A 57671-nucleotide genomic window follows, 5' to 3' on the forward strand; every position below is an offset into this window, starting at 1 on the left:
GTAGATAAATTTGTCTTAATATCTACGGATAAAGCTGTAAACCCAACAAATGTAATGGGTGCTACAAAACGTATAGCTGAGCTTTATGTTACTTGTTTAAAGGGTAAAGGCCATACCAAATTTATTACGACTAGGTTTGGTAATGTATTAGGTTCTAATGGTTCTGTTATTCCTTTGTTTAAGAGGCAAATCGAAAAAGGTGGTCCATTAACGGTAACCCACAAAGAGATAACACGCTACTTTATGACCATTCCTGAGGCCTGTCAGCTCGTATTAGAAGCAGCAGCTATGGGTAATGGTGGCGAAATATTTGTCTTTGATATGGGCGAACCTATAAAGATATTTAACTTAGCCAAGAATATGATTATCCTTTCAGGATTGCGTTATCCAGAGGATATTGACATTAAGATTACTGGCCTAAGACCAGGCGAAAAAATATATGAAGAGCTTCTGGCAGATGGCGAAAACACCAAAAAAACGTATCATGAAAAAATAATGATTGCAAAATCTAGATTTGTTGATATTGAGAAAGCTGAAAAAGGAATTAATAAGTTAACTTCGATAAATTCCTTAACACAACCATTAGAAATTGTGTCTTCGATAAAGTCCTTAATTCCTGAATATATTTCCAATAATTCAACATACGAAGTACTAGATACAAAAAACAATCCTAAACTATAAACTAAATCTATTAGCATCCTATGAAAACCCGTAACTTTTTAATTTCACTTTTAGTAGTTGTTATGTTGACCTCTTGCGGATCGAGAAAGAATATTGTTTATTTTCAAGACGAACCGATAAGTGATATTATAACCTCAGAACCTAAGCAGCTTATTTATAAACCAGACGATATTTTAACCATCAATGTTTCGGCTTTAGACCCAGAAACTGTGATGCCATTTAATTTAACGCTTGTTGCCGGTGGAGCTCCAAATAATAATCCATTAAATGCACAAGGTGGACTACAACAGCAAACTTATCTTGTTGATTATGACGGGAACATAGAGTTTCCTGTTTTGGGAACACTAAAGGTTGAAGGTTTAACAAGAACTGAGCTTACAGATATGCTTACCCAAAAGATTTCAGAATATGCCAAAGATCCTATAGTTAATGTAAGGTTGGCCAATTTTACAGTGACCATATTGGGCGAGGTAAGAAATCCTGGGACATTTACCATACAAGACGAACGAATTACAGTCTTAGAGGCCTTAGGCCTTGCCGATGATTTAACCATCTTTGGAAAACGAAAAAATGTGCTTTTGATTAGAGAAGTCGAAGGGAAGAAAAAGTTCGCCAAGATCGATTTAACATCCATAAACAGTGTGAATTCACCCGTGTATTATTTACAACAAAACGATGTGATTTATGTTGAACCAAATACTGCTAAAATAAGGGCTTCGACATATAATCAGAATAATGCCATTTTAATATCGGCCATCGGAACCTTAACAACTATCTTAACGGTCTTTTTGGTTAACAATAATTAAAATAGTTTTTATTATTTTCACTTTATGGAATCTAAACCTGTTTCTACCACAAATGAAATAAGACAGAGTGTAGAATTGTTTCTTACTCAGTGGAAGCTATTATTGTTTTGTTTAATTGTTGCTATAGCACTTGGTTTCACATACCTTAGGTATGCCACCAATGAATATAATGCCTCAGCAACAATAAAAATTAGAGACGAAAAGCAATCCCAGAAACTACCTAGTATAGATGAGATTGCAAATGAAGGTTTATTTTCTGATGGTACCAATAAAATTAAAGATGAAATTGAAACCATAAAATCAAGGACTTTAATAAGAAATGTTGTTAAAAATTTAGGACTCAACATAAGTGTTTTTGCAGAAGGAAATATTAAGGAAAGGGAGATTTATAAAAATCCACCTGTAAGTATCAATTTCTTTGAAAATGATTCCATTATAGATCGTGTTAGTGCTGCAATTCACATCAAAGTGATATCAGAAACTGAGTTTCTGCTTTTTGAAGAAAAGGTTAAATCCCTAATAGACGATGGTGACGAAACAGGTACACCATACGCTTTTGGTGACAAAATTAAAATGGGATTTGGCGATGTGGTTATAACACCAAACATAGGTAAACACGCCCCAACAATTGGGAGTAATCTAAAAATTGCTATTGTCCCAGTTGATAGAATTGTAAATGCATATAAAGGCGCTATAAATATAGCCACGGATATTGGTTCTAGTGTTATTAAGCTAGAGCTTAATGATACCAATTCTTACAAGGCCGTTGATATATTGAATCAAATTATTGCCGAATATAACAACGATGTACTTGTGGATAAAGAAGAAGTCGTAAAGATTACATCAGATTTCATTAACAATCGATTGGAAGAAGTTGCTACTGAGCTTGGCGAAGTTGAATCGAGTGCAGAATTATTGGCCCAACGTAATAATCTTACTGCTTTAGGTGCCCAATCAGACCTGAATCTTCAAAGCAAAAAACAGCTGCAACAGCAAATCTCAAATACTGCCACCAACATCCAAATGATTTCTTATTTGCAAGAAGAAATTGCAGATGAAAATAAAATTAGTGATATGCTTCCTGCCAATATTGGCATTGGCGATGGTAATACGGCGCAGATTATAAAAAGCCATAATGAGTTGGTTGCACAACGCGATAGGATTTTAAAGAACTCTACGGAGAAAAACCCGGTTGTTATTCAATTAAACAACCAAATTGATGCCTTAAAAGTCAACCTTCAAAGCTCTCTAAGTACCATTAAAAGAACATCCGAGCTTACGCTCGATAATTTGAATGCCGAAAGTAATAGAATAAGTGGACAGCTGTACACTGCTCCTACAAGAGCAAGACAGCTGAGAGGTATTAAAAGACAACAAGACATTAAAGAATCGCTATTTTTATACCTACTACAAAAACGTGAAGAATCTGCTATTAGATTAGGTATGTATACACCTAGTGCCAAAATTATCGATAAGGCCTACTCTTCTCATCGACCTGTTGCGCCAAATACGATGATCACTTACTTAGCGTCCATTATTTTTGGGTTGGGTGTACCCATTGGACTCATTTATATTGCAGATCTTATAGACACAAAGATTTACACTAAGGAAGATTTAGCCAAATTATTGAATGTGCCTTACTTAGGAGATATCCCAAAAACCTCAAAAAAGCAAAAACTGGTTAAAAAGGTCGACTACTCACCTAAAGCTGAAGCTTTTAGAATTGTAAGGTCTAATATTGATTTTGTTCTAAAGGATGTCACAGGTAGGGCGAAAAGACTATTTATTACATCAACCAAAGCCCAAGAAGGAAAATCACATACCAGTACTAATTTAGCAACATCGATATCATACTCCGACAAGTCCGTTTTATTGATTGAAATGGATATTAGGGTGCCAAAAATTTTAAACTATCTTAATCTAAAAGAAAAACCAGAAAAAGGATTGTCGGATTACATTGCGGACAAATCCATAAAGCCTCAAGACGTTGTTGTAAAGCATCCTGATAATAGCTTTTTAGATATTATTCCATCTGGTACAATTCCGCCAAACCCATCAGAATTGTTAATGAGCGACAGAGTCACTCAATTATTCAAATATTTTGAAAACAAATACGATTATATTATTGCCGATACTTCTGCTGTAGGTTTGGTAAGTGATACCTTGTTGATTTCTAACCACGCTGATATATTTATCTATGTCGTAAGTGCAGATGGTGTAGACAGCAGACGATTAGTAAGTGTTATACAGCCACTTTACGACAAAAACAGACTTCCAAACATAACTATGCTCTTAAATGGTGTAAAACCAGGTAAAAAAGGCTATGGATATGGTTATGGTTATGGTAACAATCCTACTAAGAAAAAGAAATGGTATAAATTCGGCAAATAGAATATAAACTGCTGTTGCTCTTTATAATCTACGTCTTTTCTTTTCCGCTCTCAGCAACTCTAGTTCCCTATTGGTTTGTCCAGCTACTGAAGTATTTTCTTCTGCCCTTCTAATTAAATATGGCATAACATCCTTAACAGGACCAAAAGGAATGTATTTAGCGACATTATAACCTTTTGAGGCAAGATTATAGCTAATATGATCACTCATACCATATAATTGCCCAAACCACACGTTATTATCGTTCTTATTGATTCCATATTTTTCCATAAGTTCCATGGCCAAATAACTGCTTTCCTCATTGTGCGTCCCAATAAACAAGGAAATTTCATCTATGTGTTTGAGTATATAGGTAAGTGCGTTATTAAAATTATCATCCGTAGCATCTTTATTTTTACAAATTGGAGAAGGATACCCCTTTTCTTCAGCCCTATGACGCTCCTTTTCCATGTAGGCACCACGAACAATTTTCATACCTACTTTAAATCCTGAAGCCTTAGCACGAGAATGAAGCCCTTTTAGATAATCTAATCGATCCCAACGATAACACTGAAGCGTATTATAGACTATAGTTTTATCTTTATTGTAAATACGCATCATTTGCTCCACCAAATCATCTGCAGCATCTTGCATCCAACTTTCCTCACCATCTATTAAAACTTCAACATCCTTTTCTTTTGCCAATCTACAAACTGCATTATATCGCGCCACTACCCTGTTCCATTCTTCTTGCTCTTCTTTAGTAAAATCAAGATCTTCGCTCTTTTTTTGATAAAGTGCAAATCGCCCAAAGCCAGTAGGCTTGAACACAACTATTGGCATGGCATCCTTTTCATCACAGAAATGAATAATCTTTAATGTTTTTTCTAGTGCATAATCAAACTGCTCTTCGGTTTCCTTTCCCTCAACCGAATAATCCAAAACAGAGCTTACACCTTTTAAGTGCAACTTATCGATTACTGGCAGACAGTCTTCTTCATTAACTCCACCACAAAAATGATCAAAAACCGTTGAGCGAATTAAGCCCTCAACGGGTAAATTAGCCTTTAGTGCAAAATTAGTAGCCGCAGTGCCTATACGTACTAATGGTTGAGAAGAAATCATTTTGAACAAAAAATAAGCACGTTCCAATTCAGAATCGGATTTTAATGCAAAAGCGATATCAGTGTTTTCAAAGAGTGTACGATTTATCATAGATTAGAGAATAGTTAATACAAATATATTTAATCCATAGTTTACTTTTTTCTAAAAAAAGGGAGTATTTTCACAGCATTAATTTAGGAATTTTTTAAATGAAATCCATAAAGACCAAAAATGCCGTAATTTACTTTAACGAAGAGGTATATTCAGAATTAAATGCATATGTAAAAACGTCTAACCCCTCAAAAATATTTGTGCTGGTAGACACCAATACCCATGAATATTGCCTTCCTAAGTTTTTATCTCTGTTAGAATCCGATGATATTGTTGTAGAAGTTATGGAAATGCCTGAAGGTGAAGACCATAAAACTATAGATATTTGTACTGGTGTCTGGGAAGCGCTATCCGAATACCATGCCGACCGCAAAAGTTTACTAATCAATCTTGGAGGTGGTGTTGTTACTGATCTTGGTGGCTTTGTGGCCAGTACTTACATGCGTGGTATTGATTATATAAATGTACCTACATCTTTATTGGCTATGGTGGATGCCTCTGTAGGTGGAAAAACAGGTGTAGATTTAGGCCCTTTAAAAAATCAAATCGGTATTATTAGTGAAGGTAGTATGGTTTTAGTAGATACATCTTATATACAAACATTACCTCAAAACCATATGATTTCGGGTTATGCAGAAATGTTAAAGCATGGTTTAATATATGATAAAGCCTATTGGGAAAAATTAGTTAATCTCGAAAACTTAGATATTTCCGATTTAGATGGTTTAATCTACCACTCTATAGTTATTAAGAACGAAGTAGTCTCTGAGGATCCTACCGAACAAGGATTACGGAAAATCCTGAATTTTGGGCATACACTTGGCCATGCCATAGAAAGCTATTTTTTAGGCAATGCAGATAAAACGCCTTTATTACATGGAGAGGCCATCGCTATAGGTATGCTACTTGAGGCTTACCTTTCCATGAAGGCCACAGGTTTGTCTAAAAAGGAGTTTGAGGATATAGAAAAAGGTATCTTAAAAACATTTTCTAAAGTTGAAATCTCTACAGGTGATCAAAAAATTATAATGGACTTACTCATGCACGACAAAAAGAATAGTCATGGGAAAGTAAAATTTGTACTCTTGGAAGCTATCGGTCATCCAAAAATCAACTGCGAAGTAAGCAATTCACTTGTTCTGGAAGCCTTTGAAAACTATAATTCCTAAAGGTATATCGCTTTAATGACACTCATATGATGATTTTCGTGACCAGTGATGATATATCCTAAGGCTCTCACTGAAATCGAAGCTCCACTCGCTTCACCTATGCGTAGTAGCATATCATCATCAAAACTCCTAAAGAGAGTGATTGTACTATGTTTAACAGCTTTGTATTCCTCAACAAGACTTTTAAAAGATCTGTTTAAGGCATCACCCTTAGCCACATAATCATCCTGCTCAAAACCTACCAATGGCGTTTTGTCCCCTCTTGCAATTCGTAATGCCCTGTAAGAAAAAATACGTTCAGCATCAATAACATGAAGTAATCGATGTAGGATTTGTAATAAGGATGGTACTCCTCTTTATTTAGATGATTTGATATCATATGATTTAGAATAAAAAAGCCCCTAGTATAGCAACTAAGGGCCGAAACTTGTGTGGTATCAACTATAATTCATTAAATATAGTATGCATTAATCGCTTTTTATCGTTGATGCTTTCCTCTAATGAAATCATTGTTTCCGTTCTATAAACACCATCGATGTCGTCTAACATAAATATAATTTCTTTGGCGTGCATCGTATCCCTTGCGCGTATCTTACAAAAGATATTGAACTTACCTGTTGTTATATGGGCGACTGTAACATAAGGTATACTTTCAATACGTTCTAAAACAAATTTTGTTTGTGATGTGTTTTGCAGAAAGACACCTACATAAGCAATAAATGAATATCCTAATTTTTTATAATCCAAAGTTAGAGAAGAGCCTTTAATGATTCCTGCTTCTTCCATTTTCTTTACACGTACATGAACCGTACCAGCAGATATCAATAATTTTTTGGCAATATCAGTAAAAGGAATACGTGTATTGTCAATAAGCATGTCAAGGATTTGGTGGTCAACTTCATCTAATTTAAACTTTGCCATAATTGTATAATCTTTAAACTTTATGCAAAAATAAAGTATTTTTATTATCAATTACGCATTAAAAAAGAGTTTTATAAAGGTTTTAGTACGATTTTTTCATTATTTATCAATACGAAATCGTTTTCGTTAATAACTTTTATTTCCGAATTATCTCCATTTTTTACTTTTTGTCCTTTAGCATCTATTTCCCTGTGCCCAAAAAAATCACTTAATTTTGAAATGGTTTCTATAGTTGGTATAAAATCAATTTTGTCACCATTTAATCTTTCCACATATAGAATACCTATGTCAACTAAATCAGAAGCGCTATCCGAAATTAGGGCATTTCTTATAATGATGTCATAAAACTGTTTTCCATTCTCTGGTATTTGAAAATAGCTTTTATAATTAATATGGTCTATTCCACCAGAAATAACATCCAGGCCTCTAAGAATTGCTATAAACACTAAACGCCTCACCGCTTCCCTATTGTAATCGTTAGGTAAATGACCCGCTTCGTATAAAAGTGTTGGCACACCAAAACTTTGAAACATATCGCCCACACAATTTAGATTAAAACCATCATCGTATCGTGCTACACCGTTGGGTATTTCTTCTTGCAATATGTCGTTAACCTTAGAAATGATATGCATAGCCATCTCTCTGTTGGGTGTTATGGTACGATCAGGGTCTTGGGATGGAGACAAAAACGACAAAGTCGAAGACACATTTGTAGTTCCTACGCTATAAATGGTACGCTGACCATGTAGGTTAAAGCAATAATGGGGTTTAAAATCATCGAAAATGGCTCTCAGCACTTTGCTTTCGGGCTGAGAAAGCATTTGAGCGTCTCTATTTAGATCAAATGTATTAGCATTTAAGCGCGCATAACGTTCTGCGCCGTCGGGATTTAGGATGGGAATTGCCACTATGGTACAAGAGCTCAATATGTTATTAGAAACCTTATTATTGGTCAAAAACAGATTAAAACAATCAAACAAGGCTTTTGTAGTTGTTGATTCATTGCCGTGCATTTGAGACCATAACAAAACTTTTTGTGGTCCGCTACCAAACCGCAAGCCATAAATAGGTCTTCTTTCCACTGAATATCCTTCGACTGTGTATATTTCACTTGGAAACTTTTTCAGGCATTTTTCAATATCAGAATTGGTGATATAACGTCCGAACAATTCGGGCATTTTGATTAATGAATACAAACTATTGAAATGTTCAACTTTCATATAAAAAGCTTAGGTGTTACAAATGTAACTATTTGATTATTTACAATTGTAAACATTTAATTTTTGAGTAAATGTTACAAAAGTATACACTTGAGTCTTAAAGTTAACATCACAAAAGAAAGCTTATGAAGTTTAATTTTATAAATATTTATATTAATTAATAATTTATTGTTTATCAGTATTTTATATGTAATTATATAACTTATACTTTAATATAAGTTTGTGTGTAAAAGTCACATTCTTGCCTTTTAAAACACTAATGTTTACATTTGTACCGTTATAAAGTGACAACATCTGTTTACAATGATAAACTCAGCGGAATTTACAGCTAGACTTAAAAAAATCATCGATTTTTATGATGAAACTGCTTCTAGTTTTGCAGAAAAAGTAGGTGTTCAGCGCTCTAGCATTTCACATATCCTGTCGGGAAGAAACAAACCGAGTTTAGACTTTGTTATGAAGATTCTTCACGCCTATCCCGATGTGGAATTGTATTGGTTATTGAATGGAAAAGGGAGTTTTCCAAAATCGAACAACTTACCTAACCCAATGCCTCCAAAATTAGAATTTCCAAAAGAGGTGTCTAATGAGCCTGTTCAAACAGATTCTGAAATTGAAAAAATTGTTATCTTCTATAAAGATGGAACTTTTAAAAGTTACAATCCTTAAATTTTCGATCTACTAAACTATCTTTGCACAAAGCACAAGAATGAAGAATTTTATTTTGCTCTGTATTTTGGTAGTCTTTACAAGTTGCTACCAAGTTGAGCGTAACTGTAGCGACTTTAAAACTGGTGAGTTTAAATTTGATTATATGATAGATGGGGTGAAAAAGACTGGACGATTTGTAAGAACCGAAACTTTAAATATTGATTTCTATGAAGGTAAAGTTGATACCTCTTCTGTGCGCTGGATCAATGACTGTGAATTTATACTTAAAAAGCTTAACCCAAAAACGAATTCGGAAAAGGACGCCATTCATATGAAAATCTTGTCAACTGAAGGAACATCATCATATACTTTTGAATATAAACTTGCCGCAAAAAAACCTAATAGACCTTTACGGGTAGAAAAAGGTATTGCATACAGAATTAACTAGACATTATGTTAGATTTTTTATTATCATCAGATGCCATACTAGCACTGCTCACACTGACTTTCTTGGAAATAATATTAGGTATTGACAATATTGTTTTTATATCTATTGCTGCTAACAAACTACCTGAACACCAAAGAAATAAAGCCACTAATGTAGGATTGGTTTTGGCAATGGTACAGCGTGTGGTATTGTTATTTTTTGTATCGTTTCTTATAGGCTTAAGCGAACCGTTTTATACTCATGAGTCTAACTGGTTGTCGGTAGCGCTAAGTTGGCAAGCCATAATCCTTTTTGCTGGTGGTTTATTCCTTATCTATAAAAGTACTTCAGAAATTAGGGAAAAAGTAGAATTCCCGAGTCATGGTGAAGACAGTCTAAAGTCTAAAGCGTTTAAATCACTATCCCATGCTATCACACAAATTTTAATCATCGATTTTATTTTCTCAGTAGATTCCATTTTGACTGCTGTTGGGATGACCAACGGTTTACACCCAAATACTGACTACACATTGGTTTTAATGATTATTGCCGTAGTTATATCAATTATAGTTATGATAGCTTTTGCGAACCCAATCCGAAAGTTCATAGACCGAAATCCGAGTATGCAAATATTGGGCTTAGCATTCTTAATCCTAATTGGATTTATGCTTATTACTGAAGCAGCTCACCTATCGCACACAGAATTTTTTGGAAAGTCTGTTGGAGCCATACCTAAAGGCTACCTCTACTTTGCTATTGCATTTTCGTTGTTTGTAGAATTTTTGAATTTTAAGATTAAAAAAAAGAAAGTAAAAGCCTAAACTCATTTTATTTTCTTCTTGGTTCAGGAATAGGAATATATGTGTCATCATTTGGCACTTTAGGAAATGCCTTATTTTGCCACCGTACTTTAGCTTCTTGAAGTTTTTCCTTGCTACTAGACACAAAGTTCCAAAGCAAATAATGCTCATCCTCTAATGGCAAGCCTCCAAACAATAGGAGTCGTGTTCCACTATCTAAGCAAATGCTACATTGTTCATCCGTTTTGCTAATTAACATTTGTCCTGCTTCAACTTTATGATCTTTTTCCGTGATTTCGCCTTCTACAATCACAAAGGCGACCTCTCCCTTGAGCTGGTTGGCTAGATCGAGAGTCGTTTCTTTTTCGGCATAGATATCAACCATGAAGAGCTGGGAGTAACCTTGCAATGGAGAGGATTTGCCAAAGGCATTACCAGCAACCAATTTTATAGTTAAATCGCCATCTTTCCATTCGGGTAGTTGTGTTTTGTCAAAAAACTGAAAATTAGGATCTATAGCTTCCCTATCTTTTGGCAATGCCACCCAAATTTGATAACCATGCATTTCAAATGTATCGGAAGTTCTTCGGAATTGAGGTGTACGCTCAGTGTGTGTAACGCCGTGGCCTGCTGTCATAAAACCTACATCACCAGGCGTGATTAATTTAACGCTGCCAATACTATCGCGATGCTCTATTTCGCCTTTAAACAAATAAGTTAAAGTACTCAACCCAATATGTGGGTGTTGATCAACGTCCATATACTTCCCATCACCTAAAACTGCTGGCCCCATATGGTCTATAAATGTAAAAGGACCTACTTGACGCTTTTTGCGGAAAGGTAACAGGCGACCAACCATAAATTGCCCCAAGTCCGCCTGACGCTCATTAACAAGAAGTTTATTATTTGCCATAGTAATTAGAAAAGTGTGACTTGTCCTATATCATCAATATCTAGATCTTCATCTTCATTGTCTCTTTTAATCGCATTATCTGTTGATACTTCTGATTTATTTGCAATGTTATCAACTTCTAAATTGACAGAAATCGTCTCTTCATCAACAACTTCCAATTCATCTGCATGGACTTCCTCGGGCGCTTCAAATGGTAACGGATCCAATCGGTTAATTTGATTTATTTTTTCTCTAGTAAGTTGATTTCCAAGTGCATTAATCCCTTTTATTGAAATAAACTCTTCAAGATTAATTTCCATATTAGGTTTCCGATCTTTTCCTCTAATTTTTGTGAATTCTACTTCCACCATGGGTCGCCAATCAGTAGATACAATTTCTAATTGTGAATCTGGATGACTCGAAATAAAGGATTCTTCTTTACCTTCATTTTCTATTAAAAAACGTTTGACGTAATAGCGCTCTTTTTCGCCATCATAATAGATTGCGGAAATTGGCTTTTTAGGTATCCATTTTTCGAGCACTATCATATTACTCTCAAAGTGGGTTGTTAATTCCGGAATGATAGTTTTTGCTATTCCAGATTGCGTAATTACCAATAAACGGTCTTCACCTCTAAATTCCCCTATAAGTTCACCTCGTTCGTCAACATTGAGACGTTGTACGGTATCATCAAACCAAATTTTGCGTGGCTTAAGTGTAGATACGCCTTTTTCCTTAAGTTCGATTCGTTTAATTGAGTACTTGGTTACTAAATTACCTTTAGAGGTTCTTCCTTTAATAAGAATATCTGCAAAATTAAGATCCCATTTCAGTTTTTTAATACTGCCTACTTGTCGTAATAAGACTGTTACTACCTCTGCCTCACCATTTGGATTTGCTGAGAAGTACCAAACTACCGAACCTTTATTGCCATTAGCGAGATCATACTCTCGATCCCTTGTTATACTAGTCACTGCAAAACGTTTTACATAAGAAGGGCCGCCTCTACCATCACGATAAATCATATTATAAATCGTGCGTTTATCTTTTTTCTTAAATACTGCTACATGAATGATGTTCTTTCCAACAAACGTCTTGGAATCAACTTTAGTGACCATCATCTTTCCTTCCTTGGTAAATACAATAATATCATCGATATCACTGCAGTCGCAGACATATTCGTCTCGTCTCAATGATGTACCAACAAAGCCTTCTTCCCTATTAACATAGAGCTTAGTATTTCTTATAACTACTTTGGTTGCATCTACATCATCAAAGACACGCAATTCGGTTTTACGTTCTTTACCTTCTCCATAATCCTTTTTAAGTCTTTCAAAATAGGATATGGTATATTCGATAAGATTAGCTAAATGGTGCTTTACTTCTGCAATTTGATCTTCTAAGGCATCGATTTTCTGTTGTGCCTTATCAATATCGAATTTAGAAATACGTTTAATTCTGATTTCTGTTAAGCGTACAATATCGTCTTCTGTCACCTCACGCTTCAAATGTTTTATATGTGGCTGAAGCCCTATATCTATTGCATTAATGACACCTTCCCATGTTTCTTCTTCTTCTATATCGCGATAGATTCTGTTCTCAATAAAAATTCGCTCTAGAGACGCAAAATGCCATTGTTCTTCATATTCGCCTAATTTAATTTCCAGTTCTTGTTTTAAAAGCTGAACGGTATTGTCAGTTGAGCGACGAAGCATTTCCGAAACACCCACAAAAAATGGCTTATTATCTTCTATGACACATCCTAGAGGCGATATTGAAGTTTCGCAACTGGTAAAGGCATATAGTGCATCAATCGTTTTATCTGGCGATAATCCTGATGGTAAATGAATCAAGATTTCAACTTCAGCAGCGGTGTTATCCTCTATGCGTTTGATTTTTATTTTGCCTTTATCATTTGCTTTTAAGATAGAATCTATGAGCGACGATGTTGTTGTTCCAAATGGAATTTCGGTAATCGCTAAGGTATTTTTATCGCGTTGCGAAATCTTGGCTCTAACTCTAACCTTTCCACCTCTCATCCCATCATTGTAATTGGATATATCAGCTATACCAGCGGTTGGAAAATCTGGCAATAACGTAAACCGTTTGCCTTTTAAATGTTTTATGGAGGCATCAATGAGCTCTATAAAATTATGTGGCAATATTTTGGTTGATAATCCGACCGCAATTCCTTCGCCTCCCTGAGCTAAAAGCAAAGGAAACATTACCGGTAAGTTTACTGGTTCTTTACGTCTACCATCATAAGAGGCTTGCCATTCCGTAATTTTTGGGTTATAAACGACATCTAAGGCAAACTTAGACAAACGCGCTTCGATATAACGTGAAGCTGCTGCTCTATCTCCTGTTAGTATGTTTCCCCAGTTTCCTTGGGTATCAATTAATAAGTCTTTCTGCCCTATTTGTACCATCGCATCAGCTATGCTGGCATCACCATGTGGGTGGTACTGCATGGTATGACCCACAATATTGGCAACTTTGTTGTAACGGCCATCATCTAGGTCTTTCATTGAATGCATAATACGACGCTGTACAGGTTTAAAGCCGTCCTCAATAGCAGGTACAGCACGTTCTAGGATTACGTAAGAGGCGTAATCTAAAAACCAGTCTTTATACATTCCAGTAACTTTGGTAATCGTTTCTTGGTTACCATTATCTTCATTTAGCAATTCGTCATATTCTTCTGCCATCTATCCTTATTTAAGCTTTCTGTTTGCTTTTACATTTTTACTTAATGATTGCTTTACGTATTTCAGTTTTTTCGGTTTAAGAAGTGTTACGTTAAAGCGTGCTTTTACTTTACTTCCATCATAAGTCTTGTATAGAATTACTAAAGACTTGTAAAGGAGGTAATTATTTATCTTAAATCCGAGAAGTTCGTGTCTTGCAATCTCAATCTTTTTCTCTCTATAATTAATATATTCTGTAAGAATCAGACCTTTGTTTAGGATGATGATTTTGGCACCATCACTATCGTATTCAAAATAACCTGCAACAGAATGAAATAACACCAATACTATAAAAAGCCCTAGAATTATAAAGAATGTACTATCGACAAAAAAATCCAAAGACTTAAATACAGTGATCATCAGTATCCCAAAGACTATCAATATAAAATAGATGGAAACAACCGTATTTTTCACTTTTCGATTGTCAGTTCTCATGAATCTTCCTCAACGATATCAAGTTCAACTTTTAGATTTTCTATGATAAATTCTTGTCTCGAGGGTGTATTTTTTCCCATATAGAAGGATAACAGCTCTTCAATTGGCATATCCTTATCCAACATTACAGGGTCTAATCGTATATCATCACCTATAAAATGTTTGAATTCATCTGGAGAAATCTCACCTAAACCTTTAAATCGGGTAATTTCAGGTTTTGGCTTCAATTTCTCAATAGCATTTTTGCGTTCTTCTTCCGAATAGCAATAAATCGTTTCTTTTTTATTTCTGACCCTGAACAACGGCGTCTGTAAAATATACAAATGTCCTTCTTTGATGACTTCTGGGAAAAACTGTAAGAAAAACGTAATAAGTAATAAGCGAATGTGCATACCATCGACATCAGCATCGGTAGCAATGACAATATTATTATATCTTAAGTCTTCAATAGATTCTTCAATATTCAATGCAGCTTGCAATAGGTTGAATTCCTCATTTTCATAGACAATTTTTTTGCTTAATCCATATGAGTTCAAAGGTTTACCCTTAAGACTAAATACAGCTTGGGTATTAACATCACGAGACTTTGTTATACTACCTGAAGCCGAATCACCCTCGGTAATAAATAATGTTGTTTCTAAACTACGTTCGCTTTTTGCATCACCAAAGTGAATACGGCAATCCCTCAGTTTCTTATTGTGCAAACTCGCTTTCTTTGCACGTTCTTTAGCCAATTTTCTTATACCAGATAATTCTTTGCGCTCACGTTCGGCCTGAAGGATCTTACGCTGAATTTTCTCTGCGGTATCAGGGTTTTTATGTAGATAGTTATCTAGATACCGTTTTACAAAATCATTGATATAGGTTCTTACAGTTGGTAAATCACCTCCCATATCTGTGGACCCTAATTTGGTTTTGGTCTGACTCTCAAAAACAGGTTCCATAACCTTTATAGCTATGGCAGATACTACTGATTTTCTAATATCTGAAGCATCATAGGTCTTACCATAAAACTCTCTGATAGTTTTAACCAGTGCTTCTCTAAAAGCTGCTAAATGCGTTCCGCCTTGAGTGGTATTCTGTCCATTGACAAAAGAATGGTATTCTTCACTATACTGGGTTTTGCTGTGTGTAATGGCGACTTCTATATCATCACCTCTTAAATGGATGATTGGATATAATAAATCACTTTCATTGATATTTTCGGATAAAAGATCTTTTAATCCATTTTCACTGAAGTATTTTTCACCATTAAAAACTATGGTCAATCCAGGATTGAGATATACGTAGTTCTTAAGCATTTTCACAACATATTCGTTGCGATACTTATAATTTTTAAAAATGCTATGATCTGGAACGAAAGTAACCTTAGTACCTTTTCTGCGCGAGGTGTCGTCTAAAAATTCCTGATCCTTGAGTTCTCCTAATTCAAACTCCGCAGAAGCAGATTTACCATCTCGTGTGGATTCTACCCTAAAATATGTAGACAATGCATTTACGGCTTTAGTACCAACACCGTTAAGACCTACTGATTTCTTGAAAGCTTTGGTATCGTATTTTCCACCCGTATTCATTTTGGAGACGACATCCACAACTTTTCCCAGTGGAATACCACGACCATAATCGCGTACAATAACGCGTTCGCCTTGGATTGAGATTTCTATGGTCTTACCAGCACCCATAACGAACTCATCGATAGAGTTATCGAGGACTTCCTTTAGAAGAATATAGATGCCATCATCTGGAGAAGAGCCATCGCCCAACTTACCGATGTACATACCTGGCCGCATTCGGATGTGTTCTTTCCAATCGAGTGAGCGTATGTTCTCTTCAGTATAGTTAGACTGTTGTGCCATAAAAAATTAAGAAAAGTTAGATGAAAGGCTAATATAATATTATACGTTAAAAAATGAAATACGGTTTTAGTAAAGTAATTAACAATAAAAACCGAATATTGTTGAGAACATTGGCTTCAAGCGTTTTACAGACTTGATAGTTCTTCGGCTTTTTTCCGAAGTAAAGAATTTCTAGGAATCATTCGCCTTTGGATTCTCCCCAAATCGATTAGTCCCTTTTTCACTATCGAAAAAAAGAAATATGATACCACCCAAAATGATGAGTCCCCAAATAAATAAAACAATATATGATATTACCGTGGTTAAATCGTCCAATATACTCGACTTAAATGGACGGCTTTCATTGTCGAATAAAAGCTTAATCAAACCATAAATAAATAGAACTACAATTCCAATACTACCGACAACTATGTTCGATATGAAAGAAATTCCCGCAGGATGCCACCAACCACTTTTCCCTGCATCATGCAATCTTCTCACATGGACCGTAATGGTAGGAACAGCTGTTAAAGCTGCATATACATAAGCCAATACATAAAAGATCAATGCGGCGAAAAATTCGGCTTCAAAACGAAAATAGAGAAAGTGCAACGTCGCAAAGACAGTACATGCGATAGCTTGAAGTAAAATGACGCTCCAAAATTCTCTTCTTCGGGCTCTGCCATAGAAATTCCAATAGTCAACAGACAATGCCTTATGTAACCAATAAATTATAGTATGGTCTTCTCTTTGCATAGTTGACACTCCTCACTTGAAAAGAAACTGCTATACGTTAAACAAAAAATGCATCACATCGCCGTCCTTAACGATGTAATTCTTGCCCTCTACTCGCATTTTGCCTGCTTCCTTTACTTTAGTTTCACTGCCAAATGACACGTAATCATCATAAGCTATGACTTCAGCCCTAATAAAACCTTTTTCAAAATCGGTATGAATTACGCCGGCAGCTTGTGGCGCTGTGGCACCAATAGTAACCGTCCAAGCACGAACCTCCTTTGGTCCTGCCGTGAAATAGGTTTGTTGCTTCAATAATTTATAGGCCGCTCTAATTAGCTTTGCCGAGCCTGGCTCGTCGAGTCCGATGTCTTCCAAAAACATTTGGCGTTCTTCGTAATCTTCTAGCTCATTAATATCGGCTTCTGTACCGACGGCCAAAACCAAAACTTCCGCATTTTCGTCTTTCACCGCTTCCCTTACTTGCTCCACATAGGCATTACCCGAAGTTGCCGAACCCTCATCCACATTACAAACATACATTACGGATTTATCGGTGATGAATTGCAAAGGCTTTACATATTCTGCATAATCCTCCTCTGAAAACTCCAAGGCTCTAACTGAAACACCAAATTCTAATCCCTCTTTAATTTTTAGCAATACCGCTTCTTCGGCTTGGGCTTCTTTATTTCCGGTTTTAGCAGCACGCTTAACTTTATCTAACTTCTTCTCGGCCGTTTCTAAGTCCTTAAGCTGCAATTCCATATCTATGGTTTCCTTATCTCGTATTGGATCTACTGAACCATCCACGTGGACCACATTATCGTTATCAAAACAACGCAATACATGCAAAATCGCATCGGTTTCCCTAATATTGGCCAAGAACTGATTCCCTAAACCTTCACCTTTACTAGCGCCTTTTACCAAGCCTGCAATATCCACAATTTCTACCGTTGCAGGAACAACTTTTTCAGGACTCACTAACTCCTCTAATTTGGCTAATCTTGGGTCTGGCACATTTACTACACCAATATTGGGTTCTATGGTACAAAACGGAAAGTTAGCACTCTGCGCTTTAGCGTTTGATAAACAATTGAACAAGGTCGATTTTCCTACGTTTGGTAATCCTACAATTCCTGCTTTCATTCAAATTTTATTTGCCATTCCTACTGTCGCAGGAATCTCATTTTTTAAACGGTGCAAATGTAGTTAATTACTGGAATAGTTTTAATCAAATATGATTTGAAATATTGGAAAGAATTTATTGCTGTACTAGCAGTTAGATAACTACAATAAGGAATTTAAGCCGCTTCTTTTGGTTTGCAAATTACGCTTTACAAGTATAAAACACCTTAAATCCCTTATTATCCTTAAAAAAGTTAGATACCTGTAATACTAGAATAGACTTTTATATGTTATTGACGTTGGTTTAGAGTTATAATAGGCCTTGGCTATCTCTTTCATAATTTCTAATCTATATTTTTCCGTATTCTGTTTATCTTTATACCTCATTAGCATTAAATCCCAATCCCTTTTTTCTTCTTGGTCTACTTTTCCTGAAACTTTATTGATAAGTGACTCAGCCTCTTTTAAACAAGGTGAACTTACATCCACATAACTTAAAAACCTTAATGCGCTTGAATAATTATTATTAGAGATTTCTGTTTTTGCCCTTAATAAATTTGTCTCACAAGTTTGCTTTTGGTACGCAGTAAATGCTTCAATGGATTTATCTTGTATGGAAGCGTAACAGCTCTTGGCTTCTCTAGGAACAGATGATAAAAGTGCGATAGCTTCTTCAAATTTTTGAGTCTTGATTAAAAAATTTGAATCATTAACAATTTGATCGCAATTGTTATTATAATAGGATAAGATTTTTTCTTTGCCCTCAAGAATAAACGCACTAATTTCTTTATTGTTTGTAGGTATTTTTGAGATGGCATCTACAACTGCCTTCTCCTTGCTAAAGCCATTTCCCTGAATAGATTTAGAGTATGATGAAAATATCCTTTTTGTGCTATACTGTTGAATAAACAAACTAAATTCAACCTCAACGACAACAACATTACGCATCCCTTCTATTACAGATTCATCAAAGATTTCTAATTTTGGATAAATTAAAAATTCATTCGTATAGCCTCTGCCAGAAATTCCATTTTTAGTAGTAATATGCTGAATTTTTGATTCTATCTTTGAGATAGATTTTCGAGATAAATGCTCCGAGTTATCAGGCAAAATTACTGACAGTGATAGACTGTTAGCTTCAACATTATCACTTTGTGCAGTTATAATAGTTAAGTTTATAACAAAAATTATTGCGAATAGTTTTTTCATAGCTTATTGAATTATTACGTTTATTTTACCAGACCCTTCCATATCTGTTTTTACTTCTAGCCCTATAGATTTAATATATTTTCTCAAAGCTCTAGCTACTTTTGATGCTCTATAATTTCGTCCGTTTGAATCTTTTAATGGAATTCTGTAATCATCTATTATCATTTCACTTTCGCTTATCCCCTGAATATGGTAATAATTCTTAAACGAATTTTCGTCTAACCAATCTTCCATTATGTCTGAAAACAAATCACCGTCATTGCTTATTTCAGAATCCATATTATACTCCGAATCTGCACTAAAACCAATATTTATTCTAACAGAACGACCATTCTCAACGATATCGCCAAACTTGGCATTTAGGGTATTTAAGAATTCTTCGGCACAACTCTCAACCGCCTTTTGCGATAATTTTGCAATATCATCGGTATAAAACTTTCCAGACTCTCCTACTTCATTGGAAAGAGATTGACCTGTAAAAGAATCGTAGCCTTGTAAAATTAATTTTACCGAGTTACCGCTGCTAGATTCTTGAACATAGACTTCAACCTCAACATAGAAATCAGCGCCAGACAGTCTTATAACATTTGCTTTTAAATCTGTCTTATTACCACTATTAAGGGTAGTTTCTTTTAAGGCAATCTTTAAAGAACCAACGAAATCCTTAGTTGTAAATCCTCTGCTATCAAAAGCTTTCTTAACCTCTGCTATGGCAATTCTTTTGTTAAAATCCTCCTCTAAAATTGTTCTAATATCTTGGCCTTCTTTAGTAAAAGGCAATACCATTATTGTAGGCTGTACAGTATTTACTATTTTTTCTTGTCCAACACCTGCATAAAATGCAAAAAAGCATATTGCTATTATTATATAATGTTTCATAAGCTTAAGTTAAAAACCGAATTTTCTTATAATATTATTAGTTTCCAAATCCCTTTTTAATGCCATTGTGTTTATCTTAATGTCATTTACAACAGATGTAACTCCATTGTTTTTTTGAGTTGGTGATGATTGGTAAATGCTCATTATGAATGATTTATACCTGCTCTCGAAAAAACTTTTGAAATATGAAGGATGTTTTGATAAAATCTCATTTTCATTTGCACCGATCAACGGATTTTCTATGTGAGTATTGGGGATACCTCTAAAAAACAAAATTTCAAATGCTTTTTTCTCAGAATCATAAGTGGCTTCATCAATATTGTTGCCAAATCCGACACTTCTTAATTCAATGGTTTTATGCGCATCTTCATTAACAACGTTTACTTCTGCTGTTAGCGGAACAGTTATTTTTTTTGCACACGATATTGAGAGACTAGTAATTACAATTACTGCTAAAAATTTTTTTATCATAGTATTAATGTTTTAAATGACACTCTATTTTTGCTCCAGAATTAAACTTGGTCAATATGGCTTCACCACCTTTGAGCACTTTTGCTTCTGAAATTTCATCGCCTTCTACTTTGGTAATTTTTATTTCGCCCAACTCCTTTTTCCTTACTAATTTTTTACCATTGACTTCTTTATTAATTAACTCTATTATTGAAAATTTTTGATTCTTTTTTGTGCCATTCAACTTTCCTGTATTGACCAAAATTAGCTTTGCCTTATTAGACGATATTTCTGTTATTTCTATAATCAATGTTGTGACTGGGAAATGCTTATTAACAAATTTATCAATAGCTTTCTGTGTACCTTTCAAGGAATTAAAAAATGCTTTATCTGGTGTATTATTGTCACCAATTAAACTACTGCCAAAACTCTCTACAAACCCTTGTTTTGGTCTTATTAATTTACTTGCTAAAACTTGACCTGTAACTATATCGATAACCTGAAGAGAAAACGAGATCTTACATTCGTAGTTTACCGATGATTCGGATACTCTTTTTACGATATCGACTTGACTTATGCTCCCAGTTACAATTTGTTCAGCACCTTCCAAACTAGATTGCTGTACAGTTTTACCATCAATAAAATCTTCGGTTTTTTGTAACTCTTTTTCAGCTTTTAGTTTATCCAAGTTTGTTCTGTCAACAATATCAAACCTATTTGTGGCATAGAAGGCTTCTTTTACTTTGTCTTCTATAGCTTTAACATATTTTATTGAAATGTTAGATGAAGTAGTTTCAAAAGAAGTTATTGCAACACTCTTTTTTTGTGAAAATCCTAAAGTGCAAAAAGCAAGAACGCTTAATAAAAATAGTTTTAGTTTCATAATGGTTTAAAAAAATTGTACCTACTTCAAAATTCAGTTGGTTTTTCGGCTTATTCCCAACATTAATCTGAACAAAAACGGTGTTTTAATTCTACAGTGAATAGTATTCATAAGTCAATGAGTTCAACTACTGTCTTAATTTATGATACTAGTGCAGGCGAAGTTAGATTTAAAATAAAGTAAAGTCAATCCGTATAACTACGTAATTTTTCAGGTTTTTAAGTGCAGATTCAGCTATTGATCGTCAAATCATGCTAAAACTTTTTGATTTAATCTTTTAGAATAGGTTACGGGTATCGTGGATTTAATGCCAAGTGGCATCCTTGCTTTTGATGATGAGTTGCTTCAAAATCTGCAAATCGATATCTGCTAATTTATTGATGTACAAACAGCCCTTTCCCCATTTACATTTACCTAGTTTAGAGGTCAGTACTTGCTCTTTGTTAATATCAAAGGTTAAATAAATGGTCATCTTGGATTTTCGTGGTACAAAGCCTACATTAAACCATTCAAATTCTTCGTTTCCGCTTTTACGCCTGTATTTGTATTTACCAAAACCTATAATGAAGTAATCGCCCCAAATTTTGGGTTCATAACCTGTAATCTCAGACATCATTTTGACTAAGGTCTTGCTATCATTACGCTTAGTCTCGTTCTCGATACTTTCAATATAATCGGTAACACTTTTATCGGTTTCTTGTGTTGCTAAGCCTGCCATGGTGCTAGGTTTTATAATTCTTTTAAATATAAAACTTTTATGTCAGTTCGAGTGATTCAGGCATTTATGACTGAATTGTATCGAGAACTTGTTTTAATTACAGGAGCTTTGACTTTAGCCTATCTTGCGCGTAGTTGAAATGCTCAGTCTAACAATTTCAATATTTTTGCATTCAAAATTCATCAAAAATTGAAACTCGAAACCACAGAACTCAAAACCTTTCTAGACGAAAAGGTCAGCCTTTATAATCATCCCAAATTTATTGAAAGCGACCCAATACAGGTGCTCCATCAGTTTTCTAAAAAGGAGGATATTGAAATCGCTGGTTTTCTTACTGCGACTATTGCTTGGGGAAATCGTAAAAGTATCATCAATAATGCTAAGAGAATGATGGAATTTTTAGATCATTCGCCTTATGAGTTTGTGATGCAACATCAAGAATCAGATTTAGAGGCATTAAAAGGATTTGTGCATCGTACGTTTAATGGTGAAGATTTTATTCAATTTATTAAAAGTTTACAGCATATTTATAAGACTCATGGTGGATTGGAAGCCATCTTTACTAAACAAGCTAAGAAAACTTCTTTACAAAAAAGTATACATGAGTTTAAGAACGCCTTTTTTGAAATTCCACATTTAGAACGTACCAAAAAACATGTAAGCGATCCTTTAAAAAACTCTGCAGCTAAGCGTATCAACATGTACCTGCGCTGGATGGTCCGCCAAGATAATATTGGTGTGGACTTTGGTATTTGGAAAACCCTGTCTCCTTCCCAATTGAGTTGCCCTTTGGATGTACATTCTGGTAATGTGGCTAGAAAACTTGGTTTGTTGAAACGAAAACAAAATGATGGTAAAGCTTTGGTAGAATTAGATAACAACTTACGTCTACTTGATTCTAATGATCCTGTAAAGTATGATTTTGCCTTATTTGGCTTGGGTGTTTTTGAGGGGTTTTAAATTCGGGTTAACAGATTTTGCCATTCTAAACTTGTTTCAGCATGTGCTTAATGAAATGCCGAACTAAATTCGGCATGACAATTGTATATAAAGAAAGGCTTCCATTTGGAAGCCTCGAATTCATAAAGAGATTCCTGCTTTGGGCCTTTGCCGAAGTTCGGTGAACGCTGACGCAGGAATGACAACATTAGCCTTTTAGCCAAGCTTCTCTAATTGCTTTTTGCGCATCGGTAGCATTAGCATCTTCCACTAAAGTCTCGCTCTTAGCAGTTGCCTTTTCTAAAGTACCACTTAAAGTCATAGTCTCGCCATTGCGTTCTATTTCCAAACTATACTCTTGTCCTGGCTGCCATCCAAACATTCCTCCTATTATTTGTTCTGCATTCTGCAAGGATAATTCAGCGCCATTCACTTTTTTAATCACATCACCAACCTGTACGCCTTGAGATGCCCAAAACGAATTTTTTAATGCAGTAGGTGAAAAGAAAATAGTGCCTTTCGTAGGATCGGCATCAAAAATGATATTCTGTCCACCCGCAAAAATATAATTCGTTTGCACTTCGGACTCTCCCATGGTCAATCCTACTATTTCAAAAAATTCGTTGTAATTAATTGGTACATCACCTTCGACATGGGTCTTCAAAAATTCTCCAACACTTGGGTAGGTCATTGCAGTAATTTCATCAATAAGATTATCATCTACAAAAGGTTTCTCCCTACCATATTTGGCCGACAGCTCTTTCATTAAAGACAACATGCTTCTATTTCCTCCACTTTCCTTACGCAATAATATATCGATACACATATTAATTAATGCACCTTTCATATACACATTATAATAATTAGATGCATAAGGTTCTTTCAAGACATTTTCACTCATAATGGTAAAACTCATAGCATCATCAAGGTTTTTAGACGTAGACATCTTAGACATCATTGTATTGTAAAAATCCGCAGGTTCTACCAACCCTTCGTACACTTGAAAATGTTGGGCAAAATATTCAGTCGTGCCTTCGTACATCCATAAATGTTTTGAGAAGGATGGTTGATTATAGTCAAAGTAATGTACATCTTCAGAGTGTACCGATAATGGTGTTACTATATGAAAAAACTCATGGGCAACAACGTCAATAATAGAGGATGCCAAGCCTTCCTTACTTGACGATTCTGGCAACACAACTACGGTAGATGTATGATGCTCTAAAGCACCCATCCCCTTTGGTGCAGTCTCAGATCCGTCCGACAAGTACAAATAAATATCATAGCGTGGCGTACTATTAATATCACCTAAATACGCTTTTTGAGCCTGCATCATCCTATAAACGGTCTCTTTTTGACTTGCAGCCGTGTGAACGTTGTTAGGTGAATAAACACTTAAAACGATTTTGATATCACCTACCATAAATTCTTCTACATCCAGTTCGCCATACATCATTGGATTGTCCGTAATGTCAAAATAACGTTGTCCAAAATATCGAGTTTTTACAGATTTACCATCTTCACTAGCTGTGGTGCCCCTATCTGGCAAGGCCGAAGTTCTAACAAATTTAGCGGGAGATATAACATCTAGCTCATATTGATTACTCTTTAAAGAATCAAAATATCCAATAAAACCATGTAGGTTTAGTACATAATTATCTTCTTCAATATTCGTGCCTGCTGGAGAAAATGGGTTTTCACCACCAATACCACCACTCGACTCTATATCAAAAGTGTCGTTGACATAATACGTTAGCTTATCGAGCTTAGTCGCATCAGTAATGCTCCATGTGTTTGCATCTACTTTTGTAACTTCCAACTGATTACCATCATAGTCTAAAGCCTTTAAATCTTCGACATATTTTCCAAAATCACTCACTGCATAAGTTCCTTGAACAACTCTAGGCAATCTGTAAGTCACCGTCTCCGAAGTAATACGACCAGGATCAATAGTCACTGGTACCTTATCATCAACAACTGCCGTTAAATCTAAAGCCGTTTGTATAGGATTGTTTATGGCTAAATCATCTACTTTAGGCTTTGCTGAACCACAGCCTACTAAAATTATGCTTAATCCCACAATGGCTAAATAATTCTTCATCTCTACAATTTTATTTTTTGAACTTGACGCACAAAACTACGATCTGTTACCACTTTAACTCTAAAGGTTTTGTTAAATTCGCACCATGTCGCAGTCGTTGGTAAGTATATTAATTCCTTTTAAGAACACCGAGTCATTTATTGCTAAATGTATGACCTCCATTTTAACTCAGACTTACTGCCAATGGGAAGCTATTTTTGTTGATGACCATTCTGACGATTTATCTTCGGCTATTGTTGAGGAATATACTAGAAATGATCCTAGAATAAAATGCTACAAAAATGAAGGAACAGGTATTATTGAAGCCTTAAGAACTGCTTTTAAGAATTGTACTGGAGAATACATTACCCGAATGGATAGCGATGACATTATGACGCCTAACCGACTAGACGTTATGGTAAATAGCCTTGTAAAATATGGCAAAGGTCATTTAGCCGTGGGCCAAGTAAACTATTTTAGAGCAGATGGTGTTAGCGATGGTTACGCGCGTTACGAACGTTGGATCAATCAATTAACGCAAACCGGAAGCAACTATTCCGAAATCTACAAAGAATGTGTAATACCTTCGCCTTGTTGGATGTTGTATCGTGATGATTTTATAGCTTGCGAGGGTTTTGAGCCCAATCGCTATCCTGAGGATTATGATCTTACCTTCAGGTTTTACAGAGCCGGCTATAAATGCATTCCTTGCAATGAGATTCTGCTCCACTGGCGTGATTATGATTCGCGTACTTCGAGAACTCACGAGCATTACGCTATAAATTATTTTCTGGACATTAAAGTATATTACTTTTTAGAGTTAGATTATGACAGCAACAGGCCATTGACCGTTTGGGGGGCAGGAAATAAGGGTAAAACTGTAGCTAAATTATTGATTAAAAACCAAATTCCATTTTATTGGATTTGTGATAACCAAAAGAAAATCGGCAAGGACATTTATGGCCAAAAACTCCTTAATTTTAATTATCTGCAACAACTCGACAGTCCTCAAAGCATAGTCACAGTGGCTAATGAGGATGAACAAAAAACCATTACTGAGTATTTTAAAATACATAAAATGTCTTCAATGAAAGATTACTTTTTTTTCTGTTAAAATTCTCAAAAGCGCAATACTGTTATCCTTTTTCATTTTCTATATTTGGCTAAATAATAATCCTAGACAACAGGAATGCAGTTTAAACATCCCGAATTACTTTACGCTTTATTTTTACTGATCATTCCTATTCTTATTCATTTATTTCAATTACGTCGTTTTCAGAAAGTACAGTTCACCAATGTTAAATTTTTAAAAGCCGTAAAATTACAAACGCGTAAAAGTTCCCAATTGAAAAAATGGTTGACCTTATTATCGCGTCTGTTGCTTTTGACCTGTGCCATAATAGCTTTTGCACAACCATTTATTCCAAATACTGAAGATTTTAATGAGTCTCAAGAAACCGTTATTTACTTAGACAACTCTTACAGTATGCAAGCAAAGGGTAGTAATGGAACTTTGCTAAACGAAGCTATCCAAGATATTATAAATACACTATCGGAAGACGAATCCATTAGTCTATTTACCAATAATCAGACCTTTAGAAATACCACTATAAAGGCCCTTAAAAATGATTTAATTCAATTAGAGCACTCGTCAACTCAACTCAATTATAACGCTCTATATTTAAAGGGAAAACAACTGTTTTCCAATGACCTTGATTCGAAAAAGAATTTGGTTTTAGTATCTGATTTTCAACAAAAAAATAGTCCGCTTTCTTTTGAGGTTGATAGTACTGTAAATTTAAAATTGGTGCAGCCCAAATCAACTATACGCACCAATGTGAGTATCGATAGTATTTATGTCTCTGATGCTTCGGCAGAAGCATTAGACCTAAACGTGAAGCTTTCTAACCAAGGAGAGTCCCTAGAAAATGTCACCATCTCATTGTTTAACGACAATGAATTATTAGCAAAAAGTGCGGTAGATATTGATGGTGAAGCCGAAACGCGCTTTACAATTTCTAATGATATTATCATTAATGGTAAATTGGTTATTGAAGATGCAGGATTACAATATGATAATACCTTCTATTTTAATATTAACTCTAAACCAAAAATTAAGGTTTTAGCTATCAATGAATTGGCTGAGGATAATTTCTTAAAACGTATCTACACGGATGACGAATTTGGTTACCAGAGTTATACGATTAATGCACTTAATTTTAATTTAATTCCAGATCAAAATTTAATCATCCTAAACGAGCTTGAGACCATTTCAGAAGCTTTGAGAATCGCATTATGGGATTTTAGTCAAGATGGTGGAAATATTTTGATTATTCCTTCAGAAAATAGCAAATTAATATCTTATAATCAGCTATTTAAGAATATAAATTTATCTACATTAGGATATGCTAACCCTAATGAAAAACGCATAACAACTATCAATTACGATCATCCTTTATTACAAAATGCCTTCTATTCTAAAGTTACAAATTTTCAATATCCCAAAGTCGGTACAACGTTCAAATTTTCTTATAATGGCGATGCCATTTTATCCTTTGAGGATGGTACGGCTTTCTTAAAAGGAAACGATAAATCTTATATATTTTCAGCAGCCTTAAACGATGATAATTCAAATTTCAAAAATTCTCCTCTAATTGTGCCTGTACTTTATAATATTGGAAAGCAAAGTTTAGAATTACCACAACTCTATTATTCCATTGGGCAACCAAATTCCATAGCTATTAGTGCGATTTTAGGACAAGATGATATATTAACATTAAGCTCTGGTAAGACTTCTGTTATTCCACTTCAAAAAACGTATAGTAAATCTGTAGTTTTGGAAACGGAAGATTATCCAAATGCGGCAGGTATTCTTAATGTAAAAAACAAAACGGAAATCTTGCAAAATTTAAGCTTTAATTATAATAGACGAGAAAGCAATCTCATTTATCATGATTTGAGGACCATGAGTAATACAACTTTTGATCATAGCCTTGCATCAACCATCGATGACATAAAAAGTAGCACAACTATTAATGCACTATGGAAATGGTTTGTTATTTTTGCCCTAGTATTTTTAATCATAGAAATACTTCTACTAAAATATCTTAAATGAACGTACTTATAAAATCTGCCACTATCGTTGATTCTAAGAGTGATTTTCACAACGAAACGGTTGATATTTTAATTGAAAAAGGTCGTATCTCTAAGATTTCCAAACGCATTTCAAATCCTAATGATTATAGAGAAGTAAAACTTGATAACCTTCATGTATCACAAGGTTGGTTTGATAGTAGTGTATCTTTTGGAGAGCCTGGTTATGAAGAACGTGAAACTATTGACAATGGATTAGAAACAGCTTCGCAATCCGGATTTACTGCTGTTGCCTTAAATCCAAATACAAACCCAGCTGTAGACAGTTTTGCTGATATTACGTTTGTAAAGTCCAAAGCACTTAACAAAGCAACTAGTCTCTATCCAATTGGTGCTTTAACAAAATCTAGTCATGGTGAAGATCTAGCCGAGCTTTTTGATATGAAAAATGCCGGAGCCGTTGCGTTTTACGACTATCAAAAACCTATTTCTAATCCCAACCTAATGAAAATTGCTTTACAATACGCAAGCAATTTTGAAGGTTTAGTGTGCTCATTTCCACAAGAATCAAAGATTTCTGGTTTAGGTGTGGCTAACGAACATATAAACAGTACCAAATTAGGACTAAAAGGTAATCCTGCCCTAGCGGAAGAGCTTCAAGTTTCGAGAGATTTGTTTTTGCTAGAATACACTCAGGGAAAACTACACATACCAACCATATCCACAGCAAAATCAGTAGCTTTGATTAAAGCGGCAAAAGCCAAAAAATTAGATGTTACTTGCAGTGTAGCCATACATAATTTGGCACTTACAGATGATAGCTTAAACGGTTTTGACACCAGATATAAGGTTTTACCACCCTTACGTACACAAAACGATTGCGACGCCCTTGTAGAAGGTTTGAAAGATGGCACCATAGATATGGTGACTACCGATCACAATCCAATAGATATTGAAGATAAAAAAGTAGAATTTGATTATGCCAAATACGGTACCATAGGTTTAGAATCAGCATTTGGTGTATTACAAACCATATTCACAACAAAAAAAGCTATTCAACTTTTGAAGCAAGGAAAATCAAGATTCGGTGTTGCAGAATCATCTATAAATATTGGAGAAATTGCCGATTTAAGCTTGTTTAATCCTGATACAAAATATCAGTTTAGTAAATCTAACATTACTTCGAGATCCAAAAATTCTGCATTCTTGGGTATGGAATTAAAAGGTAAGGCTTACGGAGTAATTGCCAATAACAAAATTGTTTTAAAATAATGGATCAAAATACTATTGAAGAAGGCAAAACTTTAGGCATAGTAACATACTTAACCTTATTTGGAACTTTGATTGCTTTTTTTATGAACCAAGAAAGGAAAAATCCTTTTACATCTTTCCATGTAAGACAGTCACTTGGTTTAGGATTGCTTTACATAATGATTGCTTTTGTTGTCAGCAGTTTTAATAGTATGAATATTAGCATGGCTTTTTGGATATTTTTTTCGGTATTATACTTCTACGGGATTTTTGGAGCTATCACTGGAAAGATGAATAAAATTCCTTTGCTTGGTGAATTTTTTCAGAATTTATTTAAAAACATTGGGCAGTAAGAATGACTGACTTACACTATATTAAAAGGCCTTCTTCTCTAAAAGAAAATGCACCGTTACTTATTATGTGCCATGGTTATGGCAGTGACGAAAATGACTTGTTTTCATTTGCTTCAGAATTACCATCAGAATTATTCATTATTTCTCTGAGAGCGCCCCATACAATGTTCCCTTTTGGCAATGCTTGGTACGCCATAAATTTTGATGCCGAAAAAGGAAAGTGGAGTGATAATGACCAAGCCAGAACCTCAGTGGACTTAATTTCAGGATTTATAGATTATGCTTGCCATACATATCCCGTAAATGCTGATAATGTAACACTTTTAGGCTTTAGTCAAGGGACTATTCTAAGCATTGCAGTAGCGTTAAATTATCCTAAAAAAGTGAAAAATGTAGTAGCGTTAAGTGGCTACATTAATGAAGAAATCCTTCCAGATCGTATTGATGATGAAGATGTACTGCACTTAAATTTCTTCTGTTCCCATGGCACTGTAGACCAAGTAATTCCTGTGGATTGGGCCAAAAAAACACCAAGTTTTTTAGAGAATTTAAGTATAAACTATATCTATAAAGAATACCCTGTTGGGCATGGCGTTGCTCCACAGAACTTTTATGATTTTACCGCTTGGCTGAAACAATACGTCTAACCCAACTTAGGATACATAAAGTACTCTACCAACTTATACTTTAGATCGTTATTTTCATCAATTTCATAGGTTACAAAAATCTCACCCCAATGTTCACCATCCGTAAAATTGGCCAGTATCCACCTATGATTTACAATTCTAATTTTATTTATGAGAAGTTTAGAATCTGTCATAGATACAAAAGGAACAATAGGATGGTCTTCGCCTTCATAATCATTCATATTGTACAATCCTTCTGTTATAGCTTTTATCAATTCATCGGCATCATAACCTTGAACAATAAAATAATCTAGAGCATTGTCATTGCGGTCTATGTTAAAATAGTTAAGCTCAAAATTTTGATCCTCTAAATCAGTAATGGTTTTTTCTTGGGTCTCAATCTTAGTCTTAAATGCTCTAATATCCTTTTCATATTTGTCAATAATATTTTTAGAATTGACATATTGAAAAATAATCAGTAGGGTCGAAAAGATAAATAGGTACATAAAAACTCTGCTCTTCATATCTAAATCTTAAATAGTAATTTGTAAATTATCGTATGCCAGAAAAACGTTTTCCGGTAACTTTTGTTGCACATCATCATGAAATCCTAAATGGTGACTTATATGTGTTAAATAGGCTCGTTTAGGTTGCACTTCATTGATAAAATCCAGAGCTTCCTCAAGGTTAAAGTGTGATATATGTGGTTCTTCGCGTAAGGCATTCACAACTAATACCTCAAGATTTTGAAGCTTTTTTACTTCGGCAGAAGGAACTGTTTTCATGTCTGTTAGATAGGCAAAATCCTTAAATCGAAAACCAAATACCTGAAGTTTGTAATGTAAACCATCAATTGGAATAACATCGAGGTTTCCCAATGTAAATGGTTTATTTTCTATTTTATGTTTAGTTACACTCGGAACACCTGGATATTTGGCTTTTGTAGTAAAAATATAATCGAAACGCTTTTCCAATGCTTCAAATACACGCTGGTGTGCGTATAAATCTATATCACCCTGACGAAAGAAAAATGGTCTAATATCATCCAATCCCATAGTATGGTCCGCATGTTCATGGGTAAACACCACACCATCAATTTTTGTAACCTTAGCATTTAGCATTTGTTGCCTAAAATCTGGACCACAATCAACGACATAACAATAGTCATCCCATTCCACAAGAACTGAAACACGTAATCGCTTATCCTTTGGATTATCGCTAAGACAAACGGGATGCGTGCTACCTATAATTGGTATTCCTTGCGATGTTCCAGTCCCCAAAAACGTTATTTTCAAAGGTGTTAAGTTTGTAACAAAAATAAGCTTATTTTTTTGTTTGCTAAGCTAAATTAATACCTTTGTAACACTGATGAAATCCCAACAACCATGGAAGAAATAACGTATAAAGGGGACTCCGAATTTGAAAATATTCCTTCGCTAAAAGATAAGGCCCTACGTATTAACCTCAACAAAGACATCTACGGTACATTTGCAGAAATTGGTGCAGGACAAGAAACTGTGCGCCAGTTCTTTAGAGCTGGAGGAGCTTCTGGAACCATAGCAAAAACTATGTCTGCTTACGACAAAGACTTCAGTGATGCTATATATGGCATTGAAGATGATAGGCGTTATGTTACCGAAGCTAGATTGAGAAAAATGCTCAACCACGAGGTTGGTCTTATTGAAAAGCGTATTATAAGAGAGAATCATCCTAATAAACTTTTCTTCTCCTATGCCAATACTGTCGCTACCATAGATTTTGCAAAGAAATTTAAGGGTCATGGTTGGGTCGGTATAAAATATCAGGTGGCACCAGACCAAGACTACAACGACATTATTCTGCATATTCGTTTTAAGGAAAATGACGCCAGATTACAGCAAGAAACTTTAGGTAAATTAGGGACCAACTTAATTTATGGTGCTTTTTACAAATACAATCAACCTAGAAAATTATTACGTTACCTATACGATCATTTGGATAAAGATCAGATAGAAATCGATACTATTAACTTTTCTGGTCCTGTGTTTAAAGACATAGATAACCGTTTAATGAGTTTACAGTTGGTAAAAAACGGAATGACAGATGCCGTGATGTTTGCACCAGACGGCAACAACGTTTTACCAGCCCGAGTCCTTTACAAGAAGAATATTTTGGCTCTTAGAGGTAGCTTTAGACCTGTTACTAAAGTAAATATGGACATGTATGAGAAGTCTTATGAAATGTTCATTAAGGAGAATAAGGTAGACAAAGAAAAGACACAGGTAATTTTTGAAATTACGTTATCTAACCTTCGTGCCGAAGGAGAAATAGATGAGCAAGACTTTATGGACCGTGCAAAATTGCTTTGTTCTTTGGGGCAAACCGTCTTGATTTCTAATTTTCAGGAATATTATAAACTTGTTGAATATTTTTCTCAATACACCAGAAGCCGAATGGGACTTACCCTTGGTGTAAATAATTTGGTGGATATCTTTGATGAAAAATACTACCGCCATTTAAGTGGAGGTATTCTTGAAGCTTTTGGAAAACTCTTTTACAAAGATCTACGCGTTTATCTTTACCCGATGCAAAATGAGCATGGAGATATTACTAATAGTGAGAATCTAAAGGTGCATCCTCGTATGAAAGAGCTTTATAAATTTTTTAAATACAATGGTAAAGTCGTTGATATCACAGATTACGATTCCTCTAACCTATCTGTATTCTCGAGAACGGTCTTAAAAATGATTGCAAATGGAGAAGACGGATGGGAAGAAATGCTTCCAGAAGGTGTGGCCAAACTCATAAAGGAAAAGAGCCTGTTTGGTTGTGAGTCTGAAGAAGTAGTTCATAAATAACACTCAATGTAAAATACGCAGGTGTATTTAATTGTAATTATAGGGCATTTTAAATTCAAACGCAATCAATATTTTTCGAAGTCTTAATTACCAACAGGTAATTTTACTGAATCAGCTTGTTTTTTTGAATCTATGATTAATTTTTCTTGTTCGGATGGCTCTGACTTGTTTTCGGGTAAAGATTTTTGTTCAATTTCGGAATCCCCTTTAGTTGTTAAGCGTTCTATAAAATCATAAGCACTATAAACACCTCCAAAAATTGCCAAAACAAACAATATCCAAAATGTCTTATACCTATACTTAGAGAATAAATAATCGTAATATTCTTTTTTATCTGTCCTTAATTCCTTCTTTTGCTTCTCATCTATATAACTTGACCAATTTTTATATTTAGCTACTTTATAACCTTCTTTAGTTACCGTAAACTTGAACTTCCCTACATAAACTATTAAGTCATTTCTTTTTAATGCGGCAAGACTTTGTCTGTAATAATCGAAATCCTCTCTGATGTCAAAGTTCAAACCACTTTCTTCCGAAAATTCTTCTTCGTTTGACTCAATTAATTTCCTCAATAATTCAAAAGCCTTATTATCCATTTTTTAGTTCTATTTTAAAATTTGTCGGACTAAGATTCCAAATTATAGAAGTTATTTCAGATAACCAAGTAATATTTCAATGGTGTTTATTATTGATTACCAGCCCCTTTTACGTTTTTTGAGATAATGTTCCCTTAGACTGTCTTTATACTTTTTATAATTGTCATTCGCATCCCTAACTGAATTTTTTTGCAGATTTCTAATCTTTACATTTTGGAGACTGTCGAACTCTCTCTGTTTAGCTCTTGCAATGGAATCTTTTCGAATTATTTCCCTCCAACGTTTCATTCGCTCAGCTTCGGTCTTTTTGTTCTGGACGACAAGGCGCTTATAGGCATCGCTTTTCATTATCCGTCTAACGTAACTGGCCTTGTGATGGCCATTGGTCAATCGATACATTTTTTCTTCTGGTGTTTCGGGGATACTCACATAAATACTTTCAATGGTTATTATGGTAGTCTTGGCAGAATCCTGTTTTTGCGCGACGGTATCTTTTAGTATCGCCTTTCTTAGTTCGGAACCACCATCGTAGTTATCGGGCTTGGGTTTCTCTTGGGCAACAGTCATAAAGGGAATAAACAGAAAGGCCAGCAATAGGTTTTTCATTTTTAATTTTATTTACAGCCGTTGTGCTCCTCAACGACATTAATAAATAAAATAGCGTGGAACATTACCTACAGCCTCTATGGTACGACCAAGCACCAATGCACTAATAAGTAACACCCACGCCTTTCCTGGCATAGTTTACTTACTTGTTGTAGTGCATTATAAAATTTGGTCGTTTTTAGAGACTCTACAAGCAAACGCTATTATGTAATCAAATGAATATTAGGTCATTTATTTTGTCATTTTATAATACAAATATACGAAATAAAGGGTAATATTTTACCATATTAATTTGAAAATGTTATGAAAAATGAATACATTTGTGTTATTATATGCATAACATATTTGTTTTGTTAAAATTTAACACATGAAGAAAGTTAAAAAAGGTATTAGACTTGAAGAATATAGCAGACGAGAAATTCCATCAGAAGTCAGGGAACCTTTTTTGGCATTGTTAAAAAAATACAAGAGCATTGGTAAAGAGATAGATGATTTGGATTCTAAAAGGGATGAACTCTTGACGAATTTAAGAACTATTAAAAAATCCATGGACGTATTATATAAAAAAGAGTTCTACTTCGATGGAGACTTCTCATGGAAAGAGAAAATCGTGTGGGTACTTGAAAATGAGGATAGGTTATTGCCCGTTTCGGCAATAGTAAGTTTGATTAAAAAGATTGACAAAAACACTGGGGTTACTGTAACTCCAATAGTGAGGTTAACATTGGAGAGAATGATTCAAAAAAACGAAATCATTAAATATTCAAGTGAAAATTTAAGTAGCTTACATTATGGGCTGCCAGAATGGTTTATAAATGGAGAATTACTTGAAGCATATTATTTTTAAAAAACAAAGGACTGTACTCGTAATACAGTCCTTGTTTAAATGGGTGTGTGATATTTTGGTTATCAATGCGAGTTCCTATTTGCATTTTGGGGTTCGAATCCCCCACACTCCACTATATTTTAACTATTGTAAAGATACAAAAACTAAATTTCAAAACAAATGCTTTTAATAAGGATCTAAAATTAGCAAATCGAATACGAAAGTCAATCCTCTCGGTGGTATCAATTTCGTAATCAACGAGGTACGGAACAAGAGAATTGCAAATCTCATCAACAAGACACTGGGAAAAAGGGTTAAGCAGGCAAAGTATTCCTACAGCGACATCATGTTGTACTGGATCTATTCAAACCTATGCGGTGCGGAACGTTTGGAAGATACGGTTTTCCTAAAATCGCATTTAGACAGCATACCAGATTTGGCGAATCCCTCACCAGACAGAATTTCGGGCATTTTCCGCTCACTAGCATCACCGATAACCACCATAAGCACCAATACTGGTGCGGAGCATGAATTTAGCATACATAGACCATTAAATGGACTTATGATAGACGTTGCGAAGCGATTAAAGACCATAAACGGCAATGTTCTTGACTATGACAACGTAATCATAGAAAACGAAAAATTCGATTCCTGCTGGACTTACAAAAAGACCAAAGGTTATCAACCCGGAGTGGCATTTATCGGAAAGACCCCAGTGTATATCGAAGCGAGAAACGGAAACAGCCCAGCGGTATACAAAATGAAGGACACTTTAAAGAGATGCCTTCAACTATTGCAGGAAAAAGAAGTTCCGATAAAATACTTTCGTAGCGATTCCGCCGCATATCAACATGACGTTATAAGGTTGGTGGAAAAGCACAAAATCCAATTTTTCATCAGAGCGAACAGTTCTACTAGATTGAGAGAATGTGTAGAAAGAATCAAAAAATGGGAGCATGTAAACCACAAGGGGTTTGAATTTGATTTGGGGGAGACTAACTACATCCCATTTACCGTTCACTCGTACAGCCCGAAAATTTACAGAGCCGTAGTAAAGCGTGTACTCGTAGACGGTAAATATCATTACTACTCAATACTTACCAATAACAAAACGATGTCCACAATGGAAGTACTTCAATTCTACAACCAACGTGGTGCAATAGAGCGCAATTTTGACGACCTGAAAAACAATTTCAACTGGAAGCGCATACCGTTTTCATTCCTGAACGAGAACCTTGTGTTTTTAATAGTGAGCGCAATAGCGAGCATCCTATACGATTATATCATCAAGAAATTCAGCAAGAAAGTCGACTTTGTAAAAAGAACGTTTAGACTTAAGAACTTCATATTCCATTTCATAACCATAAGTTCCCTGTGGAAAAATGGAAAACTCAAACTGTTCACCGACAAAAACTACGAGAAAATTTTTGAATAAAACGTCCTCCATGGGAGAGGTACGCTTTGTCGCCAAATAACCGCCTATTTTTTAACCGTTTAGGGTCAGATTTCATCAAAAATTAACCTTATGGTAATGGAAATCCGTTGAATTACTTTTAAATTTAGGTTCAGTTATTGAGACCTGCGTATTTTACACTCAAACATAAAAACTAAAAAAAGCGACTACGAAGTCGCTTTTTTATTGTGCTCATATTATTCCGCTAAGATTTGCGCTGTGTGATCCTTAGTTTTTACTTTGGTAATGACATCCTCTAGAGTTCCATTTTCATCAATCACGAAAGTCGTTCTATGGATGCCATCATATTCCTTACCCATAAACTTCTTTGGTCCCCAAACACCAAAGGCTTCGATAACGGATTTATCTTCATCAGCCAATAAAGGATATTGGAATCCATATTTGTTCTTAAAATTCGATTGACGTTTTGCACTATCGGCACTAACCCCTAGAATTTCATATCCCTGAGCCTGAAAACGCTCATAATTATCATTTAAATTACAAGCCTCAGCAGTACATCCTGGTGTACTGGCCTTAGGATAAAAGAAAACCACTAATTTTTTTCCTTTATAATCTGATAATGAAATTGTATTTCCCTGCTCATCTTTTGCTGAAAAATCTGGTGCTTTATCACCTACTTTTAAATGCGTCATATTGCTTAAATTTGTTTTTGTAAAAATACGATGAATGACAAAACAAGAAAAGGTACACTTTGTTATAAATACGTTAAATGAGCTGTACCCAGAGATTCCAATTCCGTTAGATCATAAAGACCCGTACACCTTATTAATTGCTGTATTAATGTCTGCCCAAAGTACAGATGTTAGAGTCAATCAAATTACCCCATTATTATTTGAACGAGCCAATAACCCTTACGACATGGTGAAATTAAGTATTGAGGAAATTAGAGAGATCATCAAACCTGTTGGTTTGTCTCCGATGAAAAGCAAAGGTATTTATGGCTTATCCCATATTTTAATCGATAAGCATAATGGTCAAGTTCCTAAAACCTATGAAGAATTGGAAGCATTACCTGCGGTAGGGCATAAAACCGCGGCAGTTGTTTTATCGCAAGCATTTGGTATTCCGGCATTTCCCGTAGATACGCATATCCATCGCTTAATGTACCGATGGAACTTAAGCAATGGTAAAAATGTAGTACAGACTGAAAAAGACGCTAAACGATTATTCCCTGAAGAACTCTGGAATGACTTACATCTTCAAATTATTTGGTATGGCAGAGAATATTCACCTGCACGAGGTTGGGATTTAGACAAAGATATTATTACAAAAACTATTGGTAGAAAATCTGTTTTGGACGACTATTACAAAAAGAAAAAGAAATAGTATTGGTATAATTATTGATGGTTATGTTGAAACTATCAATCAATGAAAAAAGTACTAATATTAGTTTTAGCATTGTCAATAACTTCTTGTATTCCTTATAAAATTGCTCCTAAATTTAAAAAAGAGGACTATAAGGTGATGAAGGCAAAAAAGTTTCAACGCAAATTACCAAATGAAACGTCATTTATTTTCAAGGACCCTAAAGACGCCTACGAGTTTTACAATTACCTTAATAAGAAATACAATTTAGAAAATAAGTATGTTGGGGTTAACACCCCTTTTCAAATTAACAATGAAACTTATTATTTATCGTATAGCGAAGTAGAACGTACAGATGAAACACTAAATCTTCCATTAATAGTTATCGATGCCAAGCGGGAACAAAATGGGAATTCTGCCCTTTTTGTGGACGGTTATACAAGTCGCAAAGGACATTGGTACCTTGTCATTACGGTCTATGATGAAGAGTTAAATAATTGCCTGTTAGATAAGCATCCTATAAAGCCTCTAGTGCTTAAATACTTGATAGATTTAAAGCATGAATATTTAACAACACATAATTATGAAGAGTTACTTTTTGTTGAGAAATCTTAATAGCCAACCAATTATTAGACATTGGGTAATTACAGCAATAGTCATATCTTTTACCTCATGTATTCCCCTGAGTTTGGCTCCAGATTTTCAAAAAGAGGGCTATAAGCTAAAAGAGGCCAAAAGATTTAAGCGTGAACTCCCTAAGCAACATGCCTTCATTTTTGTAGACCCAAAAGAAGCAGATGTATTTTACAACTTTATAAATACAAAGTTTGAGCTGTATGATTTAGATGTCGATTATGAAGTACCTTTCAGAATTGAAAACGAGCTGTATTACCTTTCTTTCTTCGAAGTCGAAAAATCAACTACTACACTGAATATATTTCCAATGATGATTGACGCTGTTGCAGATGGCGTAACTGAATTAGAAGACGAGTATGTATGGGATTATGGCACTTGGTATATTGCTATAACAGTGATGGATAATGATTCTAAAGACTGTTTAAAAGAATCGCACCCAAAACATACGGTGGTTCTTCAATATTTAAAAAACCTGAAGCAAGAATATGTGGATACACAAAATTCTGAAGAATCGTTACCCACAAAAAAATCCTGATGTAAAATCAGGATTCTTTTCCAACTTAATTTAGAAGTGCTTCAAACTTCAATTTATTATAATTTATAACACTTAAAGCCTTAGAGTAATTCAAAAGGAAACGTACCGTTTCATCTTTTGGTTTTAGGTTATCATTTTTTGGGGTAGCGTTAGAGTAAACTTTTGCCATACTTTTAAGTTATAGATGATTAGTATGACAATAACGTACTTCAAAACATTTTATTGTATTAATTCGTTAAAATAATGTTATTTTGTTCTATAACCTTACGCATATTAATCAATGCATAACGCATTCTCCCTAATGCCGTATTAATACTAACACCTGTACGCTCCGAAATTTCCTTAAAACTCATGTCCTGGTACATTCGCATCAAAAGTACTTGTTTTTGATCCTCAGGAAGTTCTTCAATAACACGTCTTACATCAGATTCTACTTGATTTTTAATCATGCTCTTTTCTGCATTGAGACTTGAATCACTTAGTACGGAAAAAATACTAAACTCACCTGCATTATCAAACTTAGGCATACGACTGTTCTTTCTAAAGTGATCTATAACTAAATTGTGAGCAATACGCATTACCCAAGGCAAAAACTTACCTTCTTCGTTGTACTTTCCACGTTTTAAAGTTCTAATTACTTTAATAAACGTGTCCTGAAAAACATCTTCTGTGATATCTCTATCATAAACTTTAGAATATATAAAGCTATAGATTTTTTGTTTGTGCCGCTCTATCAAAACTGATAGTGCACTTTCGTCTCCTCTAATGTAGTTGCTGACCAACTCTGCGTCTGGGATAAGTTCTCTTTTCATAATATTACTCTTAGTAGTAAGAAGCACGCTTCTTAGCAAGGGGTTAATTTTATAAAGTAATATTATGCGATACGCAGTTGTTTTTGAAATGATTATGTGGTAAATATAACAACAATCATTCCGAAAAAGCAAAAAAAACCAACAAATTTTAACATTTTACCTAATATTAGTGTGTTTTATTAGCTAAAATAGATAACGTATCTTTGCAAAATTATACACTTAAACTTCCAATGAGTACTGTAATTTTAGACATAAATCCTAAAGAAAATATCATCATTAAAGGTGCAAAATTGCACAATTTAAAAAATATTGATGTCGTAATTCCAAGAAACAAATTAGTCGTCATTACAGGATTATCGGGCTCAGGAAAATCTAGCTTGGCCTTTGATACATTGTATGCTGAAGGTCAGAGGCGGTATGTTGAAAGTTTATCTAGTTACGCACGCCAGTTTTTAGGTCGACTCAATAAACCAAAAGTCGACTATATAAAAGGTATCGCTCCGGCTATCGCTATTGAACAGAAAGTTAATTCTACCAATCCGCGTTCAACTGTAGGTACAACAACCGAGATTTACGACTATTTAAAATTGCTATTCGCACGTATCGGAAAGACCTACTCTCCCATTTCTGGTAATGAAGTAAAGAAACATACCGTCAAAGATGTAATTGATTTCATTTCAAAGTTTGAAGAAGGCTCTAAATTATTATTACTCTCGCCAATTATCCTTGAAGAAGGCAGAACCATAGAAAATAAATTGCAAACACTTCAACAGCAAGGATATGCCAGAATTAAATACAATAATGACGTTTTAAGAATTGATGATGCCATAAAGCAAACTATTAAATCTGACGAGAACCTGTTTCTAGTTGTCGACAGAATTGTATATAAAGATGATGAAGATTTCCTAAATCGTTTAGCCGATGCTATAGAAACTGCATTTTTTGAAGGCGTTGGAAGTTGTATTATCGAGTCACTATCCGATCAGGAACAAACAATGTTTAACAATAGGTTTGAGTTAGATGGTATGGCATTCCTAGAGCCTAATGTACACTTATTCAGTTTTAATAATCCATATGGCGCCTGCCCAAAGTGTGAAGGTTATGGTGATGTAATAGGTATTGATGAAGACCTTGTCGTTCCGAATACAGCACTCTCGGTATATGAAAATGCTATTTTTCCTTGGAGAGGTGAAAGTATGAGTTGGTATAGAGACCAATTAGTAAACAATTCACATAAGTTCGATTTCCCCATCCACAAACCTTATTTTGAATTAAGCGCAGAACATAAAGCGCTAATATGGTCTGGAAACGAGTATTTCGAAGGACTAGACAGTTTCTTCGCAGAACTAGAATCTAAAGCTTACAAAATTCAAAATAGAGTAATGCTCTCACGCTATCGAGGCAAAACTAAATGTAATGTTTGTAAGGGGAAACGGCTTAGAAAAGAAGCAGGTTATGTAAAAATAAATGGCTATTCCATTACAGATTTAGTAGATATGCCATTAAACGAACTCACGGAGTTCTTCAAAAACCTAAAGCTAAACCCATACGATACTAAAATTGCAAAACGCCTACTGACAGAAATCAATACGCGTCTAGAATTTCTATCTAATGTAGGCTTAAATTATTTAACCCTCAACAGACGTTCAAATACACTATCTGGAGGGGAAAGTCAACGTATCAATTTGGCTACTTCTCTTGGAAGCAGTCTAGTAGGCTCAATGTACATACTCGATGAGCCCAGTATTGGTTTACACCCAAAAGACACTGAGCGTCTCATTAAAGTCTTAAAGTCGTTGCGCGATCTCGGTAATACGGTTATAGTCGTAGAGCATGATGAGGATATTATGAAAGCAGCCGATGAGATTATAGACATCGGTCCTGAAGCTGGGACCTTTGGTGGTGAGGTCGTAGCTACAGGAGAATTTAAAGACATTTTAGTGTCGGACACCTTAACGGCTAAATACCTTAATGGGCAATTAGAAATTAAAGTCCCAGAAAAGCGAAGAACCTCAAAATACCATATCGATATCATTGGTGCTCGCGAAAATAATCTAAAGAATATCGATGTGACATTTCCACTAGAAATGCTAACTGTAGTCACTGGAGTCTCTGGTAGCGGGAAAAGTACTTTGGTAAGAAAAGTTTTATATCCAGCAATTCAAAAAAAGCTTACGGGATTTAGTGATAAAGCGGGTCAGTTTACCGAAATGACGGGTAATTTCACTAACATTCAACATGTAGAGTTTGTTGACCAAAACCCCATTGGCCGCTCATCACGTTCTAATCCAGTAACCTATGTGAAGGCTTATGATGATATAAGAGCCCTATTTGCATCACAAAAACTGAGCAAAATACGGAACTATCAAGCGAAACACTTTAGCTTCAATGTAGATGGAGGACGTTGTGAAACTTGTAAAGGTGAAGGTGTCGTAACCATTGAAATGCAGTTTATGGCAGATGTACACCTAACTTGTGATACATGTGGTGGAAAGCGTTTTAAAAAAGAAATTCTTGAAGTAAGATTTCATGAAAAATCTATACACGATATTTTAAGCATGACCATTGATGATGCCATTGATTTTTTTGAAACCCACAACCAAACTAAGATTAAAAATAAGCTTCAACCCTTACAAGACGTTGGCTTAGGTTATGTAACACTAGGCCAGTCCTCTTCTACCCTTTCTGGTGGTGAAGCTCAACGCATTAAACTTGCAACATTTTTAGGCAAAGGTGATAAGAGTGATAATGCTCTATTTATATTTGATGAACCAACTACGGGTCTACACTTTCATGATATACAGAAGTTATTAAAGTCTTTTCGGGCCTTAATATCTAAAGGGCATTCCATAATCGTTATTGAGCACAATATCGATCTCATTAAGTGTGCTGACCATATTATCGACTTGGGACCAGAAGGTGGAAAACAAGGGGGTAATTTGGTGGCTTTTGGTACTCCTGAACAAATCGTCTCTAATAAGGATTCGGTAACTGGAAAATATCTACAAGAGAAATTGTAAAATGGAACTCCCTGAAGGTTTTCATAGAGAAATTATAAAAGCCAAAGAATCTAGAAATTCCATTGATTTTACGGAAGATTCAATTGTAAAGAGTGTTGATGTTTCCCCATTAAAGTCTGGTGGTTCCAATTTTAAAACACATGCACTTGTTGAGAAATCTTCCTCAAGAATTATTTATAGACCATCAATAGGTGGTGCTCTGTTTGTACTTGTCTTCATTGCTATTGGTATGGGATTCGTTATCTACAATCTGGTTAGTGAGTCCGGGCAGTTTTCTGATCCTTCCCTACTTAATTTCCTGGGTCTTACATTTGGTTTAATGTTTGCGTTTGTGGGAGCTTACATGATGTTTCATTTGTTTAAGCCTCGAGTCTTTGATAAACAATTGGGCTTTTACCATAAATCATATAAGTTTAAACCCGAGACTAGATATCTAACAAATCAGTTTGAGCTTAATCGTATTATAGCCATACAAATTATTGGCGAAACTATTACGGATGAAGATGGTTCTTATGGGAGTTTTGAGCTTAACTTAGTATTAGAGGATGGCACACGCCGAAATGTAGTAGATCATGGCAACTTAAAATCTATAATAGATGATGCTCATGTTATAAGTGACTTTTTGAATGTTCCTATCTGGCATGCTAAATCTGGTAAATAAGTTATAGATGGACTTAAAGGAAATCAAAAATATACCTCGACGGAATTCATGTATTCTGGTGGTGACAGTTTAGACGTTCCAATATGTACGAATGAATCCTAATTAATTACAAATGCCACAAACGCCAAAATTGAAAATGACATTGGCAACACAAATAGTAAAAAGGTAAATGAGATAATACCACTTTTAATCCAAGACAGAATCCAATTTTGCTTGTAAAACTTAATTAGTGCAATTAGAAAATAAAAGTAAGTAGATATAGCCACTAACCAATCTATCCAATCAGGAATATCATATACAAACCGATTTACTGCGAATAAAATACTGAATACAGTGAATAAAAAAGAAAAGAAATAAAAACTAAACACCAAATGGTGTGCATACTTTCCTTTGTTGAAATAAAATATCTTCAATATAAACGCAAAGAGTGGTAAAAGAAAAAACATAGAAATTGGGATACTATCAAAAAATGCCTGTACGATGCCTCCTGCACCTCTACCTTTTGTAAGCTTTAATGCGTTTTCAAACATCCGTCTCTCAAAAAAACTAGGATTATCGGACATTCCCATCTCCTTTAAAATAATTTCTTTATCAGCTCCGGCAGCTATTAGAGAGTCCACCTTTTTCTTGTCAAAGTCCCAGTTTATTTCGTTAGTGCTTGTTTCTTTAACACTTGCTTTTATAATAGAATCCGTTAACTTAAATCCCTCGTCATTTAGTCCAATAAATTTTTTGTTTTGCTCTAGAGGTTTCATCATTTTCTCTATTTGAACAGAATCAAAAACCTTTTCAACACTATCTTTCTCTATCATAACGGCATCGGCATCAACTACTTTTTGATTAAATTCATCAGCTTTACTCACTAAATCCCTAGTACTAAAAGAAATTATGAAAAAGAAAATCACCGAAATAAATAGGTACATCTGCGCAGGATGCAGATATAGTAAACGCTTACCCTCCAAAAACTTTGAAGCCAAGTAACCAGGTCTAAACATTAAAGGGAAAAAACTCTTCAAAAAACGTGCATCAAAAGAAAAGTAATTGCTTATGGTATTGTAGAACAGAACACCAATGGTTAGATCGTCGTCTGTTTTTTGTCCACAATGTGGACAAAATTTAAACCCCTTTTCATAAGGCTGCTCACAATTTCGACAAATCTCTTGGTCAGTGCTCACTAAAGTATGAGTTAGTTCTGCTTAAAATTAGTGAATTTTAGAATATAGATTCCATAACTAAATCATTTTTTGGCACGCTGTTTGTTTTATAATTGATGAGTTTAATTTTAAAACCCTTAACTATGAAACGGATTCTATTTTTATTTGCAAGTTTAGTGGCTTTTTCCACTACAGCATTCGCAACTAATTCAACCACCACAGTCCATGAAGCAGAAGCTTCAATCAACAATTTTGTGAGAGGTTACGGAAATTCTTTCATATTTGTTGAAAACGGTATTGAATTCTCGGTTTACAGAGACGGTCAATTCGACTTTTATATCCCGCAATATGGGCCAGATGTAAGCGTTGGTGTAAATACGCCAGGCTTTGCGTTAAGTTTCAACGGAGGTTTTAATTATAATCCATATGTACAGTACGATAGTTTTGGTGCTATCATTCAAATTGAAAATACACCTATATTTTACGACTTCTATGGAAGAGTAAACCAAATTGGAGACATATTCATCACTTATAATAACTTCAATAGAATTAATAGGATTGGTGGGCTCAATGTATATTACAGAAATAATGTGTTTTGGAGGTACGATGGTTTCATTAATGTCTACAATAGAGCATACATATGGAGACCTTGGCACAGATTCTACATGGTTCCACCTGTAAACTTCTGTGTAGTCAACATAAATCCTTATAGACAGTTTTATAATCCTGTAAGGCATATATGGTATAGACCTTACAGAAATAACGTGAGATACTTTAATGTTAATAATGGAAGACGCGGAAGTACGCATGTCGTAAGAAGAAATAACAGCGTTAATTATGCTCAGACACCCAGAAACAGAAGGGAACGTACTATACAAAGAACTGTAACACGTAGAAATGCTGAAATTACAAGAACACGAACAACACGTTTAGCTCAGAACACTACTGCTCGTACAACAAGAAGTACTACAACGCGTTCTGCTAGAAACACCTCAAGAAATGATGTAGGTACTTCTACTCGATCAGTAGCTAGAGGTAATAGTGAAGGTACTAGGACACGGTCTAACGCACGTGCTACGTCGCCAAACACAAGAACCAATAGCGATAGTAGAAGTATGAGAACATCTCAATCTAATAAAAGAGTGTCTACTACTCCTGCTAGATCAACACGTAGCAATTCAGTAAATACGACAAGAAATTCTAGAAGTAATGTGACCAGAGCTCGAGGTAATGTGTCTAATAGAATAGAAAGTACGAGAAATTCATCAGTAAAAAAACCAAAAGCGACGAAATCTCGTACATATAATAGAGCAAGCTCTAGCAACAGTAGAAATAGAAGCGCTACTGTTCAGAATAAAAGAAAATCTTCCTCTGTCTCAACTAGATCTAACTCAAGTAGAAGAAGTAACCAAAGTTCTACAAGATCTAGCTCAAGACGAACAAGAGGATAAAATATAAAACATGATTTTTTTGGTTGGTTAGTAGAAGTCCCGTATGATGTATGCCTCAGAGCACCTTACGGGATTTCTCATTTACATATAGTACCTAAAATTTTAGGTACTTTTTTATTTGTTGCGAAACATCTTCTGAGATGTTGAACTTATAGGTTAGTGTAAAATAAGTAAAGCCTACCAGTATGGATTTGAGTACTATATTAATAATTGGATGAAAGGGGAAATCCCAAAAATACATGGCTGCGGTAAGTAAAAACAAAAGTATTACGAGTTTTAGTGAAGCCCAGGAAAACGGTTGCATATTCAATTTGTACTTCACAAATACTAGCTTTATCGTATTATAAATAACAACCGCCAAAAACGTAGCAAAAGCCGAGCCATCTATACCATAAATAGGAATAAAAACAAAATTTAAAACGATAGCAATAACAGCTAAAATAACACCGAATAACAAAACCATTCTGTAATAATCACTATTAAACAAGATGGCATTATTATTTCCTAAACTATTGTCAAAAAGCTTCGCTAAACTTACAATTAGCACAACAAATAATCCACCAGTAAATTCATCAGGTAGTATTCTATACAATTGATTAATATTTAAAACAATAAGTAAAAAAATAAAACCACTGATAACCAAAAGACTTATAGAACTCCTCGAATAGAGATCTTTGAGTGCTGGTATGTTATTATCATTTAGGTATTTGGCAGTTAGCGGTAACATTATTTGGTGCATGGCACGTTGTGGCACGGCAATAACCGTGGCTATAAAAATGGCGACACTATAGTAGGCAACTTGCTCAATATGCTCTAGCATAACGCCTATCATAAACTTATCAATATCTAAAATAAGCATGGCAACAGAGCCCGCAATAATCATAAGTCCAGCATATTTTAAAATTGATGGTAATCCCTCAATTTTCCTGAACTCAAATCTTGGAAGTCTAACAGAATAAGCATAAAGCTTCATAATCAACATTTTTAAGACGTAAACGCCAACTAAAGCCAAAATGAATTGATCCACAGTTAACCATTCAAAATAAACCAGAAATAGGAGTATCATGATACATATACGATGAAATATCTCTTTCATCAAATTGCCAAAAACCGTTTGCATTTGGACTTTAGACCATGAGTAAAAAATCTCAAAATATGCCATAGCCACTGCCAAAACAAAGATATGCCAAACATAATCTTCTGCTATTGCATTCTTTTTTGAAAGCAAAGTACTAATCCATTCATAAGACATATAACCAATAAGCATGGTAGGGATAATAAAGACTAACGGTAAAAACAACATAAGGGTTAAAAAACTGTTGATCCCAGAATTCGTTTTAAAAGAAGAATAAAACTTAACAATGGCATTATGTGCTCCAAATGCCATAAAAGGCATCATGATATTGGCCGCCGATAATACAAAGGCTACTAAGCCATAATAATCATCCGTTAAGAAATTAGTGTACAAAAAAAGCGTGTTAATAGCACCTATACCGAAACCAATATAGGTACTTATGGTATTCTTGAAAGATTGTTTTAGTACAATACCCATAATGTCATAAAATACAAAAACTCATACAATACTAAAGCGTTTTTATAAGCATACTAAGTTGTTTGGTTAATGCCTTTCTGCTATAAGGTTGCAAGCCAATAGCATTCACCCTTAAGCTATCACTTTGATACGCCTCAAAATAACGCGTTATCTGCGTCTTTAGCTTTTGCTTTTCTTTATAGTTAAAATAGGTTCCTGTATTGGTTGATGTAATGATCTGCTCAATATCAGAATCCTTTGGGCCGATGGCTAATATTGGGGTTTCGGAAATTAGATACTCAAAAACTTTTCCTGGGATGATGGCCTTAGTATCTTGAGAGTCAATTTCTATCAGTAACAAAAGTCGCGATCGTATTTGAAACCTAATCGCATCATCGTGGTTAACATAACCCACAATATTGACATAATCTCTCAATCCTGATTGGTATACAGACTCGAGAACATCATCACTGACCACACCTATTAGGTTCAATTGAAATACTTTTGAAAACACTTCGTTTTCTTCAATCAATTCTGAAAGTACTTCCCATAAAATCTTTGGGTTGCGCTCCGAAAGTAGAGAACCAATATGCGACAAGGTAAATTTATCATCTTTCTTATCTACTCTAATACTATGTGTATCGTAGCCGTTGGTGATTACCGAAATGGGTTGTCGGGTTTTTATGAGAAATTCGTTTTTAGTATGATGGCTTGTCACTGTAATCTGGTCTGCAGAATTTAAAACCTCGGCTTCTAAAGCCTTATGTTTAGCCTTAGAAGATCTAGTAAGTTTTAAAGCTTTGTGATAGCCAATGGTCGTCCAAGGGTCTCTAAAATCGGCTATCCAATTGATTTTTAGCTTTTTCTTCAAATGAAGACCTATTAAATGTAAGCTATGTGGTGGTCCTGTAGTAATTACAGTGCCGATATCATTTTCTTTGATATAACTCGATAGAAATTTTACCGACGGTTGTATCCAATGTTTACGTGCATCAGGTATAAAGAAGTTACCACGAACATAAAGCATTAATTTTTCAACCAAAGACTGTTTTTTTGCCTTAGGGATAACACCAGAGCTTATGGTCTTGGCACTTTGCTTCGAAAATAGACGAGCCAAACTATAAGGTTCTTTTATGGGTTGCTTTAAAATAGTGAGGTTCTTGGCAACTTCATTAACCAAACTCTCATCTCTGATAGGATAGTGAGGATTATCGGGGCAGTATATAATAGGCTCCAAATCAAAGTCTGGTAAATACTTTACAAACTTTAACCAGCGTTGCACGCCAGGGCCACCAGCTGGAGGCCAATAATAAGTCACTATAAGTACTTTTTTGTTGCTCATTTTTGTCATTCCCGCGAAAGCAGGAATGATAATCAATTTTCTCTTTTCTTATACGAATAAAACACACCCAAAACCAACAAAACCCCAAAAATAGCTGAGCTTGCTAAAGCAATCTTGCTACCTGTTGCTACAACTTTGGGTTCAAACTTAAATTCTATAGTATGGTTACCGCTAGGTACTTCCATACCACGTAAGGCGTAATTAACACGAATGTGAGGTTTTAGTTCACCATCGATATAGGCATTCCATCCTTTTTCATAATAGATTTCAGAAAAAACGGCAAATCCATTATTTGTATTACTAGACTCGTACTTTAAGAAATTAGGCTTAAATTCTTTTAACTGAATTGTGGCGGTAGAATCAACTTCATATCGAACCATTGGTTTACCGTTAAGATCCGACATGGTAGTAACGGCCTTATTCTTGGTGTTTAAACTGTCTAAAATCCTTATTTCGGAATTCGCACTATCCAACACTGTAAGTGTACTCACAAACCAAGCATTGCCATTGGGTTCGGTATAATCTGTTGAGGCTCTGGTTTGGCCTTGTTGATTCTGCTCAATAATGTATTTGGTATTGAGCATATTTAAAACTTCTACATTATTTTTATACACATGAAATTCTAGCAAATCGTTATATCGTCCTAGTTTAGCAGCATGATAACCAAATAGTGAGTTATGATAGTACGAGGCCTTAGCTGGAGCACTACTTGCAGCATCAAAGACCCTAAAATGTCCTTTATCCTTTAAAATGTATTTGTCTGCTGTATTAGGTTGATACGGTTTATCAACCTGAATAGCAGAAACAAAATCGTCATTATTAACGTAGTTTTTGTTCACAGACACCAAATCAAATAAGATCAACACACCGAAAATTACAACGACTAAAGTATCGGACAGTTTTTGTTTTAAAAATAAATATATAGTACCAGCCGAAAGCAGAATCAAAATTAGGGTTCTAATAGTATCGGTCGTAAACAAGGCTTTTCTATCCGCTATAATGGCATCGATTAAAACATCTGGAATACCTTCATCCCTAAAACTCTTAAAATCAAAGAAGGTAGATTTAAATAATAAAAATACGAGACAAAGCCCTGCTGTAATCGTTAGGGAATATTTTAAGGCTTTTAGTTTTTCTTCATCTTTTTGAAAATCGTTAAACAAACGTACCAAAGCAAAAATACCCAATACGGGAATACATAATTCTAATATCACCTGGATGGAACTTACCGCTCTAAACTTGTTGTATAAAGGCACATAATCAATAAAGAAGTCTGTTAAAAACCCTAAGTTCTTTCCATAAGACAGTAATAAAGACAGAATGGTGCCACCAACCAACCACCATTTCAATCTACCTTTTACCAAAAATAAGCCTAGAACAAATAGAAAAATAATCACTGCGCCAACATATGCTGGTGCTTCTACTATAGTCTGATCTCCCCAATACATTGGAGCATTCTTGGAAATCTCCAGAGCTTCTATAGGTGAAGCTCCTAAATTGACATACGTTTTGTAGATTTCAGAATCCTTACCCACATCCTCCGAGTTACCACCACCCATAAACCTAGGGATAAATAGATTAAAGGTCTCAGCTAAACCATAGCTATATTCGGTAATGTACTCCCTACTTAATCCATTGGTGATTTCCTTTTCTGAACCGTCAGGATTTATAGTCAGTTCGCTTTTGCCACGCGTACTCTCTTTCGCATACTCTTGTGTTGCCATAATATTAGTGGCATTAAGCCCTACAGCTAGTATGGCTGCCACTAACAATAAACCAACAGACTTGAAAAAGTGTGGCAAAACCTTCTTTTGATAGGCATCGATTAAATAAGCTATTCCTAAAACAAGTACTAGAAATAACAGATAATAGGTCATCTGAAAATGATTGGCCACAATCTCTAAGCCCAAAGCAATTACCGTTAGCAGAAATCCAAGGATGTATTTTTTCCTAAAGGTCAAAACAATCCCAGCTAAAACCAAAGGCATATAGGCAATAGCATGTGCCTTAGCATTATGACCTACACCAAGAATAATGATGAGATATGTAGAAAATCCAAATGCTAAAGCCCCGAGTGCCGCTAATTTAAAATCAACCTTTAATGAAAGTAACAGAATATAAAACCCTAAAAAGTACAAGAACAAATAATCTGCTGGTCTGGGTAAAAACCGTAAGGTTAAATCGAGTTTCTTTATATAATTGTGTGGGTACTTTGCGCCTAATTGATACGTTGGCATGCCTCCAAAAGCACTATTGGTCCAATAAGTTTCCTCACCCGTAGCTTTAGCAAATTCTTTTTGTTGCTGAGCCATACCGATATAATGCATTATATCGCTCTGGAATATTTTTTTGCCTTGTAAAACTGGGCTAAAATAGGCTAAAGAGAATACTACAAATCCTATTAAAACAAGAAAATGCGGCAAAAAACGTTTGAAAGAAAATGACATGCAGTAGACTATGATTTTTGATTCCGAAAAGTAGTTATTTTTTGATAAAGTAGCTTAATATAACAAAACTTAAATCAATCTATCTCTTCGTAATCGATGTATTCACCTACTTTTTCGTTAGAAGTTTTATTTTGCTGTGGCATTTTATCTATAACCGTCTCGCCTTCTTTTCTTTTCTGTTCTCTACGCTGTTGCTCTTGATCTTGAAAACCACCAAATTGTTGGCCAAATCGCTCTTCAGCCTTTTTAGCAACAAAACGCATCAAAAAAGGTGCAAAAAGTCGAGCCAATATCCTAAAGCCAAACCAAACTAGCATAATTATTAATATTGTTCGTAATAATCCCATTACTGATGCTTCTTGCATAATTAAAGTTATACTCAAAAATACAATTATAGTTGCTTATAATCCGTTATTAATACTTAAAAAAAGTATAAAATATATATATTTGAATTTAAACCAAACAAAATGCAAAGACTCAAATCCTTAATTGTTGTTGTAATAGTACTGACCTACTCTATCGCTAATGCTCAATATACTGAGGTAATTAATTCTAATCGTCCTGGACTATCAGAAAGTGCTTTTTCAGTGGGGACAAACGTCGTGCAATTTGAGGCCGGTGCCTTTACCGTAAGTGAAGATCATACACCTCTAGAATATGAAGTTTCTGGTTTTGGCTTAGATTTTTCTGTCCGCTATGGACTGTTATTTGAGGAATTAGAAGTGTCTTTGGATGGTGTTTATCAGAATGATACCCAAACAATTAATAGTAGTGCCGTTCCGTTTGAAAATGATCGTTCTAATTTTAGAAACTTTACACTTGGAGCTAAGTATTTGGTTTACGATCCATACAAAAACGCTGAGGAAGCCAAACCAAATTTATACAGCTATCATGCAAATAGAAAATTTCAATGGAAATCCCTAATCCCAGCCGTGGCTGTTTATGTAGGCGCAAATTTTGATACGGAGAATAATCCTTACACTGCACCAGATGTAGAAGGAATAAGTCCTAAGGTGATGATAGCTACTCAAAACAACTTCAATGGTGGATGGGTTTTTGTTATGAATTTAATAAAAGATAGGATTGGCTCCGATTTTTCCGATTTTCAATATATTTTTACTTTAACCCACTCCTTTACCCCTCAGTGGGTAGTCTTTGGTGAAGCACAAGGTATTAATAGTGATTTTTATGCTGATAATATCTTTAGGGTTGGTGGTGCCTACCTTTGGAATAAAGATTTTCAGTTAGATGCCAATATCGCTTTTAACACAAAAGATACACCTTCAGTGTTTAATATTGCCTTTGGTGCCTCGTACCGTTTAGATTTCCATAAGGATAAAAAGATTGATAACGGCAATTCTGCCAAAGAAGAACGAAAGCGCAAAAAGCGAAGAAATAAAAAGAAGAAGAAAAAAGCTGACGATTTCGATTCTGATAGTATATAGACTACTGCATGATTAAAATTAAAGAAGTTACAACCAAAAGAGATTTAAAAGCATTCGTAAAGTTCCCTTTTACACTTTATAAAGATTCAAAGTATTGGGTACCTCCAATTATTAGTCAGGAATTAAAAACTTTTGACAAACAGAAGAATCCTGTCTTTAACGATGCTGAAGCTACATTTTTCTTAGCATATAGAAATGACAAAATTGTCGGAAGGATTGCCGCCATCATTAACTGGATAGAAGTTAAGCAACAAAACATCAAGAAAATGCGTTTTGGTTGGTTTGATTTTGAGGATGACCTTGAGGTGTCAAAAGCATTACTCGATAAAGTAACCGAAATTGGCAATAAAGAAAAACTAGAATTCATTGAGGGGCCTGTAGGATTTTCAAATTTAGATAAAGTAGGTGTTATGACCGAAGGATTCGATCATATCGGTACCATGATTACTTGGTATAATCATCCTTATTATCAAGACCATTATAAAGCTTATGGGTTAGAGTTATCAAAAGAATATGTTGAAAACAAGTTTTATTTTGGTGATATAAAGCCTGAAACGTTTACAAAAATTCAAGACCTTATTAAGCGTAGGTATAAATTAGAGGCCCTTGATTTTAAGTCTACAAAAGAAATAATGGTCTATGCTGATGAAATGTTTGATGTTTTTGAAACGTCGCATGCTAAGCTATCTTCATTTGTGGCTATCAATCCTAAACAAAAAGCTTATTTTAAGAAGAAATTTTTGCCTTTTTTGAATCCTGAATATGTTAAGTTCGTTGTTGACGATAATAACAAATTAATTGCATTTGCAATTGTTACGCCGTCTTACGCTGAAGCATTGCAGAAAATGAAAGGTAAACTGTTCCCTTTTGGTTTTAGACATATCATACGAGCAAAGAAACATTCCAAATCGGTTACCTTTTATTTAATCGGAATTTTACCCGAATATCAGAACAAGGGGGTTACTGCAATAATATTTAACGAGTTTTATAAGGAGTTTACAAAAAAAGGTGTGGAAGAATGCATTAGAGGTCCAGAGTTAGCAGACAATACGGCTATACATCAGATTTGGAAACACTTTAATCCAAAAATCCATAAAAGGCGCTGTACGATGAGTAAAAGTATTGAATAAAAAAAGCCCAAACTAAGTTTAGGCCTCCAGTATTTTTGAAAATAAGTGTCTTTATTCCCCCATAGCAGCTATTAAAGCTGCAGACATTCTTCTGTAAGTCCCATTTTGCAATCGGTCTCTTATCGCATCAAAGGCATCCAAAGTTTCCTTTACATCTTCTAAGGTGTGGGTCGCTGTAGGGATCATTCTTAATAAAATCAATCCTTTAGGTATAACAGGATAAACCACTATAGAACAGAATATTCCATGATTTTCACGAAGATCCTTAACCAAGGCCATAGCTTCTGGAATACTACCTTTTAAGTATACAGGTGTTACACAGCTTTGAGTTGTACCGATATCGAAACCACGTTCTTTTAAACCAGATTGTAAAGCATCAACTATAGTCCAAAGATTTTTCTTAAGTTCTGGCATAGTACGTAACATCTCTAAGCGCTTTAGTGCTCCAACAGTTAGTTGCATTTGCAGAGATTTTGCAAACATTTGAGAACGTAAATTGTACTTTAAATAATCTATGATTTCTTGATCTCCTGCTATAAATGCACCTGTACTAGCCATTGATTTTGCAAACGTGGCAAAATAAACATCTATTTCATCTTGCACACCCTGCTCCTCTCCTGCACCAGCACCGGTAGCTCCCAAAGTACCAAAACCATGAGCATCATCTACAAGAAATCTAAAATTATACTTCTTTTTTAATTCTACTATTTCTTTTAAGCGCCCTTGCTCTCCACGCATACCAAATACACCTTCTGAGATAACAAGTATACCTCCACCCGTTTGCTCTGCCATTTTTGTGGCACGCTCAAGATTTTTTTCTAAGCTGATAACATCGTTATGCTTGTAGGTAAAACGTTTTCCCATGTGCAAACGTACGCCATCTATTATACAAGCATGGGCATCAACATCATAAACAATAATATCGTCTTTGGCAACTAATGCATCAATAGTAGACATAATACCTTGGTAGCCAAAATTTAAAAGGTAAGCAGCTTCTTTATTAACAAACTTAGCTAGCTCATTCTGTAATTGCTCATGTAAATCAGTATGCCCAGACATCATACGGGCACCCATCGGATAAGCAGAGCCGTATTTTGCTGCTGCTTCTGCATCAACTTTTCTAACTTCAGGATGATTTGCAAGACCTAAGTAATCATTAATACTCCAAGTAATAACTTCTTTTCCCCGGAATTTCATTCTGTTAGATATCTCTCCTTCTAACTTTGGAAAAACAAAATAGCCCTCTGCTTGAGAGGCCCACTTTCCTAATGGTCCTTTATCTCTGTAAATCTTTTCAAATAAATCCTTCATACCTTAGTTTGCCATTAACCATGAAATCCATACCAATAAATTGGATAAATTCCTTTAGTTTTAATTTAGTTTTGTTAGTGTCTGCAAAATTAGTTAATTATATGTTCACAGCATAATAATATTTTGCTAACAATACGCTTGCTTTTTAAACATAAAAAAGCCTACTACAAAAGTAGTAGGCCAGAAAGTTAGTTAGTTATGTTACTTTACGTATTGAATAGTCGTGGAAACTTCATTTTTACTATCAAAAAAGCCTTGATCGGCCATCCATTTATCACTATAAACCTTACTCATATATCGCGATCCATGGTCTGGAAATATAACAACAACCTTATCCGAAGGCTTAAACTCTCCTTCTTCATTGAGCTGCTTTAATGCTTGCATGGCAGCACCACTAGTATATCCCACAAAAAGTCCTTCGGTATTAGATATTTCTCTTGCTGTATGTGCACTTTCTTCATCAGTAACCTTGATAAATTTATCTATGATATCAAAATCTGTAGCTGTAGGGATAAGGTTCTTGCCCAAACCTTCTATTCTATATGGATAAATCTCCTTATCATCAAACTCGCGAGTTTCGTGATATTTTTTTAATACAGAACCATAAGCATCTACACCTATGATTTTTACGTTAGAATTTTGTTCTTTAAGGTATTTGGCAACGCCTGAAATTGTGCCTCCAGTTCCACTACAAGCCACTAAATGAGTGATTTCTCCATTGGTTTGATCCCAAATCTCAGGTCCTGTAGTATTATAATGCGCATCAATATTTAATTGGTTAAAATATTGATTGATGTATATAGATCCTTTAATTTCCTCATGAAGACGTTTTGCAACCTGATAGTAAGATCTAGGATCATCTGCATTGACATGCGCAGGACAAACATATACTTTAGCGCCCATAGATTTTAACATGTCTATTTTATCTGCTGAGGATTTAGAACTTACCGCCAAAATACACTCGTAACCTTTGATAATACTTACCATGGCGATACTGAAACCAGTATTACCAGAAGTTGTTTCAATAATGGTATCTCCTGGTGTTAAAATACCTTGGCGTTCTGCTTCCTCTATTATATGTAATGCAATTCTGTCTTTAGAAGAATGACCTGGATTAAATGCTTCTACTTTAGCATAAAAATCACCGTTGTAGTGTGCGGTCATTCGGCTTAGTTTGATAAGTGGTGTACTTCCGATGAGTTGAAGTACGTTATCAAATACATTTTTGTTGTTGTCCATAAATGCTATTTAATCAAGTGTAAAAAACACACTCTAAAACCTCGCAAAACTAATACTTTTTTTTTAATTAGCTCGAAATACCTTCTAAATCTAACAGAAAAGCAAATTCTTCTGCATCTTCCCTAAGACTTTCAAAACGACCCGATGCACCACCATGGCCTGCATCCATATTTGTCTTCAAAAATAATTTATTTGAATCGGTCTTCAGTTCCCTTAGTTTTGCTACCCATTTTGCAGGTTCCCAATATTGAACCTGTGAATCGTGTAATCCTGCTGTGACCAACATGTTTGGATAAGCTTTTGAATCAATATTGTCATAAGGCGAATAAGACTTCATGTAGTCATAATACAGCTTATCGTTAGGATTTCCCCATTCGTCGTACTCCCCCGTTGTTAGTGGAATTGAATCATCTAACATTGTAGTTACTACATCTACAAATGGAACTGCAGCGATAACGCCATTATACAATTCTGGAGCATCATTTATCACAGCTCCAATTAATAAACCTCCTGCACTTCCGCCCATGGCATAAAGATGCTTAGAGGATGTATAGCCTTCTTCAATTAAGTGTTTAGAACAAGCGATAAAGTCTTTGAATGTATTTTGCTTTTTTAATAACTTACCGTCTTCGTACCATCGTCGACCAAGATATTCACCCCCTCTAACGTGAGAAATAACATAAATAAAACCACGATCCAATAAACTTAACCTAATTGTTGAGAAATAAGGATCTACTGTAGAACCATAACTTCCGTAAGCGTATTGAAGCAATGGATTATTGCCATCCTTTTCTATACCCTTT

55 protein-coding genes (2 of these 55 running past the window's edge) are annotated in these 57671 nt (G+C 34.9%); 24 read left to right on the forward strand and 31 right to left on the reverse strand.

The window, feature by feature from the left end:
- The 3 genes in view from Q0972_RS02850 to Q0972_RS02860 are tightly spaced (at most 24 nt apart) and all read left to right on the forward strand, a layout consistent with a single transcriptional unit that may run on beyond the window.
- Positions 1-681, forward strand: the 3' end of a protein-coding gene (locus Q0972_RS02850) for a nucleoside-diphosphate sugar epimerase/dehydratase (protein WP_299362326.1). The gene continues 1227 nt to the left of window position 1, outside the view; 681 of the gene's 1908 nt are visible here — the last part of the coding sequence; its start codon lies off the left edge, out of view; it ends in the stop codon at positions 679-681.
- A 20-nt stretch (positions 682-701) separates the two neighbouring features.
- Positions 702-1487: a polysaccharide biosynthesis/export family protein gene (locus Q0972_RS02855; protein ID WP_299362331.1), complete on the forward strand. Its 786-nt coding sequence runs from the start codon at positions 702-704 to the stop codon at positions 1485-1487.
- A gap of 24 nt (positions 1488-1511) precedes the next feature.
- Positions 1512-3878 (forward strand): polysaccharide biosynthesis tyrosine autokinase, encoded by a 2367-nt coding sequence (locus Q0972_RS02860; protein ID WP_299362333.1) that lies wholly within the window; start codon positions 1512-1514, stop codon positions 3876-3878.
- Between the two features lie 21 nt (positions 3879-3899).
- Here the strand turns inward: Q0972_RS02860 and Q0972_RS02865 are convergent, their stop codons facing one another.
- Entirely contained in the window at positions 3900-5072 is a 1173-nt protein-coding gene (locus Q0972_RS02865; RefSeq protein ID WP_299362334.1) for a proline dehydrogenase family protein, read from the reverse strand.
- A 98-nt stretch (positions 5073-5170) separates the two neighbouring features.
- On the opposite strand from Q0972_RS02865, the gene aroB reads away from it, so the two are divergent.
- Positions 5171-6241, forward strand: a complete 1071-nt coding sequence (gene aroB, locus Q0972_RS02870; RefSeq protein WP_299362337.1) for a 3-dehydroquinate synthase — start codon at positions 5171-5173, stop codon at positions 6239-6241.
- On the opposite strand, the gene Q0972_RS02875 is transcribed toward aroB, so the two are convergent.
- From Q0972_RS02875 to Q0972_RS02885, 3 genes are all read right to left on the reverse strand, one after another.
- The gene (locus Q0972_RS02875) at positions 6238-6573 is read right to left on the reverse strand and encodes a DinB family protein (protein WP_367182389.1); all 336 of its coding nucleotides are present in this window, start codon (positions 6571-6573) and stop codon (positions 6238-6240) included. The two genes, aroB and Q0972_RS02875, sit on opposite strands and share 4 nt — an antisense overlap.
- 109 nt (positions 6574-6682) lie before the next feature.
- Positions 6683-7162 carry a winged helix-turn-helix transcriptional regulator gene (locus tag Q0972_RS02880; protein ID WP_299362339.1) on the reverse strand — a complete coding sequence of 160 codons (480 nt, stop codon included), beginning with the start codon at positions 7160-7162 and terminating at the stop codon, positions 6683-6685.
- Between the two features lie 71 nt (positions 7163-7233).
- A complete protein-coding gene (locus Q0972_RS02885; protein WP_299362342.1) occupies positions 7234-8382 on the reverse strand; it encodes a M14 family zinc carboxypeptidase in 1149 nt (382 codons plus the stop codon).
- Between the two features lie 303 nt (positions 8383-8685).
- On the opposite strand from Q0972_RS02885, the gene Q0972_RS02890 reads away from it, so the two are divergent.
- Genes Q0972_RS02890 through Q0972_RS02900 form a run of 3 tightly spaced genes read left to right on the forward strand, consistent with a single transcriptional unit; the run spans position 8686 to position 10281 of the window.
- On the forward strand, positions 8686-9051 hold the full coding sequence (locus Q0972_RS02890; RefSeq protein WP_299362345.1) for a helix-turn-helix transcriptional regulator: 366 nt from the start codon (positions 8686-8688) through the stop codon (positions 9049-9051).
- 40 nt (positions 9052-9091) lie between these two features.
- A complete protein-coding gene (locus tag Q0972_RS02895; protein ID WP_299362347.1) occupies positions 9092-9481 on the forward strand; it encodes a hypothetical protein in 390 nt (129 codons plus the stop codon).
- A gap of 5 nt (positions 9482-9486) precedes the next feature.
- Positions 9487-10281, forward strand: a complete 795-nt coding sequence (locus Q0972_RS02900; protein WP_299362350.1) for a TerC family protein — start codon at positions 9487-9489, stop codon at positions 10279-10281.
- Between the two features lie 7 nt (positions 10282-10288).
- On the opposite strand, the gene Q0972_RS02905 is transcribed toward Q0972_RS02900, so the two are convergent.
- The 11 genes from Q0972_RS02905 to Q0972_RS02955 all read right to left on the reverse strand — a co-directional run bounded on the left by Q0972_RS02905 (position 10289) and on the right by Q0972_RS02955 (position 22168).
- A complete protein-coding gene (locus Q0972_RS02905) occupies positions 10289-11173 on the reverse strand; it encodes a pirin family protein (protein ID WP_299362353.1) in 885 nt (294 codons plus the stop codon).
- Between the two features lie 5 nt (positions 11174-11178).
- Positions 11179-13860, reverse strand: a complete 2682-nt coding sequence (locus tag Q0972_RS02910; RefSeq protein ID WP_299362355.1) for a DNA gyrase/topoisomerase IV subunit A — start codon at positions 13858-13860, stop codon at positions 11179-11181.
- A 6-nt stretch (positions 13861-13866) separates the two neighbouring features.
- Entirely contained in the window at positions 13867-14334 is a 468-nt protein-coding gene (locus Q0972_RS02915; RefSeq protein WP_299362356.1) for a hypothetical protein, read from the reverse strand.
- Complete coding sequence (locus tag Q0972_RS02920) at positions 14331-16190, reverse strand: DNA topoisomerase IV subunit B (protein WP_299362358.1); 1860 nt, start codon at positions 16188-16190, stop codon at positions 14331-14333. Before Q0972_RS02920 ends, Q0972_RS02915 begins: the two co-directional genes overlap by 4 nt.
- Positions 16191-16361: 171 nt before the next feature.
- Positions 16362-16925, reverse strand: a complete 564-nt coding sequence (locus Q0972_RS02925) for a DUF805 domain-containing protein (RefSeq protein WP_299362360.1) — start codon at positions 16923-16925, stop codon at positions 16362-16364.
- Positions 16926-16955: 30 nt separating this feature from the next.
- On the reverse strand, positions 16956-18050 hold the full coding sequence (gene ychF, locus Q0972_RS02930) for a redox-regulated ATPase YchF (protein WP_299362362.1): 1095 nt from the start codon (positions 18048-18050) through the stop codon (positions 16956-16958).
- Between the two features lie 249 nt (positions 18051-18299).
- Positions 18300-19238: a hypothetical protein gene (locus Q0972_RS02935; protein WP_299362364.1), complete on the reverse strand. Its 939-nt coding sequence runs from the start codon at positions 19236-19238 to the stop codon at positions 18300-18302.
- A gap of 3 nt (positions 19239-19241) precedes the next feature.
- Entirely contained in the window at positions 19242-20117 is an 876-nt protein-coding gene (locus Q0972_RS02940) for a DUF6175 family protein (protein WP_299362366.1), read from the reverse strand.
- 9 nt (positions 20118-20126) lie between these two features.
- Positions 20127-20588, reverse strand: a complete 462-nt coding sequence (locus Q0972_RS02945; RefSeq protein WP_299362368.1) for a hypothetical protein — start codon at positions 20586-20588, stop codon at positions 20127-20129.
- 4 nt (positions 20589-20592) lie between these two features.
- The gene (locus tag Q0972_RS02950) at positions 20593-21450 is read right to left on the reverse strand and encodes a CsgG/HfaB family protein (protein ID WP_299362370.1); all 858 of its coding nucleotides are present in this window, start codon (positions 21448-21450) and stop codon (positions 20593-20595) included.
- Between the two features lie 304 nt (positions 21451-21754).
- On the reverse strand, positions 21755-22168 hold the full coding sequence (locus tag Q0972_RS02955) for a DUF1801 domain-containing protein (protein ID WP_299362372.1): 414 nt from the start codon (positions 22166-22168) through the stop codon (positions 21755-21757).
- Between the two features lie 189 nt (positions 22169-22357).
- Here Q0972_RS02955 and Q0972_RS02960 point away from each other — a divergent pair, with 189 nt between their 5' ends.
- Positions 22358-23128: a TIGR02757 family protein gene (locus tag Q0972_RS02960; RefSeq protein ID WP_299362374.1), complete on the forward strand. Its 771-nt coding sequence runs from the start codon at positions 22358-22360 to the stop codon at positions 23126-23128.
- A 187-nt stretch (positions 23129-23315) separates the two neighbouring features.
- On the opposite strand, the gene Q0972_RS02965 is transcribed toward Q0972_RS02960, so the two are convergent.
- Entirely contained in the window at positions 23316-25208 is a 1893-nt protein-coding gene (locus tag Q0972_RS02965) for a peptidase M61 (RefSeq protein WP_299362376.1), read from the reverse strand.
- A gap of 85 nt (positions 25209-25293) precedes the next feature.
- Here Q0972_RS02965 and Q0972_RS02970 point away from each other — a divergent pair, with 85 nt between their 5' ends.
- The 5 genes from Q0972_RS02970 (at position 25294) to Q0972_RS02990 (ending at position 30531) form a co-directional block, all read left to right on the forward strand.
- Positions 25294-26301 (forward strand): glycosyltransferase family 2 protein, encoded by a 1008-nt coding sequence (locus Q0972_RS02970; protein ID WP_299362378.1) that lies wholly within the window; start codon positions 25294-25296, stop codon positions 26299-26301.
- A 75-nt stretch (positions 26302-26376) separates the two neighbouring features.
- Positions 26377-28302 carry a BatA domain-containing protein gene (locus tag Q0972_RS02975; protein ID WP_299362380.1) on the forward strand — a complete coding sequence of 642 codons (1926 nt, stop codon included), beginning with the start codon at positions 26377-26379 and terminating at the stop codon, positions 28300-28302.
- On the forward strand, positions 28299-29552 hold the full coding sequence (locus tag Q0972_RS02980; protein ID WP_299362383.1) for a dihydroorotase family protein: 1254 nt from the start codon (positions 28299-28301) through the stop codon (positions 29550-29552). The genes Q0972_RS02975 and Q0972_RS02980 overlap by 4 nt, the downstream gene beginning before the upstream one ends.
- A complete protein-coding gene (locus tag Q0972_RS02985) occupies positions 29552-29884 on the forward strand; it encodes a hypothetical protein (RefSeq protein WP_299362385.1) in 333 nt (110 codons plus the stop codon). The genes Q0972_RS02980 and Q0972_RS02985 overlap by 1 nt, the downstream gene beginning before the upstream one ends.
- Before the next feature lie 2 nt (positions 29885-29886).
- Positions 29887-30531 (forward strand): alpha/beta fold hydrolase, encoded by a 645-nt coding sequence (locus Q0972_RS02990; RefSeq protein ID WP_299362388.1) that lies wholly within the window; start codon positions 29887-29889, stop codon positions 30529-30531.
- Here the strand turns inward: Q0972_RS02990 and Q0972_RS02995 are convergent.
- Complete coding sequence (locus Q0972_RS02995) at positions 30528-31034, reverse strand: hydrolase (protein WP_299362390.1); 507 nt, start codon at positions 31032-31034, stop codon at positions 30528-30530. The genes Q0972_RS02990 and Q0972_RS02995 overlap by 4 nt on opposite strands.
- Before the next feature lie 9 nt (positions 31035-31043).
- Complete coding sequence (locus Q0972_RS03000) at positions 31044-31805, reverse strand: MBL fold metallo-hydrolase (protein ID WP_299362392.1); 762 nt, start codon at positions 31803-31805, stop codon at positions 31044-31046.
- A gap of 90 nt (positions 31806-31895) precedes the next feature.
- On the opposite strand from Q0972_RS03000, the gene Q0972_RS03005 reads away from it, so the two are divergent.
- A complete protein-coding gene (locus Q0972_RS03005) occupies positions 31896-33347 on the forward strand; it encodes a TonB-dependent receptor (protein WP_299362394.1) in 1452 nt (483 codons plus the stop codon).
- An 83-nt stretch (positions 33348-33430) separates the two neighbouring features.
- On the opposite strand, the gene Q0972_RS03010 is transcribed toward Q0972_RS03005, so the two are convergent.
- Both Q0972_RS03010 and Q0972_RS03015 read right to left on the reverse strand, forming a co-directional pair.
- Positions 33431-33943, reverse strand: coding sequence for a hypothetical protein (locus Q0972_RS03010; RefSeq protein WP_299362395.1), 513 nt, complete (start codon positions 33941-33943; stop codon positions 33431-33433).
- Positions 33944-34039: 96 nt separating this feature from the next.
- Positions 34040-34549, reverse strand: coding sequence for a hypothetical protein (locus Q0972_RS03015; protein ID WP_299362397.1), 510 nt, complete (start codon positions 34547-34549; stop codon positions 34040-34042).
- A gap of 367 nt (positions 34550-34916) precedes the next feature.
- Between Q0972_RS03015 and Q0972_RS03020 the strand changes: the two genes are divergently transcribed.
- Both Q0972_RS03020 and Q0972_RS03025 read left to right on the forward strand, forming a co-directional pair.
- Positions 34917-35396, forward strand: coding sequence for a hypothetical protein (locus tag Q0972_RS03020; RefSeq protein WP_299362400.1), 480 nt, complete (start codon positions 34917-34919; stop codon positions 35394-35396).
- Positions 35397-35628: 232 nt separating this feature from the next.
- Positions 35629-36810 (forward strand): transposase, encoded by a 1182-nt coding sequence (locus Q0972_RS03025; protein WP_299362503.1) that lies wholly within the window; start codon positions 35629-35631, stop codon positions 36808-36810.
- 215 nt (positions 36811-37025) lie between these two features.
- Here Q0972_RS03025 and bcp read toward each other — a convergent pair whose 3' ends face one another.
- Positions 37026-37481, reverse strand: a complete 456-nt coding sequence (bcp, locus tag Q0972_RS03030) for a thioredoxin-dependent thiol peroxidase (RefSeq protein ID WP_299362403.1) — start codon at positions 37479-37481, stop codon at positions 37026-37028.
- Between the two features lie 34 nt (positions 37482-37515).
- Here bcp and nth point away from each other — a divergent pair, with 34 nt between their 5' ends.
- Genes nth through Q0972_RS03045 form a run of 3 tightly spaced genes read left to right on the forward strand, consistent with a single transcriptional unit; the run spans position 37516 to position 39325 of the window.
- Entirely contained in the window at positions 37516-38175 is a 660-nt protein-coding gene (gene nth / locus Q0972_RS03035) for an endonuclease III (RefSeq protein WP_299362406.1), read from the forward strand.
- Between the two features lie 42 nt (positions 38176-38217).
- Complete coding sequence (locus tag Q0972_RS03040; RefSeq protein ID WP_299362408.1) at positions 38218-38769, forward strand: hypothetical protein; 552 nt, start codon at positions 38218-38220, stop codon at positions 38767-38769.
- Positions 38738-39325, forward strand: coding sequence for a hypothetical protein (locus tag Q0972_RS03045; protein WP_299362410.1), 588 nt, complete (start codon positions 38738-38740; stop codon positions 39323-39325). Before Q0972_RS03040 ends, Q0972_RS03045 begins: the two co-directional genes overlap by 32 nt.
- Positions 39326-39350: 25 nt before the next feature.
- Here Q0972_RS03045 and Q0972_RS03050 read toward each other — a convergent pair whose 3' ends face one another.
- Positions 39351-39494: a hypothetical protein gene (locus tag Q0972_RS03050; RefSeq protein WP_299362411.1), complete on the reverse strand. Its 144-nt coding sequence runs from the start codon at positions 39492-39494 to the stop codon at positions 39351-39353.
- Positions 39495-39552: 58 nt separating this feature from the next.
- Positions 39553-40137, reverse strand: coding sequence for a sigma-70 family RNA polymerase sigma factor (locus Q0972_RS03055; RefSeq protein WP_299362412.1), 585 nt, complete (start codon positions 40135-40137; stop codon positions 39553-39555).
- A gap of 230 nt (positions 40138-40367) precedes the next feature.
- On the opposite strand from Q0972_RS03055, the gene uvrA reads away from it, so the two are divergent.
- Both uvrA and Q0972_RS03065 read left to right on the forward strand, forming a co-directional pair.
- Positions 40368-43157, forward strand: coding sequence for an excinuclease ABC subunit UvrA (gene uvrA, locus Q0972_RS03060; RefSeq protein ID WP_299362415.1), 2790 nt, complete (start codon positions 40368-40370; stop codon positions 43155-43157).
- A gap of 1 nt (position 43158) precedes the next feature.
- Positions 43159-43818, forward strand: coding sequence for a hypothetical protein (locus Q0972_RS03065; protein WP_299362417.1), 660 nt, complete (start codon positions 43159-43161; stop codon positions 43816-43818).
- Between the two features lie 98 nt (positions 43819-43916).
- Here Q0972_RS03065 and Q0972_RS03070 read toward each other — a convergent pair whose 3' ends face one another.
- Positions 43917-44993, reverse strand: a complete 1077-nt coding sequence (locus Q0972_RS03070) for a DUF3667 domain-containing protein (RefSeq protein ID WP_299362419.1) — start codon at positions 44991-44993, stop codon at positions 43917-43919.
- A gap of 122 nt (positions 44994-45115) precedes the next feature.
- On the opposite strand from Q0972_RS03070, the gene Q0972_RS03075 reads away from it, so the two are divergent.
- Positions 45116-46423 carry a hypothetical protein gene (locus tag Q0972_RS03075; RefSeq protein ID WP_299362421.1) on the forward strand — a complete coding sequence of 436 codons (1308 nt, stop codon included), beginning with the start codon at positions 45116-45118 and terminating at the stop codon, positions 46421-46423.
- A gap of 94 nt (positions 46424-46517) precedes the next feature.
- Here the strand turns inward: Q0972_RS03075 and Q0972_RS03080 are convergent, their stop codons facing one another.
- The 4 genes from Q0972_RS03080 to Q0972_RS03095 form a co-directional block, all read right to left on the reverse strand.
- Positions 46518-47975, reverse strand: a complete 1458-nt coding sequence (locus tag Q0972_RS03080; protein WP_299362423.1) for an oligosaccharide flippase family protein — start codon at positions 47973-47975, stop codon at positions 46518-46520.
- Between the two features lie 31 nt (positions 47976-48006).
- Positions 48007-49296 carry a glycosyltransferase gene (locus Q0972_RS03085; protein ID WP_299362425.1) on the reverse strand — a complete coding sequence of 430 codons (1290 nt, stop codon included), beginning with the start codon at positions 49294-49296 and terminating at the stop codon, positions 48007-48009.
- A 32-nt stretch (positions 49297-49328) separates the two neighbouring features.
- Positions 49329-51743 (reverse strand): YfhO family protein, encoded by a 2415-nt coding sequence (locus Q0972_RS03090; protein WP_299362427.1) that lies wholly within the window; start codon positions 51741-51743, stop codon positions 49329-49331.
- 74 nt (positions 51744-51817) lie between these two features.
- Positions 51818-52108 (reverse strand): DUF4834 family protein, encoded by a 291-nt coding sequence (locus Q0972_RS03095; protein ID WP_299362429.1) that lies wholly within the window; start codon positions 52106-52108, stop codon positions 51818-51820.
- A gap of 102 nt (positions 52109-52210) precedes the next feature.
- On the opposite strand from Q0972_RS03095, the gene Q0972_RS03100 reads away from it, so the two are divergent.
- Positions 52211-53188, forward strand: coding sequence for a transporter (locus Q0972_RS03100; protein ID WP_299362431.1), 978 nt, complete (start codon positions 52211-52213; stop codon positions 53186-53188).
- A gap of 8 nt (positions 53189-53196) precedes the next feature.
- A complete protein-coding gene (locus tag Q0972_RS03105; protein ID WP_299362433.1) occupies positions 53197-54318 on the forward strand; it encodes a GTP cyclohydrolase in 1122 nt (373 codons plus the stop codon).
- Between the two features lie 51 nt (positions 54319-54369).
- Here Q0972_RS03105 and Q0972_RS03110 read toward each other — a convergent pair whose 3' ends face one another.
- From Q0972_RS03110 to Q0972_RS03120, 3 genes are all read right to left on the reverse strand, one after another.
- Positions 54370-55629 (reverse strand): aminotransferase class I/II-fold pyridoxal phosphate-dependent enzyme, encoded by a 1260-nt coding sequence (locus Q0972_RS03110; protein ID WP_299362434.1) that lies wholly within the window; start codon positions 55627-55629, stop codon positions 54370-54372.
- Between the two features lie 201 nt (positions 55630-55830).
- The gene (locus Q0972_RS03115; protein WP_299362435.1) at positions 55831-56868 is read right to left on the reverse strand and encodes a PLP-dependent cysteine synthase family protein; all 1038 of its coding nucleotides are present in this window, start codon (positions 56866-56868) and stop codon (positions 55831-55833) included.
- 67 nt (positions 56869-56935) lie between these two features.
- Positions 56936-57671, reverse strand: partial view of a S9 family peptidase gene (locus tag Q0972_RS03120; RefSeq protein ID WP_299362438.1) — the final stretch only. 1316 nt of this gene lie beyond the right edge of the window; only the last 736 of its 2052 coding nucleotides appear in the window; the start codon falls outside the window, past its right edge — the gene reads right to left on this strand; it ends in the stop codon at positions 56936-56938.

This window comes from Winogradskyella sp. (genome assembly GCF_028282165.1).
Taxonomy (GTDB): Bacteria; Bacteroidota; Bacteroidia; order Flavobacteriales; family Flavobacteriaceae; genus Winogradskyella.

Excerpts from the sequence above, each read along its gene's own strand:
- Q0972_RS03015 (WP_299362397.1), bottom strand. The coding sequence starts at position 34,549 with ATGAAAAACCTATTGCTGGCCTTTCTGTTTATTCCCTTTATGACTGTT.
- Q0972_RS03080 (WP_299362423.1), bottom strand. The coding sequence starts at position 47,975 with ATGGGTATTGTACTAAAACAATCTTTCAAGAATACCATAAGTACCTAT.
- Q0972_RS02975 (WP_299362380.1), top strand. The coding sequence starts at position 26,377 with ATGCAGTTTAAACATCCCGAATTACTTTACGCTTTATTTTTACTGATC.
- Q0972_RS03100 (WP_299362431.1), top strand. The coding sequence starts at position 52,211 with ATGCAAAGACTCAAATCCTTAATTGTTGTTGTAATAGTACTGACCTAC.
- Q0972_RS02940 (WP_299362366.1), bottom strand. The coding sequence starts at position 20,117 with ATGAAACATTATATAATAATAGCAATATGCTTTTTTGCATTTTATGCA.
- Q0972_RS03040 (WP_299362408.1), top strand. The coding sequence starts at position 38,218 with ATGAAAAAAGTACTAATATTAGTTTTAGCATTGTCAATAACTTCTTGT.
- Q0972_RS02885 (WP_299362342.1), bottom strand. The coding sequence starts at position 8,382 with ATGAAAGTTGAACATTTCAATAGTTTGTATTCATTAATCAAAATGCCC.
- Q0972_RS02855 (WP_299362331.1), top strand. The coding sequence starts at position 702 with ATGAAAACCCGTAACTTTTTAATTTCACTTTTAGTAGTTGTTATGTTG.
- Q0972_RS02915 (WP_299362356.1), bottom strand. The coding sequence starts at position 14,334 with ATGAGAACTGACAATCGAAAAGTGAAAAATACGGTTGTTTCCATCTAT.
- Q0972_RS03055 (WP_299362412.1), bottom strand. The coding sequence starts at position 40,137 with ATGAAAAGAGAACTTATCCCAGACGCAGAGTTGGTCAGCAACTACATT.
- aroB (WP_299362337.1), top strand. The coding sequence starts at position 5,171 with ATGAAATCCATAAAGACCAAAAATGCCGTAATTTACTTTAACGAAGAG.
- Q0972_RS03115 (WP_299362435.1), bottom strand. The coding sequence starts at position 56,868 with ATGGACAACAACAAAAATGTATTTGATAACGTACTTCAACTCATCGGA.
- Q0972_RS02880 (WP_299362339.1), bottom strand. The coding sequence starts at position 7,162 with ATGGCAAAGTTTAAATTAGATGAAGTTGACCACCAAATCCTTGACATG.
- Q0972_RS02920 (WP_299362358.1), bottom strand. The coding sequence starts at position 16,190 with ATGGCACAACAGTCTAACTATACTGAAGAGAACATACGCTCACTCGAT.
- Q0972_RS02970 (WP_299362378.1), top strand. The coding sequence starts at position 25,294 with ATGTCGCAGTCGTTGGTAAGTATATTAATTCCTTTTAAGAACACCGAG.
- Q0972_RS02990 (WP_299362388.1), top strand. The coding sequence starts at position 29,887 with ATGACTGACTTACACTATATTAAAAGGCCTTCTTCTCTAAAAGAAAAT.
- Q0972_RS03085 (WP_299362425.1), bottom strand. The coding sequence starts at position 49,296 with ATGAGCAACAAAAAAGTACTTATAGTGACTTATTATTGGCCTCCAGCT.
- Q0972_RS03050 (WP_299362411.1), bottom strand. The coding sequence starts at position 39,494 with ATGGCAAAAGTTTACTCTAACGCTACCCCAAAAAATGATAACCTAAAA.
- Q0972_RS02890 (WP_299362345.1), top strand. The coding sequence starts at position 8,686 with ATGATAAACTCAGCGGAATTTACAGCTAGACTTAAAAAAATCATCGAT.
- Q0972_RS02900 (WP_299362350.1), top strand. The coding sequence starts at position 9,487 with ATGTTAGATTTTTTATTATCATCAGATGCCATACTAGCACTGCTCACA.
- Q0972_RS03005 (WP_299362394.1), top strand. The coding sequence starts at position 31,896 with ATGGAAGAAATAACGTATAAAGGGGACTCCGAATTTGAAAATATTCCT.
- Q0972_RS02985 (WP_299362385.1), top strand. The coding sequence starts at position 29,552 with ATGGATCAAAATACTATTGAAGAAGGCAAAACTTTAGGCATAGTAACA.
- Q0972_RS02950 (WP_299362370.1), bottom strand. The coding sequence starts at position 21,450 with ATGAAACTAAAACTATTTTTATTAAGCGTTCTTGCTTTTTGCACTTTA.
- bcp (WP_299362403.1), bottom strand. The coding sequence starts at position 37,481 with ATGACGCATTTAAAAGTAGGTGATAAAGCACCAGATTTTTCAGCAAAA.
- Q0972_RS02945 (WP_299362368.1), bottom strand. The coding sequence starts at position 20,588 with ATGATAAAAAAATTTTTAGCAGTAATTGTAATTACTAGTCTCTCAATA.
- Q0972_RS02935 (WP_299362364.1), bottom strand. The coding sequence starts at position 19,238 with ATGAAAAAACTATTCGCAATAATTTTTGTTATAAACTTAACTATTATA.
- Q0972_RS03010 (WP_299362395.1), bottom strand. The coding sequence starts at position 33,943 with ATGGATAATAAGGCTTTTGAATTATTGAGGAAATTAATTGAGTCAAAC.
- Q0972_RS02910 (WP_299362355.1), bottom strand. The coding sequence starts at position 13,860 with ATGGCAGAAGAATATGACGAATTGCTAAATGAAGATAATGGTAACCAA.
- Q0972_RS02865 (WP_299362334.1), bottom strand. The coding sequence starts at position 5,072 with ATGATAAATCGTACACTCTTTGAAAACACTGATATCGCTTTTGCATTA.
- Q0972_RS02955 (WP_299362372.1), bottom strand. The coding sequence starts at position 22,168 with ATGGCAGGCTTAGCAACACAAGAAACCGATAAAAGTGTTACCGATTAT.
- Q0972_RS03065 (WP_299362417.1), top strand. The coding sequence starts at position 43,159 with ATGGAACTCCCTGAAGGTTTTCATAGAGAAATTATAAAAGCCAAAGAA.
- Q0972_RS03075 (WP_299362421.1), top strand. The coding sequence starts at position 45,116 with ATGAAACGGATTCTATTTTTATTTGCAAGTTTAGTGGCTTTTTCCACT.
- Q0972_RS03095 (WP_299362429.1), bottom strand. The coding sequence starts at position 52,108 with ATGCAAGAAGCATCAGTAATGGGATTATTACGAACAATATTAATAATT.
- Q0972_RS02980 (WP_299362383.1), top strand. The coding sequence starts at position 28,299 with ATGAACGTACTTATAAAATCTGCCACTATCGTTGATTCTAAGAGTGAT.
- Q0972_RS03045 (WP_299362410.1), top strand. The coding sequence starts at position 38,738 with ATGAAGAGTTACTTTTTGTTGAGAAATCTTAATAGCCAACCAATTATT.
- Q0972_RS02905 (WP_299362353.1), bottom strand. The coding sequence starts at position 11,173 with ATGGCAAATAATAAACTTCTTGTTAATGAGCGTCAGGCGGACTTGGGG.
- Q0972_RS03020 (WP_299362400.1), top strand. The coding sequence starts at position 34,917 with ATGAAGAAAGTTAAAAAAGGTATTAGACTTGAAGAATATAGCAGACGA.
- Q0972_RS02965 (WP_299362376.1), bottom strand. The coding sequence starts at position 25,208 with ATGAAGAATTATTTAGCCATTGTGGGATTAAGCATAATTTTAGTAGGC.
- uvrA (WP_299362415.1), top strand. The coding sequence starts at position 40,368 with ATGAGTACTGTAATTTTAGACATAAATCCTAAAGAAAATATCATCATT.
- Q0972_RS03090 (WP_299362427.1), bottom strand. The coding sequence starts at position 51,743 with ATGTCATTTTCTTTCAAACGTTTTTTGCCGCATTTTCTTGTTTTAATA.
- nth (WP_299362406.1), top strand. The coding sequence starts at position 37,516 with ATGACAAAACAAGAAAAGGTACACTTTGTTATAAATACGTTAAATGAG.
- Q0972_RS02925 (WP_299362360.1), bottom strand. The coding sequence starts at position 16,925 with ATGCAAAGAGAAGACCATACTATAATTTATTGGTTACATAAGGCATTG.
- Q0972_RS03110 (WP_299362434.1), bottom strand. The coding sequence starts at position 55,629 with ATGAAGGATTTATTTGAAAAGATTTACAGAGATAAAGGACCATTAGGA.
- Q0972_RS02895 (WP_299362347.1), top strand. The coding sequence starts at position 9,092 with ATGAAGAATTTTATTTTGCTCTGTATTTTGGTAGTCTTTACAAGTTGC.
- Q0972_RS03105 (WP_299362433.1), top strand. The coding sequence starts at position 53,197 with ATGATTAAAATTAAAGAAGTTACAACCAAAAGAGATTTAAAAGCATTC.
- ychF (WP_299362362.1), bottom strand. The coding sequence starts at position 18,050 with ATGAAAGCAGGAATTGTAGGATTACCAAACGTAGGAAAATCGACCTTG.
- Q0972_RS02995 (WP_299362390.1), bottom strand. The coding sequence starts at position 31,034 with ATGAAGAGCAGAGTTTTTATGTACCTATTTATCTTTTCGACCCTACTG.
- Q0972_RS02860 (WP_299362333.1), top strand. The coding sequence starts at position 1,512 with ATGGAATCTAAACCTGTTTCTACCACAAATGAAATAAGACAGAGTGTA.